At 68.7% G+C, this 55847-nt stretch carries 54 protein-coding genes (1 of these 54 running past the window's edge); 28 read left to right on the top strand and 26 right to left on the bottom strand.

Going from position 1 to position 55847, the window contains the following annotated elements; genetic code table 11:
* From CQ045_RS09140 to CQ045_RS09125, 4 genes are all read left to right on the top strand, one after another.
* On the top strand, nt 1-329 hold the 3' portion of the coding sequence (locus CQ045_RS09140; RefSeq protein WP_219844405.1) for a RidA family protein. It extends 70 nt beyond the left edge of the window; 329 of the gene's 399 nt are visible here — the last part of the coding sequence; the start codon falls outside the window, past its left edge; the stop codon is at nt 327-329.
* A 24-nt stretch (nt 330-353) separates the two neighbouring features.
* Nucleotides 354-1130 carry a basic amino acid ABC transporter substrate-binding protein gene (locus CQ045_RS09135; RefSeq protein ID WP_219844404.1) on the top strand — a complete coding sequence of 259 codons (777 nt, stop codon included), beginning with the start codon at nt 354-356 and terminating at the stop codon, nt 1128-1130.
* Nucleotides 1131-1209: 79 nt separating this feature from the next.
* Nucleotides 1210-1869, top strand: a complete 660-nt coding sequence (locus CQ045_RS09130; RefSeq protein WP_105722885.1) for an amino acid ABC transporter permease — start codon at nt 1210-1212, stop codon at nt 1867-1869.
* Nucleotides 1866-2600, top strand: a complete 735-nt coding sequence (locus tag CQ045_RS09125; protein ID WP_308737014.1) for an amino acid ABC transporter ATP-binding protein — start codon at nt 1866-1868, stop codon at nt 2598-2600. Before CQ045_RS09130 ends, CQ045_RS09125 begins: the two co-directional genes overlap by 4 nt.
* Nucleotides 2601-2630: 30 nt before the next feature.
* Here CQ045_RS09125 and CQ045_RS09120 read toward each other — a convergent pair whose 3' ends face one another.
* Genes CQ045_RS09120 through CQ045_RS09100 form a run of 5 tightly spaced genes read right to left on the bottom strand, consistent with a single transcriptional unit; the run spans nt 2631 to nt 9110 of the window.
* Nucleotides 2631-4016: a hypothetical protein gene (locus CQ045_RS09120; protein WP_105722883.1), complete on the bottom strand. Its 1386-nt coding sequence runs from the start codon at nt 4014-4016 to the stop codon at nt 2631-2633.
* Nucleotides 4013-5770 carry an ABC transporter ATP-binding protein gene (locus tag CQ045_RS09115; protein ID WP_105722881.1) on the bottom strand — a complete coding sequence of 586 codons (1758 nt, stop codon included), beginning with the start codon at nt 5768-5770 and terminating at the stop codon, nt 4013-4015. The genes CQ045_RS09120 and CQ045_RS09115 overlap by 4 nt, the downstream gene beginning before the upstream one ends.
* Nucleotides 5767-6615 (bottom strand): ABC transporter permease, encoded by an 849-nt coding sequence (locus CQ045_RS09110; RefSeq protein WP_219844403.1) that lies wholly within the window; start codon nt 6613-6615, stop codon nt 5767-5769. Before CQ045_RS09110 ends, CQ045_RS09115 begins: the two co-directional genes overlap by 4 nt.
* Nucleotides 6608-7570: an ABC transporter permease gene (locus tag CQ045_RS09105; protein ID WP_105722877.1), complete on the bottom strand. Its 963-nt coding sequence runs from the start codon at nt 7568-7570 to the stop codon at nt 6608-6610. The genes CQ045_RS09110 and CQ045_RS09105 overlap by 8 nt, the downstream gene beginning before the upstream one ends.
* Nucleotide 7571: 1 nt before the next feature.
* Nucleotides 7572-9110, bottom strand: coding sequence for an ABC transporter substrate-binding protein (locus CQ045_RS09100; protein ID WP_105722875.1), 1539 nt, complete (start codon nt 9108-9110; stop codon nt 7572-7574).
* A gap of 170 nt (nt 9111-9280) precedes the next feature.
* Here CQ045_RS09100 and CQ045_RS09095 point away from each other — a divergent pair, with 170 nt between their 5' ends.
* The 3 genes from CQ045_RS09095 to CQ045_RS09085 all read left to right on the top strand — a co-directional run bounded on the left by CQ045_RS09095 (nt 9281) and on the right by CQ045_RS09085 (nt 12446).
* Nucleotides 9281-9988 carry a GntR family transcriptional regulator gene (locus tag CQ045_RS09095; RefSeq protein ID WP_258131010.1) on the top strand — a complete coding sequence of 236 codons (708 nt, stop codon included), beginning with the start codon at nt 9281-9283 and terminating at the stop codon, nt 9986-9988.
* An 8-nt stretch (nt 9989-9996) separates the two neighbouring features.
* Nucleotides 9997-10839, top strand: coding sequence for an SDR family NAD(P)-dependent oxidoreductase (locus CQ045_RS09090; protein ID WP_105722873.1), 843 nt, complete (start codon nt 9997-9999; stop codon nt 10837-10839).
* A gap of 155 nt (nt 10840-10994) precedes the next feature.
* A complete protein-coding gene (locus CQ045_RS09085) occupies nt 10995-12446 on the top strand; it encodes an APC family permease (protein ID WP_105722871.1) in 1452 nt (483 codons plus the stop codon).
* Between the two features lie 100 nt (nt 12447-12546).
* Here the strand turns inward: CQ045_RS09085 and CQ045_RS09080 are convergent, their stop codons facing one another.
* The 8 genes from CQ045_RS09080 to CQ045_RS09045 all read right to left on the bottom strand — a co-directional run bounded on the left by CQ045_RS09080 (nt 12547) and on the right by CQ045_RS09045 (nt 22087).
* Entirely contained in the window at nt 12547-14700 is a 2154-nt protein-coding gene (locus CQ045_RS09080) for a peptidase C14 (RefSeq protein ID WP_105722869.1), read from the bottom strand.
* A gap of 107 nt (nt 14701-14807) precedes the next feature.
* Nucleotides 14808-15758, bottom strand: coding sequence for a GNAT family N-acetyltransferase (locus CQ045_RS09075; RefSeq protein WP_105722867.1), 951 nt, complete (start codon nt 15756-15758; stop codon nt 14808-14810).
* 58 nt (nt 15759-15816) lie between these two features.
* Nucleotides 15817-16830, bottom strand: coding sequence for a hydroxyacid dehydrogenase (locus tag CQ045_RS09070; protein ID WP_105723229.1), 1014 nt, complete (start codon nt 16828-16830; stop codon nt 15817-15819).
* An 8-nt stretch (nt 16831-16838) separates the two neighbouring features.
* Nucleotides 16839-17900, bottom strand: coding sequence for a dihydrodipicolinate synthase family protein (locus CQ045_RS09065; protein ID WP_105722865.1), 1062 nt, complete (start codon nt 17898-17900; stop codon nt 16839-16841).
* Nucleotides 17900-18934 carry an NAD(P)-dependent oxidoreductase gene (locus tag CQ045_RS09060; protein ID WP_105722863.1) on the bottom strand — a complete coding sequence of 345 codons (1035 nt, stop codon included), beginning with the start codon at nt 18932-18934 and terminating at the stop codon, nt 17900-17902. The genes CQ045_RS09065 and CQ045_RS09060 overlap by 1 nt, the downstream gene beginning before the upstream one ends.
* Before the next feature lie 19 nt (nt 18935-18953).
* Nucleotides 18954-19871: a carbohydrate ABC transporter permease gene (locus CQ045_RS09055; RefSeq protein WP_105722861.1), complete on the bottom strand. Its 918-nt coding sequence runs from the start codon at nt 19869-19871 to the stop codon at nt 18954-18956.
* Complete coding sequence (locus tag CQ045_RS09050; protein ID WP_105722859.1) at nt 19868-20773, bottom strand: carbohydrate ABC transporter permease; 906 nt, start codon at nt 20771-20773, stop codon at nt 19868-19870. Before CQ045_RS09050 ends, CQ045_RS09055 begins: the two co-directional genes overlap by 4 nt.
* A 72-nt stretch (nt 20774-20845) precedes the next feature.
* Nucleotides 20846-22087: an ABC transporter substrate-binding protein gene (locus tag CQ045_RS09045; RefSeq protein WP_105722857.1), complete on the bottom strand. Its 1242-nt coding sequence runs from the start codon at nt 22085-22087 to the stop codon at nt 20846-20848.
* 189 nt (nt 22088-22276) lie between these two features.
* On the opposite strand from CQ045_RS09045, the gene CQ045_RS09040 reads away from it, so the two are divergent.
* From CQ045_RS09040 to CQ045_RS09015, 6 genes are read left to right on the top strand one after another with little or no spacing between them, the layout of a single operon-like run.
* Nucleotides 22277-23449 (top strand): ROK family transcriptional regulator, encoded by a 1173-nt coding sequence (locus CQ045_RS09040; RefSeq protein ID WP_105722855.1) that lies wholly within the window; start codon nt 22277-22279, stop codon nt 23447-23449.
* Nucleotides 23446-24471, top strand: coding sequence for a Gfo/Idh/MocA family protein (locus CQ045_RS09035; RefSeq protein WP_105722853.1), 1026 nt, complete (start codon nt 23446-23448; stop codon nt 24469-24471). The genes CQ045_RS09040 and CQ045_RS09035 overlap by 4 nt, the downstream gene beginning before the upstream one ends.
* A complete protein-coding gene (locus tag CQ045_RS09030) occupies nt 24468-25493 on the top strand; it encodes a Gfo/Idh/MocA family protein (protein WP_105722851.1) in 1026 nt (341 codons plus the stop codon). The genes CQ045_RS09035 and CQ045_RS09030 overlap by 4 nt, the downstream gene beginning before the upstream one ends.
* A gap of 38 nt (nt 25494-25531) precedes the next feature.
* The gene (locus CQ045_RS09025) at nt 25532-26749 is read left to right on the top strand and encodes an aminotransferase class III-fold pyridoxal phosphate-dependent enzyme (protein WP_105722849.1); all 1218 of its coding nucleotides are present in this window, start codon (nt 25532-25534) and stop codon (nt 26747-26749) included.
* Nucleotides 26746-27495, top strand: coding sequence for an amidohydrolase family protein (locus CQ045_RS09020; protein WP_105722847.1), 750 nt, complete (start codon nt 26746-26748; stop codon nt 27493-27495). The genes CQ045_RS09025 and CQ045_RS09020 overlap by 4 nt, the downstream gene beginning before the upstream one ends.
* Complete coding sequence (locus CQ045_RS09015; RefSeq protein ID WP_105722845.1) at nt 27492-28292, top strand: amidohydrolase family protein; 801 nt, start codon at nt 27492-27494, stop codon at nt 28290-28292. The genes CQ045_RS09020 and CQ045_RS09015 overlap by 4 nt, the downstream gene beginning before the upstream one ends.
* A gap of 14 nt (nt 28293-28306) precedes the next feature.
* On the opposite strand, the gene CQ045_RS09010 is transcribed toward CQ045_RS09015, so the two are convergent.
* Nucleotides 28307-29182 (bottom strand): hypothetical protein, encoded by an 876-nt coding sequence (locus tag CQ045_RS09010; RefSeq protein ID WP_105722843.1) that lies wholly within the window; start codon nt 29180-29182, stop codon nt 28307-28309.
* Complete coding sequence (locus CQ045_RS09005; RefSeq protein WP_105722841.1) at nt 29179-29748, bottom strand: RNA polymerase sigma factor; 570 nt, start codon at nt 29746-29748, stop codon at nt 29179-29181. Before CQ045_RS09005 ends, CQ045_RS09010 begins: the two co-directional genes overlap by 4 nt.
* 319 nt (nt 29749-30067) lie before the next feature.
* Here CQ045_RS09005 and CQ045_RS09000 point away from each other — a divergent pair, with 319 nt between their 5' ends.
* A complete protein-coding gene (locus tag CQ045_RS09000; protein ID WP_105723227.1) occupies nt 30068-31072 on the top strand; it encodes a magnesium and cobalt transport protein CorA in 1005 nt (334 codons plus the stop codon).
* Nucleotides 31073-31321: 249 nt separating this feature from the next.
* On the opposite strand, the gene CQ045_RS19170 is transcribed toward CQ045_RS09000, so the two are convergent.
* Nucleotides 31322-31582, bottom strand: a complete 261-nt coding sequence (locus CQ045_RS19170) for a helix-turn-helix transcriptional regulator (protein WP_181156507.1) — start codon at nt 31580-31582, stop codon at nt 31322-31324.
* A 263-nt stretch (nt 31583-31845) separates the two neighbouring features.
* Between CQ045_RS19170 and CQ045_RS08990 the strand changes: the two genes are divergently transcribed.
* A complete protein-coding gene (locus CQ045_RS08990) occupies nt 31846-32715 on the top strand; it encodes a cutinase family protein (RefSeq protein WP_105722836.1) in 870 nt (289 codons plus the stop codon).
* A gap of 12 nt (nt 32716-32727) precedes the next feature.
* On the top strand, nt 32728-33060 hold the full coding sequence (locus CQ045_RS08985; protein WP_105722834.1) for a hypothetical protein: 333 nt from the start codon (nt 32728-32730) through the stop codon (nt 33058-33060).
* Between the two features lie 13 nt (nt 33061-33073).
* On the opposite strand, the gene CQ045_RS08980 is transcribed toward CQ045_RS08985, so the two are convergent.
* From CQ045_RS08980 to CQ045_RS08970, 3 genes are read right to left on the bottom strand one after another with little or no spacing between them, the layout of a single operon-like run.
* The gene (locus CQ045_RS08980; protein WP_105722832.1) at nt 33074-33496 is read right to left on the bottom strand and encodes a hypothetical protein; all 423 of its coding nucleotides are present in this window, start codon (nt 33494-33496) and stop codon (nt 33074-33076) included.
* A 9-nt stretch (nt 33497-33505) separates the two neighbouring features.
* Complete coding sequence (locus CQ045_RS08975; RefSeq protein ID WP_105722830.1) at nt 33506-34042, bottom strand: cytochrome C5; 537 nt, start codon at nt 34040-34042, stop codon at nt 33506-33508.
* 37 nt (nt 34043-34079) lie between these two features.
* On the bottom strand, nt 34080-35213 hold the full coding sequence (locus CQ045_RS08970; protein WP_105722828.1) for an MFS transporter: 1134 nt from the start codon (nt 35211-35213) through the stop codon (nt 34080-34082).
* Nucleotides 35214-35396: 183 nt separating this feature from the next.
* Here CQ045_RS08970 and CQ045_RS08965 point away from each other — a divergent pair, with 183 nt between their 5' ends.
* The 4 genes from CQ045_RS08965 (at nt 35397) to CQ045_RS08950 (ending at nt 39661) form a co-directional block, all read left to right on the top strand.
* A complete protein-coding gene (locus CQ045_RS08965; protein WP_105722826.1) occupies nt 35397-36134 on the top strand; it encodes an SGNH/GDSL hydrolase family protein in 738 nt (245 codons plus the stop codon).
* Between the two features lie 104 nt (nt 36135-36238).
* A complete protein-coding gene (locus tag CQ045_RS08960; RefSeq protein WP_105722824.1) occupies nt 36239-36979 on the top strand; it encodes a peptidase E in 741 nt (246 codons plus the stop codon).
* Nucleotides 36976-38331, top strand: a complete 1356-nt coding sequence (locus CQ045_RS08955; protein WP_105722822.1) for an anaerobic C4-dicarboxylate transporter family protein — start codon at nt 36976-36978, stop codon at nt 38329-38331. Before CQ045_RS08960 ends, CQ045_RS08955 begins: the two co-directional genes overlap by 4 nt.
* Before the next feature lies 1 nt (nt 38332).
* Nucleotides 38333-39661, top strand: coding sequence for a threonine/serine exporter ThrE family protein (locus CQ045_RS08950; protein WP_105722820.1), 1329 nt, complete (start codon nt 38333-38335; stop codon nt 39659-39661).
* Between the two features lie 145 nt (nt 39662-39806).
* Here the strand turns inward: CQ045_RS08950 and CQ045_RS08945 are convergent, their stop codons facing one another.
* Genes CQ045_RS08945 through CQ045_RS08925 form a run of 5 tightly spaced genes read right to left on the bottom strand, consistent with a single transcriptional unit; the run spans nt 39807 to nt 43987 of the window.
* A complete protein-coding gene (locus tag CQ045_RS08945) occupies nt 39807-41033 on the bottom strand; it encodes an ABC transporter permease (protein ID WP_105722818.1) in 1227 nt (408 codons plus the stop codon).
* Nucleotides 41030-41725: an ABC transporter ATP-binding protein gene (locus CQ045_RS08940; RefSeq protein ID WP_105722815.1), complete on the bottom strand. Its 696-nt coding sequence runs from the start codon at nt 41723-41725 to the stop codon at nt 41030-41032. Before CQ045_RS08940 ends, CQ045_RS08945 begins: the two co-directional genes overlap by 4 nt.
* Complete coding sequence (locus tag CQ045_RS08935) at nt 41722-42897, bottom strand: peptidoglycan-binding protein (RefSeq protein ID WP_105722813.1); 1176 nt, start codon at nt 42895-42897, stop codon at nt 41722-41724. The genes CQ045_RS08940 and CQ045_RS08935 overlap by 4 nt, the downstream gene beginning before the upstream one ends.
* A gap of 60 nt (nt 42898-42957) precedes the next feature.
* On the bottom strand, nt 42958-43452 hold the full coding sequence (locus tag CQ045_RS08930) for a hypothetical protein (RefSeq protein WP_105722811.1): 495 nt from the start codon (nt 43450-43452) through the stop codon (nt 42958-42960).
* Nucleotides 43453-43498: 46 nt separating this feature from the next.
* Entirely contained in the window at nt 43499-43987 is a 489-nt protein-coding gene (locus CQ045_RS08925) for a hypothetical protein (RefSeq protein ID WP_105722809.1), read from the bottom strand.
* A 387-nt stretch (nt 43988-44374) separates the two neighbouring features.
* Here CQ045_RS08925 and CQ045_RS08920 point away from each other — a divergent pair, with 387 nt between their 5' ends.
* Entirely contained in the window at nt 44375-46555 is a 2181-nt protein-coding gene (locus CQ045_RS08920; protein ID WP_219844402.1) for an arylsulfatase, read from the top strand.
* A 115-nt stretch (nt 46556-46670) separates the two neighbouring features.
* Here CQ045_RS08920 and CQ045_RS08915 read toward each other — a convergent pair whose 3' ends face one another.
* Both CQ045_RS08915 and CQ045_RS08910 read right to left on the bottom strand, forming a co-directional pair.
* The gene (locus tag CQ045_RS08915) at nt 46671-49196 is read right to left on the bottom strand and encodes an ABC transporter permease (RefSeq protein ID WP_105722805.1); all 2526 of its coding nucleotides are present in this window, start codon (nt 49194-49196) and stop codon (nt 46671-46673) included.
* On the bottom strand, nt 49196-49963 hold the full coding sequence (locus tag CQ045_RS08910; protein WP_105722803.1) for an ABC transporter ATP-binding protein: 768 nt from the start codon (nt 49961-49963) through the stop codon (nt 49196-49198). The genes CQ045_RS08915 and CQ045_RS08910 overlap by 1 nt, the downstream gene beginning before the upstream one ends.
* A gap of 108 nt (nt 49964-50071) precedes the next feature.
* Between CQ045_RS08910 and CQ045_RS08905 the strand changes: the two genes are divergently transcribed.
* The 7 genes from CQ045_RS08905 to CQ045_RS08875 all read left to right on the top strand — a co-directional run bounded on the left by CQ045_RS08905 (nt 50072) and on the right by CQ045_RS08875 (nt 55184).
* Entirely contained in the window at nt 50072-51304 is a 1233-nt protein-coding gene (locus CQ045_RS08905; RefSeq protein ID WP_258131009.1) for a sensor histidine kinase, read from the top strand.
* Nucleotides 51292-51930: a response regulator transcription factor gene (locus tag CQ045_RS08900; RefSeq protein ID WP_105722799.1), complete on the top strand. Its 639-nt coding sequence runs from the start codon at nt 51292-51294 to the stop codon at nt 51928-51930. Before CQ045_RS08905 ends, CQ045_RS08900 begins: the two co-directional genes overlap by 13 nt.
* Before the next feature lie 51 nt (nt 51931-51981).
* The gene (locus CQ045_RS08895) at nt 51982-52743 is read left to right on the top strand and encodes a LysM domain-containing protein (protein WP_146115215.1); all 762 of its coding nucleotides are present in this window, start codon (nt 51982-51984) and stop codon (nt 52741-52743) included.
* Between the two features lie 173 nt (nt 52744-52916).
* Nucleotides 52917-53276, top strand: a complete 360-nt coding sequence (locus tag CQ045_RS08890) for a PadR family transcriptional regulator (RefSeq protein ID WP_105722795.1) — start codon at nt 52917-52919, stop codon at nt 53274-53276.
* A gap of 2 nt (nt 53277-53278) precedes the next feature.
* Nucleotides 53279-53647, top strand: coding sequence for a DUF1048 domain-containing protein (locus tag CQ045_RS08885; protein ID WP_061017439.1), 369 nt, complete (start codon nt 53279-53281; stop codon nt 53645-53647).
* On the top strand, nt 53644-54420 hold the full coding sequence (locus CQ045_RS08880; protein WP_105722793.1) for an ABC transporter ATP-binding protein: 777 nt from the start codon (nt 53644-53646) through the stop codon (nt 54418-54420). The genes CQ045_RS08885 and CQ045_RS08880 overlap by 4 nt, the downstream gene beginning before the upstream one ends.
* Nucleotides 54417-55184 carry an ABC transporter permease gene (locus CQ045_RS08875; protein WP_105722791.1) on the top strand — a complete coding sequence of 256 codons (768 nt, stop codon included), beginning with the start codon at nt 54417-54419 and terminating at the stop codon, nt 55182-55184. The genes CQ045_RS08880 and CQ045_RS08875 overlap by 4 nt, the downstream gene beginning before the upstream one ends.
* Nucleotides 55185-55847: the final 663 nt, after the last annotated feature.

Genomic DNA, 55847 nt, shown 5'->3' with positions numbered 1-55847 from the left:
AGGCCGTCCGAATCGGCCCGTTCCTGCACACCTCCGGCCAGGTCGGTCAGGACCCGCACACGGGCGAACTCGTGCACGGCGGGTTCGCCGCACAGATGCAGCAGACTCTCGCCAACGTCACCGCGATCCTCGAGGCCGGCGGGGCGTCCCTCGAAGACGTCCTCATGATGCGGGTCTACGTCACAGACCCCGCCGCCCTCCCTGAGATGAACCGCGTCTACAGCGACTTCGTCGGCGCGGTGAAGCCGCCCCGCACGACGCTCGTCGTGGGTCTGCCCGGAACCTTCCTCGTCGAAATCGACGCGTTCGCCGTCGTGAAGCAGCTCTAGAAAGGAACAACCATCATGTTCAAGATGAAGTCAGTGCTGGGCACCGTCGCCGCAGCCACCGTGATCCTCGCTCTCTCCGCCTGCGGTGCGACCGACGCCGAGGGCGGCGGGGAGGGCGACATCGCACAGCCCCTGAAGATGGGCGTCATCAACAACTTCCCGCCGTTCGAGTACGTCGAAGACGGCGAGCTCACCGGATTCGACATCGAGCTCGTGAACGCCATCCTCGACGCAGAGGGCCTCGAAGGCGAGTGGGTCGTGATGGGGTTCGACGGCCTGATCCCTGCCTTGCAGTCCGGCCAGATCGACCTCGCCGTCTCGGACATCTCCGTCAACGAGGAACGCAAGGCCGTCGTCGACTTCAGCGATCCGTACTACAACGACGGTCAGGCCATCGCGGTCAAGGCCGGCAGCGACATCCAGTCGCTCGAGGATCTCGCCGGCAAGACGATCGTGTCGACCCAGGGCACCAGCGGCAACGTCGCCGCTCAGAAGGTCGCCGACGAATACGGTGCGACGGTCCAGACCCTCGCCTCGAGCGATGCGCTCTATCTCGCGGTGACCTCCGGTCAGGCCGATGCGCTGGTGATCGACACCTCGGCGATCCAGTACCGCATCGCCACCGACGGCGAGAGCCCCAGCATCGAGATGCTCGGGGACCCCATCGAATCCGCGCCCACCGCCATCGCCATCCCGAAGGGGAACGACGCACTCGTGGAGCGCTTGAACGCCGGGCTGAAGAAGATCAAGGACGACGGCACCTACGACGAGCTTCGCGCGAAGTACCTGCCCGAAAGCTAGTTCTCCGAGGCGGATGCGGTGCCGTGGCCTCGCTCGTCCCACCGCACCGCATCCGCTGAACGCTCAATGAAGAGGAATCATGCCCGAGTTCTTGCAAGTCATGATCGATGCGCTCCCGCTGCTGATGCAGGGCTTGGGGCTCACGATCTACCTGGCGGTCGTCTCCCTCGCACTTGCCACGGTCATCGGTCTCATCAGCGGACTCATGACGCTCTCCAAGCGCGTCTGGCTCTACGGCCCTGCCCGGTTCTACGTGAACCTCATCCGAGGCACACCGCTCCTCGTGCAGATTCTCTTCATCTACTTCGGCATCCCCGCGGTGATGAATGTGAAGCTCTCGCCGATCGTCGCGGGGATCATCGCGATCAGCTTCCACATCGGCGCCTACGTGTCGGAGGTCTTCCGGGCCGGCATCGAATCGGTCGACAAGGGCCAGACCGAAGCAGGCCGATCGCTGGGGATGACGCAGTTCCAGACGATGAGGAAGATCATCATCCCGCAGGCGACTCGCAGCATGATCCCGCCCATGATGAATCAGTTCATCATGGGCGTGAAGGACACGTCTCTGCTGGCCGTCATCGGGGTGGCGGAACTCACGCAGCGCGGACAGAGCATCTACGCGGTGAACTATCGCGCGTTCGAGATCCTGACCCTCGTCGCCCTCATCTATTTCATCCTCACCTACACGCTGTATCGACTCTCTCGAGTCGTCGAGAAGAAGTTCGGGGCCAGCCGATGACCACCATGATCCAGGTCCGCGACCTGCGAAAGTCCTTCGGGGAGAACGAAGTCATCCGCGGGGTCGACCTCGATGTCGAGAAATCGACGGTCAAGTGCATCATCGGTCCTTCAGGCTCCGGGAAGAGCACCGTCCTTCGCTGCCTCAATCTGCTGGAGGAGCCGACGTCCGGTTCCCTCACGATCGAAGGCGAGGACATCCTCGCGAAGGGCGCGAACGTCGACCGGGTCCGTCAGCGGATGGGAATGGTGTTCCAGCGCTTCAACCTCTTCCCGCACCTCACGGTCGCCGAGAACATCACGATCGCCCCCATGATGGTCGCGGGGGTCTCCAAGGCCGAGGCCCGCGACCGGACACGAGCATTGCTCGATCAGGTCGGTCTCGCCGAGAAGGTCGACGCCTACCCCTCCAGCCTCTCCGGTGGACAGCAACAGCGCGTGGCGATCGCCCGCGCGCTGGCGATGCAGCCGCACGTGATGCTGTTCGACGAGCCGACGAGCGCTCTGGACCCGGAGATGGTGCGCGAGGTGCTCGATGTCATGAAGCAACTCGTGGTGACCGGAATGACGATGGTGGTCGTCACCCATGAGATGGGCTTCGCGCGAGAGGTCGCGGATGAGGTGATCTTCTTCGAGCAGGGCAAGATCGTCGAATCCGCCCCTCCCGGTCAGCTGTTCGATCATCCAGCCGAAGACCGGACGCGCGCCTTCCTGTCCAAGGTTCTGCACTAGACCGGCCGGCTCGCAGAGCCGGACGCGCGGTCAGCCCCGGAGAAGGTCCCCGACGACCTCGACGATGTGCTCCTCGAGCAGGTCGAGCGCGCCGGGAGCCAGCGGCGTCTGCCAGGCCTGGTACGCCCCGCGGTCGTACGCGTCGCGGGTGGGCAGGTACACGAAGCCGGGACCGTTCGTGAGGTTCATCACGACGATCGGCGTCTCCGGGAAGCGGGCCCGCAGCGTGGTCTGCAGACGCGAGTACGCCTCGCCCGGATGCCCGACGATCACGGCATCCCCGAGCCGCCAGGCCCAGACCGGATGCTGCACCGTCGGCCCGTCGATGTACCCGTCGCGCAGATTGCGCGCGCGACCGAGGCGTTCCTCGCGCGAGCGCGGGTCGATGTCCTTCCACTCCTCGGCGAGCTCGTCGAGCGTCGGGAGGTCGCGCAGCGGCAGCTCCACCGCGGTCTGCGATGCCGCCGCCCCCTCCCCGCCCGAGACGGGGCGCCCGGCCCAGATCGCCAGCGGAGCGCCCGACTCCACGACGCCCTCGAGGGTCAGCTCCTCGCCCGGAGCGGGCAGCGAGTCGAGGGCGGCGAGCACCGCGTGACCGAGCGAGCGTCCGTGACGGTCGGCGACCGCGACCTCGCCGGTGTACTGCTCCCGCGGGGCCAGCTCGCCCGACGCCCCCTGCACGAACAGGCACGGCGCATCCGTGGCGGCCTCGACGATCTCGCGCATCGCACCGACGTAGTCCGGCGACACCTCGCGGTTCTGCCAGGCGAGCGTCGTCGGGTGGCACGCGTAGTTGACGAGCGTCGCGCGCACCGCTCCGTCGACGCTGAGCCGGCCGATCGTGACGGTGTCGTCGGCCTCGCCCGCGGGGTTGTAGCCCACCAGCGCACGACCGTCGACGTCGAGCTCGCGATCGGCCGCCAGCGTGCAGCGGCCGCTCGTCCACTCGATGAGTCCGGGAACGGCGCGGTCGAGGGCCTCCCGCCCTGCCGAGATGCCCGCTGCGGCGAGCGCCTCGAGGTATCCGGGGATCAGCTCTCCGCCCGGGAGGTGCGCGTCGGCCGCGCAGAGCACGGCACCGGCGTGAGTGTGCGAGAGCGAGAGCATCAGCTGGTCGGGGTCGAGCCCGAGGCCGGAGAGGATCGCTCCGCGCACCCCTTGCTCGTCGGCGACGCGACGCCACCAGGTGCCGTCGACCGCGAGCAGCACGCGCGGGCGATCGTCGGCCGCGATCACGGCGAGTGCGGTGAGCTCGAACGGTCGGTGCGCGCCCTCGGAGCGCTCCCAGTCGGCGGGTCCCCAGTTCTTGGCGCGGATGCCGGCGGGCGGGGTGATGTCGCGCCGGGCGACGCCGATGCGCGCCCGGGTGCGGGGGATGCGGATGCGATCGCCGATCGCGGTGGCGGTCTTCGTCATCGTGTCTTCCCTCCCACGCCGGCCGGAATCACACCCGTGCCCACTCCCTGAGCCTGCCAGAGCGCGGCGGCCTCCGCCCGTCGGCGACGCTCCAGCACCGGGTCGGCCACCGGGATCGCGGCCATGAGCCCTCGGGTGTATTCGTGCTGGGGGTTCGCGAACAGGGCGTCGCGGGCGCCGATCTCCACGATCCGTCCCTGCTGCATCACGGCCACCGTCGACGACATGTACCGGATGACGGCGAGGTCGTGACTGATGAAGAGGTACGTGAGCCCGAGCTCTGCCTGCAGCTCGCGCAGCAGGTTGAGCACCTGCGCCTGGATCGACACGTCGAGCGCCGACACCGACTCGTCGAGCACGAGGAACTCGGGCTCGAGCACCAGCGACCGTGCGATCGACACGCGCTGGCACTGGCCGCCCGACATCGAGCGCGGCAGCCGGTGGGCGAACTCCTCGTCCAGCCGCACGCGGTGCATGGCCTCGCGCACCTTCTCGGCACGGGTCGCCCGGTTGCCGATGCCGTGCGCGAGCAGCGGCGCCTCGATGATCTGCGTGACGGTCTGGCGACGGTTCAGTGCGGAGAACGGATCCTGGAACACCATCTGCATCCGCCGCCGCAGGTGCCGCAGCTCCTCCCCGCGCATCTCGTGCGGGCGATGCCCGTCGAACACCACGGCTCCGGCATCGATCCCGCCGAGCGCGAGCACGGCCTTCGACACGGTCGACTTGCCCGAGCCCGACTCTCCCACGAGCCCCACGGTCTCGCCGCGGTGGATCTGGAACGACACGTCGTCGACCGCGGTCACCCGTCGGCCGGAGCCGAGCGTGAACACCTTCGACACGCCCTGCACGTCGACCAGCACGTCTCCCGATTCCCGGGCGCGGTCGACGGCGCTGATCGAGCCCGCCTCGACGACCGGCTCGGTGCCGCGTTCGAGAACCTCGGCCGCGGTGCGGATCGGCTCGTGCACATCGATCGTGAGGTCGACCACGGCGCCGAGCAGCGCCTTCGTGTACGGATGCTCCGGCTCGGCGTAGAGCCTGTCGACCGGAGCCTCCTCGATCACCCGGCCGTGCCGCATCACGTGGATGCGCTCGCAGAAGCCGGCCGCGACGCCGAGGTCATGCGTGATGAGCACGACCGCGGTGCCGTGCTCATCGGCCAGACGGTCGAGCAGATCGATGATGCGCGACTGCGTCGTGACGTCGAGAGCGGTGGTCGGCTCGTCGGCGATCAGCACCGCCGGCCGTGACGACATGGCCATCGCGATCATGACGCGCTGGCGCATGCCGCCCGAGAACTCGTGCGGATACTGGGCCAGGCGCTCCTCGGGAAGCGGCACGCCGACCTCGGTCAGCAGCTCGACGGTTCTGGCGCGGGCCGCCTCCTTCGAGACCCGGTCGTGCAGGCGGATCGCCTCGACGAGCTGGTGCCCGATGGTGCGCACGGGGTTGAGCGACGACATCGGGTCCTGGTAGACCATCGCGATCTCCCCGCCGCGCACGCGGGTCATCTCGCGCTTGCTGAGCGTGAGCAGCTCCCGATCGCGCAGGCGGATGCTGCCGCCGAGCTTCGCGCCGTCGTTGAGGCGCATGATCGACAGCGCCGTGAGCGACTTGCCCGAGCCGGACTCGCCGACCAGACCGATCCGCTCGCCGGGGCGCACCGAGAACGAGATGCCCTTGACCGGCATCGCGTCGCCGTAGGAGACGGTGAGGTCCTGCACCTGCAGGACGGGCGTGGCATCCGTCATCGGCCCTTCCCCTTCCGATCGCCGCCGAACTGATCGGCGAGCACGTTGAGCAGCCAGATGGTGACGAAGATGAACAGCGCGGGGAACAGCACGTACCCGATCGACTGGTACATCTTCTGGTAGCCCTGCTGCACGAGCGTGCCCCAGGTCGCCTCGGGCGGCGCGATGCCGAGTCCGACGAAGCTCATCGAGGCCTCGAGCAGGATCGCGTTGGCGGCGTTGATGGCGGCCTGCACCACGATCGGCCCGCGGGCGTTCGGCAGCACCTCGGCGAACAACAGCCGGCTGCGCTTCGACCCGAAGGCGACCGCGGCCGTGAAGTAGTCCTCCTGCAGCTCGCTCAGGACCGAGGAGCGAACCAGTCGCGCCGTGGTCGGAGTGAGCAGGATGCCGATGATCACGGCCAGCTTGACCGGATCGGCCCCGAACGCCGAGATGAACACGAGCGCGAAGAGGATCTGCGGGATCGCCATCACCGTGTCGGCCAGGCGCATCAGGATCTCATCGAGGATGCCGCGGGCGAACGCCGCCGCCATCCCCCAGGCGATTCCGAGCACCATGGCGACCAGGGTCGCGCCGCCCGCGATGAAGATCGTCAGCTGTCCGCCGTAGAGCACGCGGCTGAACAGGTCGCGGCCGAGCTCATCGGTGCCGAACAGGTGGGCGGCCGAGGGCCCGGCGAACCGGTCGGGCGACTGCGCCGAGGGGTCGTACGGGGCGATGAGCGGCGCCAGCACGCAGGCCAGCACGATCACGGCGAGGAGGGCCAGCGGGATCCACGACGCGAGCGCGAGCCGGCGGCGCGGCCGCGTGGAGCGCAGAGCGAGTGTGAGGGTGTCAGCCACGGCTGCTCCTTGCACGAAGACGCGGGTCGAGCACTCCGTAGAGGAGGTCGACGATGAGCGTCGTGAGGATGAACATCGCGGAGATCAGCAGCACGACCGACTGCAGCACCGCGTAGTCGCGCTTGAACACGGCATCGATCGCGAGCGAGCCGAGCCCGGGGACCCCGAACACGTACTCCACGATCACGACGCCGCCGAGCGTATAGCCGACGATGAGGCCGAGCATCGTGAGCCCGGGGATCAGCGCGTTGCGCAGCGCGTGGCCGATCACGACCCCGCTCGCCGACTGACCCTTGCCGCGGGCGGTGCGGATGTAGGGGGCGTCGAGCACCTCGACCATCGAGGCCCGAAGGAACCGCATCAGCAGCGGAGCCGCGGCGAAGGCGAGGGTGAGGGCGGGGAGGATCATCCGCACGAGGTTGTCCGCCGGGTCTTCGCTGAACGGCGTGTAGCCGCGGGCGGGCAGCACCTTGAGCTGCACGGCGAAGACCACGATCAGCACGATGCCGATCAGGAACTGCGGCAGCGCCATGCCTGCGGTGGAGATCGCGGTCAGCACGCGGTCGACCGCACCGAGCGGGCGCAGCGACGCGATCACCGCGGCGGGCGTGGCGATGAGCACGGCCAGCACGATGCCGATGAGGGTGAGTTCGAGCGTGGCGGGAAGCCGCTGCGCGATGAGTTCGGACACCGAGTACTGGTTGAAGTACGACTGTCCGAAGTCGCCGGTGAAGACACCGCCGATCCAGCGCAGGTACTGCTCGATGATGGGGGCGTCGAGGCCGGCCTCCTCGCGGAGGCGCTGGAGCATCTCGGCATCCACGCCCGGCGTCGAGCCGAGGCGGGTGATCACGGGGTCGCCCGGGAGCAGCCGGAGCACGACGAACACGAGAAGCGAGGTGGCGATCAGCATCGCGATGCTGATCGCCACCCGCCGGAGGATGGACAGGGCCACGTCAGTCCTTGAGCTGCGCGTTCTCGAGGTGAAGCTGTCCGCCGCCCTCGACCCAGACCCCGGTGACGCCGGTGCTGGTCGCGGTGACGACCGTGGACTGCAGCGGGACGATCAGCGGAACCTGCTGGTTGATGATCGTCTGCACCGTGCTCCACTTCTCGGCGCGCGCGGCCTCGTCGGGCTCGGCCACGGCGTCGGCGAACGCGGTCTGGAAGTCGGGGTCGACCCAGTTGCACTCGCAGCGGCCCTCGAGGTAGAAGTTCAGCGAGTACGCGGGCTCCGGGGGCGTGGACTGGAAGTTCGGCACGATGTACCCGGGGAAGCTCTTGCCCGCCGGGTAGAACGAGTCGACCCAGGTTCCGATGTCGTTGTTGTCGATCTTGAGGGTGATGCCGATCTCCTTCAGGCTCGCCTGCAGGATCTCGCCGCTCGTGTTCCACTCCGGGTACTGCCCCGCGACGCCCCACCAGGTGAGCGTGCTGCCCTCGGTGACGCCGGCCTCGGCGAAGAGTTCCTTCGCCTTCTCGAGGTCGTACGAGTAGTCGGTCAGGTCGCCGCCGAACCAGGGGTTCACCTCGCCGAGCGCGTTGTTCGTGGGCGAGACCGTGCCCTGCCCGTAGTACGCGGCTTCGAGGATGGCCTCGCGGTCGGTCGCATAGGCGAGCGCCTGCCGCGCACGCACGTCGTCGAAGGGCGCCGATTGGGTGTCGACCTCCCACGACGGCCACTGGCTCGGGTTCTCCGGCTTGACGAGCGCGATGTCGCCACCGCCCTCGAGGCCTGCGACATCACCCTGGGGCACCGACCACAGCACATCGATGTCGCCGGAGCGCAGACCGGTGACGGCGGCGGTGGACTCGGCGGCCTTGACGATGGTGATCTCGCCGAGTGCGGGCTCGTCGCCGAAGTACTCGGGGTTCGGGACCAGGGTCAGGCTGTCGTCGGGCGTGAACTTGTCGACGATGTAGGGGCCGGTTCCGATCGGCTCCTTGTCGATCGTGTCGAGCGCGTCGACGTCGAGCATCTTGACCCAGACGATACCGGCGGCGAAGGTCGCGATCGGCTCGGACAGGGTGACCACGACGGTCTTGTCATCGGATGCCGTGACATCCGTGATCATGTCGATCTTGTTCTTCTCCTGCGTCGCAGTCTCGGGGTCGAGGTAGTACTCGAACGAGGCCACCGCATCCTCCGCCGTGAAGGGGTCGCCGTTCGAGAAGGTGACGCCGTCACGCAGGGTGAAGGTCCAGGTCTTCTGGTCCTCGGAGGTCTCCCACTTCTCGGCGAGGTCGCCCACGATCTCGCCGGACTCGTCGGTCTTGGTCAGACCGTTCCACAGGAGTGGGAACAGCACCTCCTCCCAGGCGAAGGTGCGGATGGCCGGGTTGAGCTGCGGGATGCCCTGCGCCGCGGCGACGGTCAGGGTGCCGCCGTCCTGCGCCTGGCCATCCGAGCCGGATGGGGTGCTGCTGCAGCCAGCGGTGAGGAGCGCGGCGGTGAGCAGCGCTGCTCCGCCGAGCAATACACGACGACGCGACATGGGTGCCTCCAGGTGTCGGGTGATGCGTTCGGGTCGGGAAGGGTTTCGCTATAGCATGTAGCAAAACGGACGCCTCGTCTAGTGCGAATCGATCGGATGCGGTTACGTTCTCGTTACGCTCTCCGGACCGTCATCCCGCCGCCGCGACGAATCTGCCATAGCATCGGTCGATGCAGGAACTCGTCCGAGAGCCGCTCGCGGCTTCCGGCACAGACAGGAGAGCCACGGTGCGCAGCGTCTCGGATCAGAACATCGCCGAACAGGTCACGGACGAGCTGCGCGCCGCCATCCACTCCGGCGAACTCGCTCCCGGCGAGCGCCTCGTCGAACGCAAGCTCGCCGACCGCCTCGGCGTCAGTCACATCCCGGTACGCGAGGCGCTGACCCGCCTCGCCGAAGAACGCCTCATCACCCGTGAGCCCCGCCGCGGCGCCCGCGTCGCCCAGTTGAGCGCCCAGGACCTCGAGGAGATCTCGAGCCTGCGGATCGTGCTCGAGCAGTTCATGGCCATCCGCGTGCAGGAGCGGTGGAACGAGGACTCCGCCGCTCGACTCGGCGCGATCATCCAGGCGATGTCGGATGCCGCGCCCGGCGACATCGACGAGGTGCTCCGCCAGGACCGCCTCTTCCACGAGACGCTCGCCGACCTCGCCGAGCACCGATTCCTCGATGAGCTGAGCGGGCAGCTGCGTGGGCGCATCACCGGCTTCCTGCACGCCGCGAACGCCGCGCTCGACCCCGCCGAGCAGGAGGAGCACGTGCGCAGCCACCAGCAGATCGTCGACGCCATCGCGAGCGGCGACCCCGATCGAGCGCAGGCCGTGATCGCCGAGCACGTGACCCGAGCCGTGCGGCGCATCACCCCTTCGGCCGACTGACCCGCACCGTGCCCGCGCAGACGATCGTCCTCACCGGAGCATCCGACGGCATCGGAGCCGCTGCCGCCCGCCAGCTGGCCGGCTCACCGCACCGACTCCTCCTGGTCGGCCGCTCGGTCGAGAAGACCCGCGCGATCGCGGAGGAGACCGGCTCGGACTGGTTCACCGCCGACTTCGCCCGCCTCGACGATGTGCGTGCTCTCGCCGGGAAGATCGCGGATGCCGTCGGCGACGACGGCATCCACACGCTGGCGAACAACGCCGGCGGGATCTTCGGGGACCAGACCCCGACCGTCGACGGGTTCGAGAAGACGATGCAGGTCAATCACCTGGCGCCGTTCCTCCTCACGAACCTGCTGCTCCCGCAGCTGCGGAAGGCCGAGGGCGCGGTCATCAACACCTCGAGCATCGGCCACCGCCTCTTCGGGCACATCGACGTCGACGACCTCGACAACGCGCGCCGCTTCAGCCCGAACAAGGCGTACGGCGACGCGAAGCTCGCGAACGTGCTCTTCGCCAAGAGCCTGCACACGAAGTTCCATGCGCGTGGACTGAGCGCGGTCGCGTTCCACCCCGGCACCGTGCGCACGAACTTCGCCGCGGACTCCTCGAGCATCATGCGACTGCTCTATCGCACCCCGCTCAAGCACCTCATGCTCATCGGAGCCGACAAGGGCGGCGCCACCCTGCGCTGGTTCATCGAGGGAACGCCCGGCGACACCTGGTTCTCGGGCGCGTACTACGACGAGCGCACGCTCACCACGAAGGTCAACCCGCAGGTGAACGACGCCGCTCTCGCCGAATCCCTCTGGCAGCGCAGCGCCGAACTCGTCGGCATCCCCGCGCACTGAGCCGCTCCGGTCCCGCACCCGGCCGCATCTCCGCCGAATACTGGCCAGAAGTCTGATTGAGCGTCGACCGACGCGAGCGTAACGTGTTACCGGTTAACCCGCTCAGCCATTCGCACCTTCGCGCGCCCGCGCGCGGACACCTCAGGGAGGCAAGGATGCCCCGAACGAATCCGAAGAATCCGGCGTACTCCATCTGGCGACGCAAGCCCGTCGGCGATCTGACGGAGGAGGCGGAGAGCAGTGGGCTCTTCAAGTCCCTCGGGCTCTGGCAGCTCACCGCGATCGGCGTCGGCGGCATCGTCGGAGTCGGGATCTTCTCGCTCGCCGGCCTCGTCGCGCACGGCGACGCCGCGAACCCCGGTGTCGGACCCGCCGTCGTCATCTCCTTCCTCATCGCCGGGCTGGCCTCGGCGGCCGCCGCGCTCTCCTACGCGGAGTTCGCGGGCATGATCCCCCGCGCCGGATCGGCGTACAGCTACGGCTACGTCGCCCTCGGCGAGATCACCGGCTGGTTCATCGGCTGGGATCTGCTCCTGGAATACGTGGCCATCGTGGCCGTCGTGGCGATCGGGATCTCCGGCTATCTCGACGCGTTCCTCTCCGGCTTCGGCATCCACCTGCCGACCGCGGTCACCGAGACGTTCGACCAGCCGGGCGGGCTCGTGAACATCCCGGCGATCGTCATCTGCCTGCTCGTGACCTTCCTCCTCAGCCGCGGCACCAAGACGTTCGGTCGGTTCGAGCTGGTCGCGGTCGGGATCAAGATCCTGCTGATCCTGTTCATCGTGGGGCTCGGCGTCTTCTACATCAACACCGACAACTACAACCCGTTCATGCCCTCCGGCTTCGGCCCGGTCTTCACGGGAGCGGCGACGGTGTTCTTCGCCGTGTTCGGCTACGACGCGATGAGCACCGCAGCCGAGGAGGCGAAGGACGGACGCAAGCACATGCCCAAGGCGATCATCCTGTCGCTCATCATCGCGATGCTCCTCTACGTCGCCGCGACGCTGGTGCTCACCGGCATGCAGAACTACCAGGACATCGATCCGAAGGCCGGCTTCGCCTCGGCGTTCTCCAGCGTGGGGCTGCCCGTCGTCGCCTCGATCATCTCCGTGTTCGCGGTGCTCTCGATCCTCACGGTCATGCTCACCTTCCTGCTCGGCGCCACCCGGGTGTGGTTCTCGATGAGCCGCGACGGACTGCTCCCCGGGTGGTTCTCGAAGGTCGACCGCCGCGGTGTGCCACAGCGGGTGACCTGGATCGCCGGCATCGGCTCGGCGTTCTTCGCGGGCATCTTCCCGATCCGGGCCGTCGCCGACCTGACGAACATCGGCATCCTGGCGGCATTCGTCGTCGTGTGCATCGCCGTCATCGTGTTCCGGTACACGAAGCCGGAGGCCCCGCGCACGTTCCGGCTGCCGTTCATGCCGGTGGTCCCGATCGTCGGCGTCGCCTTCTCGCTCTTCCTCATCTCGCAGCTGCACTGGGAGACCTGGCTGCGCTTCGGCGTCTGGCTCGTGATCGGCCTCGTCGTGTACTTCGCCTACGGTCGCCGCCACTCGCTGATGAACCCGGATAGCCCGCGCCGCCGGCGCACACCCGAGTAGCCCGGCACCGCTTCCGAAGGAGAACTCCCGTCGTGAAGGACCAGGATCGGCAGATCCTCCTTCACGACGGGGGTTCTTCTCCGTGCGGGGGTGCGGGCGGTCAGACGACGAGGTTGGCGGTGTCGACGACGCGGTCGCCCTCGGCGGGGAAGGCCGCGCGCGTGACGCCCGACTCGACGTTGCCGGTGTGCAGCAGGGTCGACGAGCCGCCGAACGCGGCATCCGCCAGCTCCAGCGCCCCGCCCTCGAAGCGGTTGCCGACCGCCCGATAGTGGGTGGCCCCCTTCGTCAGCGAGACGTGCGTGGCCGACTCCTCGGCACGGAAGGTGCTGTCGGTCAGCGTCACGTGCAGCTCGCCGTCGCCGGTCCGCGCGACGCCGACCCCGCCCTTGAGGGCGACGTCCGATCCCGCGATCTCGACCGCCTGGCGTTCGCCCCGCGCCGCCGCGATGCGGGCGTTGCGCAGTGTGGATCCCTCGAAGCGCAGGCGACCCGACGACGAGGCGATGGGCGCCGCGTCGTCCGCGGCGTTGAGCGTCGATCCACGGAACGTGACCGCCCCGGCGCCCGCGATCTTCATGCCGCCGACCCGATCGAGCACGGTGTCGACGAACGTCACCGGGGTGTTGACGGTGGCGTTCGTGAGCTCACCCGGAGCGACGAACGTGAAGTGCGAGTCGGCGATCACGGTCGGGCGCGCCGAGTTGTCGGATGCCTGCGTGATCACGAGGGTGTCGGATGCCGTGCACCCCCGCAGCTGCGCGCCGTCGGCGTTGATCCACAGCATCCCGGACCCGTCGAGCGAGGGCTTGCCGATCACCTGCACGTCTTCGAGGGTCAGGTCGGTGATGCGCACGCGCGCGACGAACCATGAGCACACGTGTTTGCGCACCGTGATGCGCTTCGCCGCGGATCCCCACGCCGCCCCGGAGTTCGCGAACGTCATGAGCCCCGAGTTCCCGGTGTACGTGAGGTCGTGCTCGTACTGCCCGTGCGTGACGAACGGACCCTGGTCGTCGCCGTCACCGTGGCAGTTCTCGACCAGGCAGTAGGCGCTCGCGGTGAAGTCGTTCAGGTGCCGCGCGTTCGCGGTGTGGCAGTTGGCGACGTATCCGTACAGGCAGTAGATCTGCTGGGTCAGATAGCCGGCGCCGCCCCAGGTCACCGAGGTGGGGTTCTTGAGCGTGCAGCTCACGGTCGAGTAGTACGTGTTCCACCGACGCTGGATGAGTGGCCAGAAGGTGCCCGTGCCGTCGATGTGGTCGACGTCGCAGCGCACCGCGTACTCGAAGGCGAGCGGGTGCGACCCGGTGTACTCGTCGGTCCCGGTGCCGAGGAAGGCCAGGTTCGACACCGTCACGTCGTGCACCGGCACCACCCGCCGCCAGGTCATCGTGCGGTCCTCGCCGAGCGGCCAGCCGTTCTTGTAGTTGATGCGGATGTGCGTGCCGTCGACGATCTGCGTCACCTGCACCAGCCGCTGCAGCTCGCGCTCCCAGCGACCGGAGAGTGCGTTCACCTCGGCCGCGTACCAGTCGCCGACGGCGAAGAACGAGGAGTCGGCGACGGGGAAGATGTCGCCGAGGTCGGGCACGGGCTCGTTCAGGCGCGCCTCCTGCACGGCATCGGTGACCTCGCCGCGGAAGAACATCACCGCCGCGAACGGGTCGTCCTTGCCGGCGTTCTCGATGCCGACGGTCGTCATCAGGTGACCGCCGAAGTCGAACGCGATGTTCGAGCGGGAGAACGTGTGCCGGCGCACGAAGTTGAGGGCGGTGCGTGCCTCGATGCGATGGATGCTCGCGTCGTTCACCATCGCGTCGAGGGCGTCGTCGGCGTTCACGGTCGCGTCGAGGATCCCGAAGGTCCGGAAGTCGACGACCCCGTCGTGCACGAGCAGCCACGCTCCGCCCTTGGGCCCGGCGAGCACGGTGCCGCCGTTCGCCGCGGGACCGTCCTTCTTCACGAAGCGGTAGAGCCCGGCGCCGCCGTCTCCGGCCGCCGCGTACCCGGTCGTGCGCACGAGGTCGCCCTCCTTGCCCTTGCGCTTCGCGAGCTCGGCGGCCGTACCGCCGTTGGCGACGTTCTTCGAACCCGATGAGTCCTGCGGCACGAGAGGGCCCGCGGCCTGCGCGGGTGTCGGCATGCCGACGGCAGCCACCCCGCCCAGTGCGGCCGCGCCGAATCCGGCGAGCAGCATGCGCCTGCTGCGCAGGGCCGCGGTCTCGGTCTCGATGTTCTCCAGCTGGGTCATGGTCATCCTCCTTGCGGCATCTTCGCCGCGCTCAGGCGTCCGGCCTCCGGCCGAGCCGCATCCTCCGATCGATCCCCAGTCCCCAGTGCTGTTCTCCGAGCGGATGCTCAGAAGTAGTCGGCCTCCGTGAAGTGGCGGATGCCGTGCAATCGCGCCGCGCGCCGCAGCGGGCGGATCATGCCGGTGCGGTCGTCCTGCCGCACCGCCTCGGGTGCGAACTCCTGCGCGGCGCGTTCGTCGTCCGCCAGGGCGGCGACGGCGAGATCGCAGGTGGCCACCCCGACGGCTGCCCACTCCGCGGCGACCGCGGCGAGCAGGTCGCGGTGCACCCCGGCAGCATCGGCGGCATCGGGGAGCACGGCGCTCTCCAGGAGCATGCCGACCTCTCCGCGCACCCGGGCGATCGCGTACCCGACGACCGCGGAGCCCTCGATCCGCCGGTACAGCATCGCTCCGCGCATCCGCACCTCCGCCATCGACCAGTCGCGGTCGCTCCGCACCGGGGCGAGGGCCACCCGTCCCGCGCGGGAGCACTCGTACGTCTCCCGCACGGATCCGAGGCTCCCGGTGCCGACGGTCTCGCGCACGACCCGACCCTCGGGCTCGGACCTGCGCTCGGCGGCGGCTTCCGCGACCGCCGGAGCGCGCCAGGGGCCGGTCAGCGTGCGCGGCATCGAGAACGTCTCGAACCCGCGGGAGCGGTACACCTCCGGCGTGCCCGTGAACAGCAGAGCCCAGTCGGCGTCCCTCGCGGCCTCCAGCGTCGCGGTGACGAGCCGACGGGCGAGCCCTCGCCCTCGGGCACGCTCGGCGACCGCGACGCTCCCGATCGCATGCACGTCGGCGATGCCTCCGCCGGATTCGCGCAGCCGTTTGGGCAGGCCGTGGATCGAGCCGCAGAGGCCCGCGTCGTCTTCGGCCACGAGCGTGTGGGCGAGGCGGTCGTCATCGACCAGCCACTGCTCAGGGGTGAGCGGAGGAGTGAAGGCCGTCGCCCACAGCGCGGTGAGCCCGGTCTCGTCCCCGGCCCGAGCCACCCGGATCGTCGCCGCGCTCACGGCTCCTCCCGCACGAACTGGACGGCATGCACCCACGCGAGGCCCCGCGGCGACCCGGTCATGCCATCGAAGACAGCTGTGCGCGGTCGACGGTGTGTGCGAGCGGTCGCCCCGCGGCGAAGGCTTCGACCTCGTCGGCGACGATGCGCCCCTGACGCAGCCGCCCCTGGCTCGTGCCCGCCGCGCGGTGCGGGGTCACCAGCACCCCGGGCAGCGAGCGGAACGGACTGTCCGCGGCGAACGGCTCCTCGTCGAACACGTCGATCGCGGCGCTGAGGCGGCCGCGCTGCAGCTCCTCGATCAGCGCGGCCTCGTCGACCAGCCACGAGCGTGCCGTGTTGACGAGCCCCGCGCCGTCGCGCATCAGTGCGAGCTCACGGCGGCCGATCAGATGGTGGGTCTCCGGCAGCGTGGGCGCGTGCACCGCGACGATCTGCGCACGCCGGAGGGCGTCGTCGAGAGCGACGAGCTCGGCCCCGAGCGCCGCCGCGGCCTCCGCGTCGATGGTGGGGTCGACCAGCAGCGGCCCTGCTCCGAGCGCACGGATGAGTTCGAGATACGCGCGTCCGGTGCGGGAGGCGCCGATCACGGCGATGGGCGTGCCGAGGATCTCGCGCTGCACGCCGACGGCATCCGCGTCGTACCAGCCGTCGCCGGCCCGCAGCGCATTGTGCATCTCGGGCACCCGGTGCAGGAGCGCGAGGGTGAACGTCAGCGAGACCTCGGCCACCGGTCGCGCCATGCCTGCGCCGGCCTGGGTGACCCGGATGCCGCGATCGAACAGCGCATCCGTCGCGAAGGGCTTGATCGTGGCGCCGGTGTGCGCGATGAGCTCGAGCTTCGGCAGCGACGCGAGCACGGCCGCATCGAAGGGGCCGACGCCCCAGCTCGTGATGACGATGCGCGCCTCGGCCGGCTCCGCGTCCGCGAGTCGGTCGACGCGCACGAAAGAGCCCCCGAGTCGAGCGGCCACAGCCTGCAGCCGCTCGGCATCCTCCGCAGAGAAGAATTCCGCGAAGAGCTCTCGCGAGACGACCGCGACCACGGTCGGCGCTCCGGTTCCCGCGCTCATCGCCGCACTCATGCCAACCAGGCCTCGAGGTTCTCGGCGATGAAGGCGTCGTCGTTCAGGGCGGGATACGCGTGGCGCACCCGCTCGATCTCCGCGGCCTGGCCCGGCGAGAGACCCTCTGCGGGGTCGAGGCACCAGGTGCCGTCGAGCAGGCCCTGCTGGCGGAGCATCTCGTGCACGCCGGCGATCACGCCGTGGAAGTCGTTGCCCGGGTCGAACACCGCCTGGTTGACGTCGACCATGTCGCTGGCGACGAGTCCCAGCTCGCGGTAGGCCTCCGCGTCGCCGGCCATCGCGCGCTGTGCGCGTTCGAGGAGCGCGACCGCGGCACGCGTGCCGACCGCCCACTGGCCGAGGAGCCCGCCGACGAAGCGCAGGGTGCGCGGACCATCCGGTGACTCCACGTGGAACTCGGACAGCAGGTCGGCGACGATCGCGTCGTCGTTGCCGGTGTACAGCGCGATCTCGTCGGCGCGACCGGAGGCGGCGACGCCGCGCACCAGTTCCAGCGTGCGGTACCGGTCGAATGGCGCGGCCTTGACCGCGACGACGGCCGGGATCGACGCGAACTCGCGCCAGAAGTCGCGGTCGAGCACGGGCCCGCCGATCGCGGTCTGCAAGTAGAAGCCCACCACCGGCAGCACCTCACCCACGGCGCGGGCGCGTTCGAGCAGGGCACGCTCGTCGGCGCCCGCGACGCGAGGACTCACCAGCACGGCGTCGTACCCGAGGTCGCGGGCGAGCTCGGCTTCGGCGACCGCCTGAGCGGTGCCGCCGGCGACGCCGGCGATGCGCACCACGTCGGCACTCGCCCGCGCGTCCAGCTCCTCGGCGGCGAGGGCGAGCACGGGTTCCAGGAGCGCATGCTCCGGGTCGCGGATCTCGAACTGGGTCGTGTGCACCCCGACGGCGATGCCTCCGGCGCCGGCGTCGAGGTAGTAGCGGGTGAGCGCGCGCTGGCGTCGCTCGTCGATGCGCCGCTCGGCGGTGAGCGCGAGGGGATGCGCCGGGATCACCGCACCGCGGGCGAGGGTGGCCGCGGCCTCCGGTCGCAGGGTGGGAACCGCCATCAGAACTTCCCGTCCCGGACGGCCCACTTGGTCGGCTTCGCGATCATCGGCAACCCGTTCTCGATCCAGTCGGCCTGCAGGCCGATCAGGGTCTCGGCGGAGACCGCCGGGTAGCCGAACAGGGCCATGCACCGGCGGGCGTCGCTGAGCAGCGCGGTGGGCTGGGGCTCGTCGACGATCTCGACCTCACGATCGAAGAGGGTGCCGAAGCGGCGGGCGATCGACTCGACGCTCAGCAGCTCGGGACCGGTGAGGTTGATCGTGAACGGGGCGGTCGAGGCGTGCACGAGGCTGCGCAGCACGACCTCGTTCGCGTAGCCCTGCCAGATGACGTTGACGTTCGCGGTCGCGACCGAGACCGGCTGGCCTGCATGCACGGCGCTGCCGATGTCGGCGAGCACGCCGTAACGCAGGTCGACGGCGTAGTTGAGGCGGATGATCGCGACCTTGGTGCCGCGCTCCTGCGCGCCGAACTCGAAGACGCGCTCGCGCCCGAGGCACGACTGGGCGTACTCCCCGATCGGGGCGGGCTGGACCTCTTCGGATGCCCCGCCCGACGAGGCGGGCAGGAACGGATAGACGTTGCCGGTGGAGAGCACGGAGATGGCGCTGTCGCGGTAGCGACGGGCGACGCGGTCGGGCAGCGCGGCGTTGACCTCCCAGGCCCACGAGGCGTTGGTCGCGGCGCCGAACTTCGCGCCGACCATGAAGACCACGTTCGGAGCATCCGGCAGCGCGGAGAAGTCGTCGTTCTCGATCAGGTCGAACGAGACGACCTTCACGCCCGCGGCCTCGAGGCGCTCGCGGATCGCGGCGTCGCCGAAGCGGGAGACGGCGTACACGGCGTCGTCCCGGCGCCCGGCGGCATCCAGGCCGCGGCGCGCGAGCATGGCCAGCGTCGGGCCCATCTTGCCGCCTGCGCCGAGGATCACGAGGTCGCCCGCCCCGCGCGCGAGGTCGTCGACCAGGCCGGCGCTCGGCGTCGCGAGCGCTTCCTCGAGCTCCGCCTCTGAAGTGAAGATGTGCTGAGTCATGTGGTGCTTTCCCTTCTTCTCAGCCCTTGATGCCCGTACCGGCCACGCCCTCCTGCACGTACCGCTGAGCGATGAGGTACGCGAGGAAGATGGGCAGCAGCGCGACGACGGATCCGGCGAGCATGGTGCTCAGCGGGACGTTCTGCTGCTGCAGCGACGAGATGCCGACGGTGAGTGTGAACATCGCGTTGGACTTCGCGATGATGAGCGGCCACAGGAAGTCGTTCCAGTGCCAGAGGAAGACGAAGATGCCGAGGGTGGCGAGGATCGGCTTGCACAGCGGCAGCACGATCCGCAGGAAGATGCGGAACTCGCCCGCACCGTCGATGCGGGCGGCCTCGAACAGCTCGTCGGGGAGGCCCGAGATGAACTGCCGCATCAGGAACACGGCCTGGGCGTTCGCGAGCGAGGGCAGGATCAGACCCCAGTACGTGTCGACACCGCCGAGGTTCGCCATCAGGATGAACGTCGGGATGAGGGTGACGTGGAACGGCACCATCACCATCGCGAGGAACGACCAGAACATGACCTCTTTGCCGCGGAAGCGCTTCTTGGCGAAGGCGTAGCCCGCGAGCGCCGAGAGGAACAGCACCGCGACGACCGAGACGAGCGAGTAGATGAGGGTGTTGCCGAGCCAGCCGAGGATGTTCTGCCCCGCGAGCACCTGCTCGTAGGCCTCGAAGGAGATGTCCTGGAAGGGCAGCAGCGAACCGGGGAGTTCGACGACCATGCCGGGCTTCAGGCTCAGCACGACCATCGCGTAGAACGGGAAGAAGCTGAGGATGCCGGCGAGGCTCAGCCAGATCCATCGACCGACGATCCCCCAGCCGGTGGGCTGGAGTGCGCGGTAGGCGCGGCGCCGCTTGGCCGACGTCTTCGGCGGCATCACCGGCGACTGCGTCGGCGGCTGTGTCGGAGGCTGCAACAGAGCGGTCATTTCTGCTTTCCGATCACTAGGCGCTGGATGAGCGCGACGACGAGGGTCATGATGAACAGGGCCACGCCGATGGCGGCTGCGTAGCCGTAGTCGAAGTAGCGGAAGCCCTGGTCGTACAGCATGTACACGAGCGAGTAGCTGGCGTTCGCCGGTCCTCCCTGGGTCATCACGTAGATGACGTCGAAGACCTGGAAGGCGGCGGTCGTCTCGATGACCGCGAGGAAGAAGAACGTCGGCCGCAGCACCGGAAGGATGATGTACCGGAAACGCTGCCAGGCGTTGGCTCCGTCGACCAGTGCGGCTTCCTCGAGCTCACGCGGCACGTCCTGCAGCGCGGCGATGAGGATCATCATCCCGTAGCCGAATCGCGACCAGACGCCGACGACGATGATGGCCGGGATGACGAGCACGGTGCTGCCCAGCCAGGATCCGCCGAGACCCAGCGGGGTCATCAGCGCCGACCACGGACCGTTCGCGGAGAAGATCCAGATGAAGATGGACCCTGCCAGCACGAGCGAGGTGATGACGGGGAGGAAGAAGATCGAGCGGAAGAAGCGAGCGCCCCGGAAGGCGCGGCGCACGCCGAGCGCCATCACGGTGGAGAGCACGAGCGCGATCGGAACGGCGAACACCGTGTAGATCAGGGTGGTGCCCAGCGCCCGCCAGAACAGCGGGTCGGCGACCATGCGCTGAAAGTGGTCGAGTCCGCGCCAGGCGATCTCGCCGGTGATGTCGTAGTCGAAGAAGCTGAGCGCGACTCCGACGATGCTCGGACCGAAGCGGAAGGCGATGAAGAGGAGGAAGGCGGGGAGCACGAACAGGAAGGCGACTCGCGCCTCTCGTCGTGCGAGCACCCGCGTGACCCGCCCTGCGGGCCTCTTCGCCGTGGTTGCCGTCGTCATCAGTGGTACCTCACGTGGGGGGACGGAAGGGGGCGGGGGCGTGCGGTGTCTCTCCGCACGCCCCCGATCCTGCTACTTCTTGATCAGCGGTGCCGCAGCTGCCGCGGCGTCCTTCAGCGCATCCTCCGGGGACTTGTCCCCGAGGAGGGCCGCCTGGATCTCGGGAGCGAGCACGCCCATCAGCGCACGCGACGAGGCGTTGAGCTCGCCGACCGTGGTGTCGGGGACGTACTTCTCGACCTCGCCGAGCAGCGGGTCGTCCGCGTAGAGCGGCTCGGTGGTGCTGAGCGCCGAGAAGAACCCGGCCGCCTTGAGGTACGGCTCGACCACGTCGGCGCCGGTCGCGTACTCCGCGAACTTCGCCGCGGCATCCTGCGCCTTGGAGCCCTTGAGCACCGAGAGCGAGCCGACCGTGCCGTAGGCCACGGACTCCTTCTCGGTCAGCGGCGCGAGGACCTTGACGTTCTCCTCGCCCCAGAAGGGCACGACTTCGGTGACCGCGTTGTTCCACGTGCAGCCGACCTTGCCCTGGGCGACGGCGGTCTGCTCGAGCGGGACGTTGGTGGTGAGCGCCTCGGGGTCGAGGGCTCCCGCCTCCGCCAGGTCGGTGAGGAAGGTGAGCGCCTGCGTGCCCGCCTTGCTGTCGAACCCGACGTCGCCGTCCTTCGTGTAGACCTCGCCACCGGCCTGCCAGAGCAGCGGGTAGTAGGTGAGGTTGAGGGTGTTCTCGGCGGATGCCGGGTAGTTGAGGGCGTACATGCCCTTCTCCGTGAACTTGGGGGCCATCGCGGTGATGTCGTCCCAGGTCTCGGGGAACTCCGTGACGCCCGCGGCCTCGAACGCGGCGGCGTTGCAGATGAGCGGCATGGCGCTGGTGAGGATCGGGGCGCCGAGGATGTCGCCGTCGAGCGTGACCGACGTCTTCACGTTCGGCAGCAGCTCGCTCTGACGCTCTTCGCTCAGCAGATCGTTGAGCGGGGCGATCGACTTCTGGTACGCCGCGAGCTGGTCGGGGATCAGGTAGACGACGTCCGGGCCCTTGCCGGCCGCGATCGCCGTCTGGAGGGCCTCGTCGCGGTTCGCCCACGGGAAGATCTCGTAGGTGACGTTGATGTTCTCGTTCTTCTTCTCGAAGTCGGCGATCGTCGAGTCCCAGAAGTCCTTGTGCACCGCCTCGTCGGCGATGACCGGGTAGAGCCAGACCGTGATGTCCTGCTCACCCTCTGCGGTGTTGCCTCCGCCGGCCGAACATCCGGCCAACAGGGTGGCGGCCGCGATTCCCGCGACGACGCCGGTGATCTTGCTGACGCGCATGGTGCTCCTTTGCTTATACCGTGCTGAGTACGGTTCATTATGACACTGCAATGGGATAATTCGTCAAGTACAAGTTCTCAGACGGTTGTTTCAGCCGTGTTTCCAGTTCGAGAACGTCAAACCTTGATCTGAGAATCCGGTGTGCTAATTTGATCGCACCCGACGACGGAGAAGAAGAAGGGACAGCACATGGCCGTGACCAGTCCACTCTCGATCGTTGCGCGATCCGCACTGCAGCTGCGCGATGCCGGTCCTGCGACCGTGAACGACCTCTCGCGTTCGCTCGAGATCTCGCGCACCTCGGTCGAGAACGCCGTGACCACGCTGAGCGAGTCGGGCATGATCGTCGACGCGCCGGTGCAGAACGGCGGCGGTGCCGGGCGACCCGCACGGCGCTACTCCTTCCACGCCGCCGCCGGGACCGTCGTCGGTGTCGACATCGGCGTCGCGAGCGTCCGCGTCGTGCTGGCCGACCTGGCCGGGGCCGTGATCGCGCAGCGCAACTACTCCGGCGTCGCCGCACACCCCGACGGGGCCTCCAAGCTCGCGGCCGTCATCGACGACGTGCGCCGCACCCTCTCGGCCGTCTCGATCGCCGCCTCGAAAGTGCGCGCGGTCGGCGTCTCCCTCCCCGGCATCGTCGACGATGCCGGGCGCGTGACCACCTCGGTCGTGATCCCCGAGTGGTCGGGGATCGACATCGGCTCGCAGCTGCGGCAGGCGTTCGGCTGCCCCGTCGCCGTCGACAACGGCGTGCGCCTGGCCGCGGTCGCCGAGCACCACCTCGGCGTGGCACAGCTCGTCGACGACGTCATCTACCTCTCGGTCGGCAACCGCATCGCGATGGGCCTCATCCTCGGCGGGCGTCCGCGCCGCGGCATCCACAACGCCGCCGGCGACATCGGCCGCCTCGCCTTCCGCGGACTGAACACCGAGACCGGACAGATCTCGTGGCGGACCGCCCCGACCGCCGCCGAGGTCTTCGCGAAGGCACGCGGCGGAGACGCGGTCGCCCAGCAGGAGCTCGACGGCTTCATCGACGAGCTCGCCCACGGCATCGCCACCCTGACGATGACGGTCGACCCGGCGATGATCGTGATCGGCGGCGGACTCTCCGCCGCGCACGAACAGCTGCTCGACCCGCTGCGGGCAGCGCTCCCCGGTCACCTCGGCCTGCCGTTCCAGGTGCCGCTCGCCGAGGCGCGTCTGGGTGCCGAAGCTGCGGCCCACGGCGCTGTCGTGCACGCGTTCCAGCGGCACGCCGCCGAGATCTACGGCATCGAGGACATGCCGGCCCCGCCGATCACGCCCCTGCCGCACGAGCCGGCCGGAGTGGACGAGAACACCGAGGAGAAGCAGTGAGCACGTTGAAGGTCGGACTCATCGGCGCGGGCGGCATCTCGCGCGTGCACGCCGACGCCTGGCGCGCGCTCGGCGCCGAGGGATACGTGACCTCGCTCGCCAGAGCCGAGGAGATCGCCGAGGAGTACGGGTTCACGCTCGTCGCCGATGTCGACACCCTGATCGGACTCGTCGACATCGTCGACATCGTGACCCCGAGCAGCACGCACGCCGACTTCGCGCTGCGCGCCATCGCCCGAGGACGCGATGTCATCTGCGAGAAGCCGCTGGCGGCGACGGTCGAGGCCGCCGAGACGGTCGCCCGTGCCGCCGCGGAGGCCGGAGTGCGACTCTTCCCCGCCCACGTCGTGCGGTACATGGGCGAGTATGCGCAGATCAAGGCCGGCATCGACGCGGGGCAGATCGGCACGCTCGCGGTGCAGCGGTTCAGCCGCGCCGGCTCCGCTCCCCAGACGCCCTGGTTCTTCTCGGAGCGCGCGGGCGGCGGGGTGATCCGCGACCTGATGATCCACGACATCGACCAGGCGATCTGGTTCGCCGGGCCCGTCGCCACCGTCTTCGCGGTGCAGAACCCGCCGACCGTCGACGACCGGGTGCCTGCACCCGTCACCGCTCACGTGGTGCTGACGCACCGCAACGGCGTCATCAGTCATCTGCATGCCAGCTGGGTCGCCCCGGGGATGCCGTTCCGCACGAGCGTGGAGGTCGCAGGCTCCGAGGGACGCCTGCGCCACGACAGCGCCGAAGACCATGCGCTGCGCACGGATGCCGTGCTCGACGGCGGTGACACCGACTACCTCCCGCCGATGTCGCCGCAGGAGAGCCCGTACTTCTCCGAGATCGCCGACTTCGTCGCTGCCCTGCGTGAAGGTCGCGATGCCAGGGTCAGCCCTTCGGACGGCATCGAGGCCGTCGCCGTGGCCGAGGCCGCGTACGCCTCGATCGGCACGGGCGCCCCCGTCGCGCTGCCCGACGCCGTCCGTGAACGCGCCGCTTCCGACGCCGAGGAGGTCGTCCGATGACCGTTCCCGCCCCGCTGCGCATCGCCGTGCTGTCGTTCGCGCACACGCATGCCCTCAGCTACGTGCACGCGCTGAAGCAGGTGCCGGGGGTCGAGCTGATCGCCGCCGACCCCGACGGCGCCACTGCTCCCGACGACGCCCCCCGCGGTGCCGCGCTGGCCGCGGAGCTCGGCGTCGCCTACGTCGAGACGTACGACGAGGCCTTCGCGTGGAAGCCGGATGCCGTCGTCATCGCCGCCGAGAACTCCCGCCACCGTGCCCTCGTCGAGCGCGCCGCCGCCGCGGGGGTGCACGTGCTCTGCGAGAAGCCGCTGGCCACCACGGTCGACGACGCGATCGCGATGCAGGAGGCCTGCGAGCGGGCCGGCGTGATCCTGATGGTCGCCTACCCGGTCCGATTCGCGCCCGGCGTACGCGACGCGATCGCCGAACTGCGCAGCGGCCGACTCGGGCGGATCCTCGGCGTCACCGGCATCAACAACGGCAAGCTCCCCCAGGACCGGGCGTGGTTCACCGACCCCGAGCTGGCGGGCGGCGGCGCTCTCGTCGACCACGTCGTGCACTGCGCCGACCTCCTCGACGAGCTGCTCGGCGAGCGGGCCCGGTCCGTCCGCGCCGTCTCCAACAGCATCCTGCACGCGCAGCGCGAGCTCGCGGTCGAGACCGGCGGACTCGTCACGATCCAGTACCCGAGCGGCGTCGTCGCGACGATCGACTGCTCCTGGAGTTGGCCGATGAGCTCGGCCACCTGGGGCGGTCTCACGCTGCAGGTCGTCGCCGAGCGCGGCACCGTCACGGTCAGCCCCTTCGCCCAGGGCGTCGCCGGACACGATGCCCACGGTGAGACGTGGAGCCCGGTCGGCGCGGAGCTCGATGCGCTGCTGCTCGACGAGTTCGTCCGTGCCGTGCGCGAAGGCCGCCAGCCGCAGCCCGACGCCGGTGTCGGCATCCGCACGGTCGAGATCGCCAAGGCCGCCCAGGCCTCCGCGGCCCGCGGCGGCGAGGTCGTCGCACTCGCCTAGACCGAACACGACAGACGCAGACGGCAGAGAGGCCAGGCATGCAGACCCCGCAGACGACCACCGGATGGCGGCAGCGAGCTCTCGCGGTGATGCCGGTCGGATCGAGCACGAACTCCAAGGCGCCCACTCTGCTCCCGGACGAGCCGGAGGTCATCGTCCGCGGTCGAGGATGCCGGGTCTGGGACGACCGCGGGCGCGAGTTCATCGACTACCGGTGCGCGCTCGGCCCGGTCACGCTCGGGTACGCGGATCCGACCGTCGACGCCGCCATCCGCGCCCAGCTCGACGACGGCATCCTGTTCGGACACCCGCATCCGCTCGAGACGACGACGGCCGAGCTGTTCTGCGCGCTCGTTCCCGGCGCCGAGGCCGCGCGCTTCCTGAAGACGGGCGGCGAGGCGCTGGCCGCGGTGATCCGCATCGCCCGCGCCCACACCGGCCGCGACCGCGTGGTGCAGATCGGCTACAACGGCTGGCTCAACTCGCTCGCCGCGGGCGCCCGCGTGCTGCCCGGTGCGACATCGGATGCCGTGCCCGGGGTTCCGGCAGCCCTCGCCGCGCTGCACCACGCCGTCGACTGGGAGGATCGCGCCACACTCGATCGCCTGTTCCTCACCCGTGGATCGGAGATCGCGGTCATCCTCGTCGCCGCCGACTACCCCGCCGTCCCCGAGGCTGCCGGTTTCTACCGCTACCTGCGCGAACTCGCCGACCGGCACGGTGCCCTGCTGGCCTACGACGAGATGGTCACCGGGTTCCGGGTCGCGCTCGGCGGCATGGCCGAAGCCACCGGCGTGCTCCCCGACCTGTCGGTGTTCGGCAAGGGCATCGCGAACGGCATGCCGCTCGCCGTGTACTGCGGGCGGCGCGAGGTGCTCGGCGTCCTCGACCGCGGCGAGGTGGTCGTGACGTCGACCTACGGCGGCGAGACGCTGTCGCTCGCGGCGGCGACCGCGACGATGACGGCGATCCGCGACCGCGATGTCATCGCCCGCCTGCACGCCTCGGGAACGCGCCTGCAGGACGGCATGAACGCCGTGTTCGCCGAGGCCGGCTCCGGCATCCGGCTCGTCGGTCATCCGGCCTGCCCGCAGTTCGTGGGCTCCGACGCCGAGCTCCAGGGTTTCCTGCGGGCGGCCTTCCGCCACGGGCTCTCCTTCTACCGGGTCGTCTACGTCAACGCCGCACACACCGACGACGACATCGACGAGACCCTGCGTCGTGTCGCGGTGGCGGTGCGAGAGGCCGCGGCATGACCGGCATCGACGCCCACACGCACCTCGACGAGGGGCGTTTCGACCCGCAGGCGTTCGAGGCCGGAGAGCGCCTCGGCATCGATCTCTTCCTCTGCAGCAACATCGGGGGCTTCCAGCCGCACCCGAGCCTCGACGAGGTCACCGAGATGAACGCCGTCCTCGCCGGAGAGCTGCGCCGCCACCCGGATCATCTGCGCGGCTACTGCTACGTGAACCCGCGCTTCGGCCGTGACAGCCTCGACGACCTGCGGCGCAACGTCGAGGACCGCGGCATGATCGGCATCAAGCTCTGGATCGCGACCCTCGCCGACGACCCGCTCGCCGACCCGATCCTCGAGTACGCGGCCGAGCACCGCCTGATCGTGCTCGCTCATGCCTGGCGCAAGACCGTGGGGCAGTTCCCGTACGAGTCGACGGCCGACCACATCGCGGCGGCCGCCCGCCGTCATCCCGACGTGCGCTTCCTGATGGCGCACCTCGGCGGCCAGCCCGAGTCGGCGGTGAACACCGTGCGCGCCTGTCCGAACGTCGCGGTCGACACCTCGGGCACGATCATCGGCGCGGGCGAGGTGGCACTGGCCGTCGAGCGCCTCGGCTCCGACCGGGTGGTCTTCGGGTCCGACCTGCACCACATCGACCTCGCGGCGAACGTCGGCAAGGTGCTCGGCGCAGGGCTCGACGCCGACACCGAGGAGCGCGTCTTCGGCGGCACCGTCGGCCGCTGGCTCGCGGAGGTCGCCGCATGACCGTGCAGGGGCGCGCGATGCTGCGCGCGTTCGCCGACCTCGGTGCGACCGACACCACCTGCTTCCTCGGGCAGTGGCCGTACCGGCTGTCGGCCACCGCGGATGCCGATGCCCTGCGCGCCTACGCCGACCGCCTCGGGATGCGTTCGCTCTGGGTCTCGCACCTCGCATCGCTGTTCGGCTTCGACACGCGAGCCGGCAACCAGGCGGTACTCGCCGCCTGTGCGGACGACCCGCTGTTCCGGGTGTTCGCGACGCTCGATCCGCGGGATGCCACCTGGCGCGACGAACTCGACGAGGTGGTGGATGCCGGCGCTCAGGGCGTCCGCGTCGCTCCGGGCTTCCACCGCTGCGACGTCGCCGCCGTGCGCCCGGTGCTCGAGGCGTGCGCGGAACGCGGGCTCCCGCTGCAGCTGATCGCGCGGCTCGATGATGCCAGGGTGCGGCATCCGCTCTCCCCGGCGACCGACCTCGACGTGCATCGGATCGCGGACCTCGTATGGGACAGCCCCGCGCATCCGCTGCTGCTGAGCGGATTGAACCGCGCCGACTGGGTCGAGTTGAACCGGCATCTCGGCGACGCGGCGCCGGAGTGGCTGCGGCTCGACCTGTGGCACGTGAACGGTCCGACGCACATCGCCGACCGCCTCGGCGACGACCCGGAGCGCTGGGTGTTCGGCAGCGCCTTCCCCGTGCAGACGCCCGAGGCGACGGCGTTGCAGCTCGCGGCATCCGCGCTCCCGGCCGAAGCACTCCAGACGATCACCTCCGGCAACGCCGCCGCCATGCTCCCCTGAGGCCGCGGCCCGCGTCACCCGATGGGGAAGCTGCCGATGGCGGTGCGGCCGTCGCTCTCGTAGATGCGGATGGTCCAGCCCTCGGGGTACTTCTCGTCGCGTTCCGCCTGCCACTCGAGCGCTTCCTCCGGTGTGGCCGGCTGGGTCGGATGCTCGGGCGAGAACGCCGAGAGCTCCGACGCCCAGGCGTATCCCTCGACACCGGTGCCGTCGTCGGCGAGTCCCGCGACATGGATGAGGTCGGGCACGCCGTCGGGGCCGCCCTCCACCCCGTAGGTGTCGCCGTGTTGGTTCACGGCCAGACGGGTGGGCACGTGACGCACGTACTGCACGACCGCCGTCGCGCCCCCGCCGCGCTGCGCATCGAAGTACAGCTGCGTCGTGGTGTCGTCGAGCGGGAAGTCGTACCAGGTCTCCGAGCGCGGGGATCCGACGTCCTCCGGAGAGTACGACACGCTCGGGTTGTTGCCGTCCGCGGCAGTGCCCCAGCTGATCAGCCCGGCGGCGAGCGCGGTGAGCGTCACGCGGACATGCGTGGCCTCGCTCGGACGGTCTTCGAGCGACAGCGTCGACGCTCCCTCGATGACGCGGCTCTGCGGAGCGCCCAGCAGCGAGATCACGGGGGCTCCCGGTTCGGTGCCGGGTGGTGCCGTGATCGCCTCGCCGAGATCGGCGACCGGCTGACCCGCGGGCACGGACGGTGCGGCGTCCGTGAAGGTCCCGGTCGCGGCGAACGCGGCCGTCGACACCCCGGCACCGACCAGAGACCCGGCGAGCACGAGGGCCACGCCCCACAGACGCCGCCTCCGGGCAGGCTGCACACGCGCCGCCGCGTCGATCAGCTGAGCACGGATCACCGCGGATCGTTCCGGGGAGAACTGATCGGTCATGGTGTGCTTCCTTCTGTCGTCGAGAGGTCGTGCGGGGTCTGAGAGAGGCGGGCACGGAGCCGGGAGAGCCGCATCTTGGCGGCCGACTCGCTGATGCCGATGGCCTCGGCGGCTTCGCGGATGGTGAAGCCCTCGAGGGTGGTCAGCACCGCGAGGTGGCGATCCTGCTCCCGCGCCGTCGAGAGCACTTCGCGCACCCGGCGGGCACGGGAGGAGTCCTTCTCCGCGACCAGTTCCGCCGGGTCGGGCGCATGCTCCGGGTGCGGGAGGCGTTCGAGGAACCTCCGGTGCCGGCGTCGGGCGCGACTCGCGTTGAGGTGCACGTTCTGCGTCGTCACCAAGAGCCAGGGCAGCAGCGAGCCGTCGACGAATCTGACGGAGGATCGCTTCCGCCAGAGCTCCAGGAACACCATCGCGGTGAGGTCCTCGGCATCGGTCGGGCTGTTCCCCGCCGACAGTGCGCGGCGGAAGACGCGGTCGCGATGCCGATCCCAGACGACCCCAAAGGCGTCCGCGTCGCCGTCCAGCACGCGAAGCCACACGCCGCGGTCGTCCACTGCATCCATACTCCATAGTGTCCGCAGGCTCCCCGAAGGTCACACCTTCGCCGTGCGCGGATCCCGTGGACGCCGTTCTCAGGAGACGGGAGTAAGCTGGCGTGTTGGGTCGCTCGACCCGAAGAGTCCCGAAAGGCGGTGATGGCGATGTCCGGTGATAGTTACGACGCCGCCCTCGCTGCGTCGCGACTCCCTGCGTTCACGCGTTGACCCTCGGGTCCGCATTCGCACGTCCTTCTCCGCAGCTGTCGGCGGCGTCATCCGCCCCCTGACGAATCTGCGCACGGAGCTCTCTGCTGCCGTGCACCTGCGAGAACGGAACCGCATGATGGCGCTCATCGACAACGGCGTGTACGTCCACGGACGTCGCGTGGAGACCCCCAAGAACCTGGACGAGACCTACCGGATGCTGGATGCCGCCGGTGGCATCGCGTGGATCGGGCTGTACCGCCCGAGCCCGGAGGAGGTCGCATCCGTCGCACGCGAGTTCGATCTGCATCCGCTCGCTGTCGAGGATGCCCTCTCCGGCCACCAGCGGTCGAAGGTGGAGCGCTACGGCGACACCCTTTTCGCGGTGCTGCGGCCTGCCCGCTACCGCGACGAGCAGGAGTCGATCGAGTTCGGCGAGCTGCACCTGTTCGTCGGGCCCGACTTCGTGGTGACGATCCGGCACGCCGAGTCGCCGAACCTCGCCGCCGTGCGTGCCCGCATGGAGGCGAACCCCGAGCTGCTCGCGATGGGACCGGAGGCGGTGCTCTACGCGATCCTCGACGAGGTCGTCGACGGGTACGAGCCGATCGTCGCGGGACTCCTCAACGACATCGACGAGATCGAGGACCAGCTCTTCGGCGACGGCGACGACGACAGCGCCCTCTCCCGGCGGATCTACGAGCTCTCCCGCGAGGTCATCAACTTCCAGCGCGCCGTGCACCCCCTCAGCGGGATGCTGGAGTGGCTGCGCCGCGGGTCGGAGAAGTACCGCATCGATGAGGAGCTGCAGCGGTCGTTGCGCGACGTGCTCGACCACACGATCCGCGTCAACGAGCGGGTCGACTCGTTCCGGGCGATCCTCGAGAACGCGCTGACCGTGCACTCCGCGCTCGTCGCCCGCCGACAGACCGAGGCCGGGCTCGCGCAGAACGACGAGATCAAGAAGATCTCCTCCTGGGCGGCGATCATCTTCGCCCCGACGCTGGTCGGCACGGTCTACGGCATGAACTTCGACGTGATGCCCGAGCTGCACTGGGCCTTCGGCTACCCGATGGCGATCGGGGCGATGGCGGCCTTCGCCGTCGGGCTCTTCGGGGTGTTCAAGTACAAGAAGTGGTTGTGAGGCGCGGCGCGGCCATGCGCCTCACGGCGCGCTGAACCTCGGATGGTCGACTGCCCGCGTCAGCGTGAACGGTCGCGGCCTGACCTCGCGCGCATCGTGCGGACCACGGCAGGAAGCACGACCATCCCGAGCACCCAGAACACCGCGCCCCAGATCAGCGCATCGCCGATGAACGGCAACCACTCTGTTAGACATGGCCATGTGTCAGATCTCTTATGCGCAGATGTAGCGGGTAACATAATACTTTTGTCATAGGATGTTGCTAAGCGAGTTCAGCAGCGCTGCGAGCTCTCCGTCGTCCGGTTCCAGCACGGCAATTAACCGGAGGAACGTATCCAGCATCACTCCGTTGGCGCCTCGGCTCAACCCGGCCCGCTCAAGTCGCCCATACGTCGGGACGGCGATGCCTGCGCGAAGGGCCAAAGCCTCCTGGGATATCCCGCGAGCGATACGGATTCTGTATAACCAGGTCGACACGACCTCGACTGGCGTCGGCGCTGGTACTGCCATGCATCCCCCCGGGGCCATTTTCACCAACCCCCTCTTGGCCGGCGAGGCGACGCTACAGCAACCGCACGCTAGAAAACCAGATAGTCCATACGCTTGACTTATTGACATGGGTGTGACCGGAGCCTTTCGGCACACCCTCAGGCGCGGCATAAATAGTCGATGCGCCGAGCCGTCGCAAGGCTCTCGATGATCTGTTATCGCTCCGGGCCGCCGCCCAAGCTTGTGAGCGACCTGGATCGGGTCGCTCACGGAGAGGCGAAAGCATGATCAAACTGAAGTCGCTGTCGTTAGGGGCACGAGACGGGGCGCGGAGGAGACCCAAGGGAGACCGGCACCGCGTAGTTCTCAGTGCAGTCGGCGCGTTGACCATGCTGGGAAGCATCATGTTCGGAGGCGCATCCGCTAGTGCTGCTGCGTCTTCGAGCATGTGCGATTTCGGGGTCTTCGTAGGCGTGCGCGGAACTGGCGCGCCTGCAGGTTCAAATCTGGTGCACGACGGCCGCGTCTGGACAACGGGCGGTTTCGGCGATCAGGTGGCCCCTATCCGCACCGCCTTGGCAAACGTGCCGGGCATGAAGTTCTATTTCCTGAGCCTCGCCTACCCGGCGACTGGGGTCCTGAGCCCCAGTATTCAGGATGGCAAGGCGAAACTAATCTCTGAGTTGAACTACATCACTACTACTTGCCCTTATGCACCGATCATCCTGGCCGGCCACTCGCAAGGGGCCCAGGTGATCAGCCAGGTGCTTCAGGACACCGTCAATTTTCCCAGTGGTGCTCCGGTCGGCCTGAACCCTCGCACGAAGGCGAACATCCAGAACGTCGTGCTTTACGGCGACCCTTACTACGAATCAGGGAAAGCAACGAACTACCCCAACAGGCCGAAAAACGGCCTACTCAGCACAGTTCCCTACACGAAGAAGAACCCGCTGGCGACCTACAGCTACTTGGGATGGCCGGCTGGTGGCAGCAGCCAGCAGACCATCTACAAAGTTCGCGAGTATTGCAACATAGGCGACTTCTTCTGCCAATCGGATCCAGCGGACAGCAACTACGCTATCCACAATTCGTACGGGCAGAACGCGAACTCGGTCGCCGGCTGGATCCAGTACACGCTGACCTCCCAAGACTAGGCCAGGAGAAAAATGAACGACCAGCCCAGCGCACAACCGCAGATCGGTGACAAGCTGGCGTGGGTGAGTCTCCTCGTGGCGGTTGTATCTGCGCTGGTCGTTCTGTCGCGGACGCTCGAGATCGCGGGCTGCTCCGGTCAATGCGACTACCCCGTGCTCGAGACCGTAACCCGCGGGTTCTGGATGACTGACCTGATCGTCTTCGCCGTCACCACAGGCGCATACTTCTTCACCAGATCTCGACTCCGCGTGGCCTGGCTTCTGCCGGCAGCGGGTATCACGATCACACTGACCGCCCTCCTCGTCGCGAATCTCGTGATGAACGGCGCGCTGAACCTCGGTTAGTCAACTGCCCGCGTCAGCGCGGACGGTCGCGGCCTGACCTCGCGCGCATCGTGCGGACCACGGCAGGAAGCACGACCATCCCGAGCACCCAGAACACCGCGCCCCAGATCAGCGCATAGCCGATGAACGGCAACCATTCGTAGGTGGTCGGATAAGGGATGCCGGTGCGACCGGTGAGACGCAGGGCGACGTCGGCCGGATACGCCGCGAACGGGTTCGACGAGTGGTCCTGCGTGATCCAGGTCAGCGGAAAGCCGAACGGCACGGACGAGAGGTCGGCATCGGATGCGACGGACACGCGTTGCGCGGTCGTGATCCACCAGGTCACCACGACGCCGACCGTCGCCGCGCCGATCGCGGACAGCACGATGCTCCCCCACCCCGGCTTGCGGGATGCGGGCGGCGAGACCGAGCGAGAAGCGGCGATGTCTCCCATGCGACGCGGTCAGTCGTCGGTGCGGCTGATCTGGTCGAGCAGATCCTCGAGGGTGTCGAAGTCGACGGTCTCGGTGCCGTCGAGCTCGCGCACCTCGACGCCCTCGACCTGCAGTTCCTCGTCCAGCTGCACGAGGATCCGGGAATCCGGGAACTGCTTCGGCGCGAGGAACGCGAGCAGCACGGCATCCGCGAAGACGACCACCGACGTCGCCTCGAGGTCGTCGCGCAGGTCGATCTGCTCGATCACAGGTTCGTCGTCGACGGCGTCATCGATGTCGGTGGCGACCTCGTCCACCACGGCCCGCCACCGGGACTCGCCCACCGAGAGGATGCGCGACACCGCCGCGATCAGCGCCTCGTGATCGACGTCCTCACCGTGCTCGTCATCGTCGTCGAGTTCCGGATCGACGTTCACGTTCACGACGGTGCCCGCCGCGTCGATGCTCGCGCGCCCGTAGACGAGACCGTTCTCGGCGACCGGGTCCTCGAGCAACCCGCTCTCGACGATGCGGGCCAGGAGAGTGTCGAGCGCAGGCGAAGTCATGCCTCCAGTCTTTCGCATCCGTCGCGGTCCGGGGCGGTCATCGTCCACGGAGCAGGGGCGTGAGGATGACCGCAAGGCCGGTGATGACCGCCGCGATGAACAGCACTCCGGACGCTCCCGTCCACGAGAACGCGAGTCCGGCGAGAACCGGCCCGCCGACTGCGCCGAGGTTCAGCGCCGCCGTGGCATACGCGCCACCGAGTACCGGAGCCCCCGATGCCTGGCCGACGATCCGGGCGATGAGCGCCGAGCCGACCGCGAACGAGAGCATCCCGCCGATCACCGCCCCGATGAAGACCGCCGGCACCGAACCGGCGACGAGACCGAACACCGCCCAGGCGAGCGTCGCCGCCGCCGCACCGGTCGCGATCCAGCCGCGATCGAAGCGGGCCGCCCATCGCCCCGTGGCGGCCACACCCAGGAAGGCACCAGCACCGAAGGCGGCGAGGAGCAGCGGGATCCAGGATGCTCCGACCCCGGCATCCGCACCGATGACGGCGAGGAATGTGAAGACCCCGAAGGTCGCGGCGTTCACGAGCACCGCGAGCACGACGGCGACGAGCACCGGCCGGCGACGCAGCTCTGCGAGCTCCCCGCGCAGTCGGACCTGCGGGGACGGCGGGACGGCACTGAGCGTCCGGTCCAGGAGGAGCGCCAAGACGGCAGGAAGACAGAGCAGTGCCACGGCCCAGAACGTCGAACGCCAGCCGAACGCGTTCGCCAGCATCGCCCCGGCCGGGACGCCGACGATCGTGGCCAGCGTCGTGCCGCCCAGCAGCACGGCCACGGCCCGAGTCGTCTGCGCCGGCGGAACGACACTGCGCACGGTCGCGAGGGCGATCGCGAGGAAGCCGGCGTTCGCCAGCGCGGCGAGCACCCGGGTGAGCAGGAGCAGCTCGAAGGACGACGCGACGGCTCCGACCGCATGCGCGGCGACGAAGCCGAGCAGGAGCAGGACGAGGGTGCGCCGCGGACGCCAACGTCCGGCGAGCACGGCCATCACGGGCGCGCCGACGACCATGCCGATGGCGAAGGCCGAGGTCAGCAGAGCCGCGGTGGACGGGTCGACCTCCAGATCAGCGGAGATCGGGAGGAGAAGGCCGGCGAGCATGAACTCGCTGGCGCCCTGGGCGAAGATCGCCAGAGCGAGGACAGGGATGAGGAAGGGCATGGAGCATCCAGACGAGGAGACGCCGGTCGCGCCGCAGCATGCGGGGAACGGCGAGCGGGAAGAAGGGTCGACAGGGATGCGGGGAGTGCACGACGCGCACTCGACCCGCGATCTACGGTCTGTCGGATTCCGGACTCACGCCTCCACCGTAACCCACCGCGCCCGGCCGATAGGCTCTGATCCGTGCCGAACGCCGACTCCTCCGCTCCCGCATCCGCCGCCTCCGACCTCCGCCGCATCGCCGCCGCACTCGCGGCCCCGGAGCCGCTGAACTGGGTCATCACGGGCGACTCGATCACCCACGGACTGGTGCACACGCAGGGCGGCCGCAGTTACCCCGAGCACCTGCACGAACTGATCCGCGGCGAGCTGGAGCGGGTGCGCGACATCGTGCTCAACACCGCGATCAGCGGCAACCGCATCGTCGACCTCCTCGACGACTGGGACCGTCGGGTCGCGTCATGGCACCCCGACGTCGTGACTCTCATGATCGGCACCAACGACGCCTCCGACGGCGGACCGCGCGAGGTCATCTCGGCGGCGGACTACGCGGCCTCGCTGCGGGACTTCGTCGCACGCGTGCGTGCGCTCGGGGCCGTCCCCGTGCTGCAGACGCCGCCCGCGATCGACGTCGCCAACGCCCCGGAGCGCGCGCGGATCGGGGAGTTCGCGGAAGCGGTGCGGGAGGTCGCGTCGAGTGAGGACGTGATCCTCGTCGACCAGTTCGCGAGATTCGCCGAGCTCGGCGCCGGTGGTGTGCCGTGGGGTCTGATGAACGATCCGTTCCACCCGAGCGCCACCGGCCACGCCGCCCTGGCTCTCGAACTCGCGGATGTCCTCGGCATCCGTCCCGAAGGGCCGCGCGGACGGACGCTCCCCCTTCTCGAAGGACTGGTCACGACCGCGCGGTTGAACGCCTGACGACCGGATCACCCCCCTCACCCGCCCTGGACGAACGTCCTCTGGACGAGGGCTGCGGAGCACCACTAGGTTGAGCGCATTCGCAGTCGTCGAGAGGTGGGGGCATGTCGCACGTCGTCGCAACCGGGGCCGGGAAGGCCATGATGGAGCGCCGGAAAGATCCGACGCACGACTACATCCTCGAGCTCACCGGCAAGGAGCGCCCACGGGTCCTCTTCGTCGGCACGGCGACCGGCGATGACGCCGCGTACATCGTGAGCTTCTATTCGACGTACGACTCCGACCGGTGCGCACCGCACCACCTGCCGCTGTTCCATCGCGCGGTGGACGACCTGGCGCGGTTCGTGAAGGGCTTCGACGTGATCCACGTCGGCGGCGGCAACACGGCCAACATGCTCGACGTCTGGAAGCGGCAGGGTCTCGACGAGATCATGCGCGAGATGTGGGAGGACCCCGACTCGAACGTGGTGTTCACCGGCGGCAGCGCCGGCGGCATCTGCTGGTTCGAGGGCGGCACGACCGACAGCTACGGGCCGACCCTCCAGGTGCTCCCCGAGGGGCTCGGGTTCCTGCACGGCAGCTTCTGCCCGCACTACGACGCCGAGGACCAGCGCCGCCCCCTCTTCCACGCTTCCCTGCTGAGCGGCGAGCTCTCCACCGGCTACGCGGTCGGCAACCTGCAGTCGCTGCACTTCGAGAACTCCGAGTTCGTCACCGCGATCAGCCCGGTCGAGGATGCTCTCGCGCTGCGGGTGGAGGCAATCGACGGGAAGATCGTCGAGACCGAGCTGCCGACGAAGGTGCTCACCGGGTCGGCACCGATCGTTGCGGGACCGTCGTCATGAACGACAACGTGTGGATCCTCCTCGCCCAGCTGATCATCGTCGTCGGCGCCATCTACATGGGCACCCGCACGAGCGGGATCGGCCTGGGCGTCTGGGGCCTGGTGGGTGTCGCCATCCTCATCTTCGTATTCGGCGAGGCTCCGGGGAACGCCCCGGTCGACGCGGTCTTCATCGTCATCACGGTCATCACCGCGGCATCGACCATGCAAGCCGCCGGCGGCATCGACTGGATGGTGTCGGTCGCAGCGAAGGTGATCAGGCGCAAGCCGAAATCCGTGGTGTTCCTCGCCCCGGCGATGTCGTTCCTCTTCACCGTCGGCGCAGGAACCGGAAACATCTTCTACCCGCTGCTTCCCGTCATCTACGACGTCTCGTACCAGCAGAAGATCCGCCCCGAGCGCGCGCTCTCCGTCTCCGCGGTCGCGTCGCAGGTGGGCATCCTCTGCTCCCCCGTCTCCGCCGCGACCGCCTCGATGGTGGTGCTGCTCGCCCCGCAGGGGGTCGACCTCGGTGGACTGCTGCTGATCATGTGGCCGGCATCCATCGCCGGTCTCTTCGTCGCCGCGCTCGTCATGATGCGGCACGGCAAGGACCTCGACGACGACCCGGAGTTCCAGCGCCGCCTGGCCGAGCACCAGATTAAGCCGCCGACCGTCGACGCGCACGAGAACAAGCTCCCCAAGACCGCCGTGCTCTCCGCCACCCTCTTTCTCATCGGCGTCGGCGTCATCGTGCTCTTCGGCCTCTTCGAAGGACTGCGTCCGGTCATCGGCACCAACGACGACGGCGACCCGGTACGGCTCAGCGTGACCGTCATCATCGAGGTCACGATGGGCATCATCGCGGCACTGATCTTCGTCTTCTGCAAGGTCAAGGCGGCCGACGTCCCCAAGCAGCCCACCTTCCCCGCCGGCATCGTCGGAGCCATCGCCCTCTTCGGCATCGCCTGGCTCGCCAACACGTTCGTCGCCGCCAACCAGACCCTGATCGTCGACGGTCTCGGGTCGGTGGTCTCCGGATCGTCGGCGTTCCTCGGGGCGCTGCTTTTCGCCCTCGCGCTCTTCGCGGTCGCGATGCTCACCACGAGCCAATCGAGTGCGACGAACGCGATCGTGCCGATCGGCATCACGATCGGCCTCCCGGCCTCGCTCCTCGTGGGACTGTGGCCCGCGACCATGGGGATCTACACGCTGCCGGCCAACGGCAGCCAGGTCGCCACGGTGGCGTTCGACCAGACCGGGACGACGAAGATGGGCAAGTTCGTCTTCGACCACTCGTTCCAGCTCCCGAACCTCGTCTACATCGGCGTCGCGATCGTCGTCGGAGTGACGCTGTCGTTCCTGTTCGCGTGACATGACCGAGGCCGTCGACCGCTCGGCCCTGCGCCAGTTCCTGCTCGGGCTGGCGCAGGGCATGAACGCCTCGGCCGAATCGGTCGACCGCATCCGCGACACGATGACCGATGTCGCGAAGGCCTATGGCGGCGGCGACGCCGACTTCGTGGTGCTGCCGACGATCATCCTCGTCGAGACCGGGGAGTCGGAGGAGTCCCGCGTCGCGATCCGCTCCGCCACGAACGCCTCGTTCCGCTTCGATCAGATCGCCGCACTGTACGAGCTGATCGGCCAGGCGCGGACAGGGTCGATCCCGCCGCTCGACGGCATCCGGCGCCTGAACGAGATCGGGGCGATGCGCCCGCGGCTCCACTGGTTCACGCGCACCCTCGGGCACGCGATCCTGACCACCGGCCTCGCCCTGCTGCTCGCGCCGACCTGGCAGGGCGTGATCGTGGCGTTCGTGCTCGGCTTCGGCATCGGACTGCTCAAGCTGGTGCGGTCCCCGACGCTCCAGCTGATCCTGCCCATCGCCGCCGCGTTCGTGTGCGCCGCGGCGGTCTTCCTCCTGGCCGAGGTGATCGAGATCGGCGACCCGATCCGACTGCTCATCGCACCGCTGGTGACGTTCCTCCCCGGCGGCGTGCTGACCACGGCGACCGTCGAGCTGGCGGCCGGGCAGATGATCTCGGGCGCCGCGCGGCTGGTCTACGGCTTCGTGCAGCTCGCCCTGCTGGCGTTCGGCATCCTCGCCGCCGGCACCGTCGTGGGCGTGGAGTCGCGGTCGTACGAACCCTTGGAGGCGAGCTCGCCGCTGCCGTGGTGGGTCGCCATCATCGGGATCCTGGTCTTCGCGCTCGGCAACTACCTGCACTTCTCCGCCCCGCCGTCGACCTTCGGCTGGGTGCTGATCGCCCTCGCGGTCGCCTATGCGGGACAGTGGGCCGGGAACGAGTTCGTCGGCCCGACCGTCGGCGGCTTCGTCGGCGCTCTCGTGATGACCCCCGTCGTCTTCTGGATCGCGGGACTCCGGCACGGGGCACCGTCGCAGCTCACGTTCCTGCCCGCGTTCTGGCTCCTCGTCCCCGGAGCCGCAGGACTGGTCGGACTCACCGAGGCGGTCGCCACCGACGGCGGTCTCACCGACTTCATCGCCGCACTCGTCTCGGTCATGTCGATCGCCCTCGGCGTGCTGATCGGAACCGCCCTCTACCGCGTCGTGCATCACGGCGCGGAGGAGATCGTGCAGTTCGCCGTCGCCCTGCCCTCGGCACCGGATGAGACGTCGCCACCGAATCTCTGGCACCGTCTGACGGCGCCGTGGCGGCACGATCGCGGCGAGCGCTGAGACGCTCGGACGGCGAGCCGTTTCCGCGGCCCGAACAAGACCGAGCGATCTGAGGCCGCGCGCGAGCATCCGCAGAGGGGGCCCGAAGACGCCGAAACCCCTGACCTCGCAGGAGGTCAGGGGGTCGCTCCGCCGGCGTCCGGCCTCAGCTGCTCAACGCCACCGTGGGCGGCGTGCGCGCCGCACGGATCGCCGGATACAGGCCTGCGATCGCCCCGATCACGAGCGTCGCACTGACTCCCGCGACGAGCACGAGCGGCGGGATGACGGGCACCCACCCGTTCGCCAGGGCGATGAGGGCGCTGACCCCCGACCCGATCACGGCTCCGGCGAGCCCGCCGAGCGCCGAGAGCAGCAGAGCCTCGGCGAGGAACTGCAACCGGATGTGACTGCGCGTGGCCCCCAGAGCCCGACGCAGTCCGATCTCCCGACGGCGCTCCAGCACCGAGATGACCATCGTGTTCGCGACCCCGATACCTCCGACGAGCAGAGCGATCGAGCCCAGCGCGAGCAGAAGTCCGGTGAACGCGTCGTCCGCCGCGGCCTTCGCCGCCAGCACGTCCGACGGACGGGACACCTCGACGCTCGACGGACTCGCCGGTTGGATCGACGCAGCCATGAGAGTGCTGACGCTCGCGACGGTCTCGTCCGACGAGCGCTCGTACACGCGGGTCGGGGCATCGTCGTAGCCGAAGGCGCTGGCCGCCGCCGGCATTCCGATGAGTGCCGCGGAGTCGAGCTCCTGAGCCAGCTTGATCGGCGCGAGGACCCCCACCACGGTGACGTTGCGACCTCCGAGCCAGATCTGCGTCCCCGGTTCCACCACCCCGAGGCGCTGCGCGGCCGTGGCCCCGAGAACCGCCGTCGGCAGGGTCGCCGTCGCCGGATTCAGCCATTCACCCGCCGTGACCTCGCCCCCCACGACATCGAGCAGGTCGAGCTCGGTCGTGGTGACCGTCAACCCGCCTGTCAGCTCCGGGTTGATCTTCGAGTTCCGATACACGGCGACCGTCTTCAGATCGGCGGTCGCCGTCGCGGACTCGACCCCGGTGATGCGCTCCACGCGCAAGGACGCGTCGCTCGGGAACGGCACCGGCGTACCGTTCGACGACCCGGCCTTCGCCGTCAGCAGATTCGTCCCGAGCGAGGCGAGCTGAGAGTTCAGCCGCTCCTGGCTCGACGCCGAGATCCCGACGACCGCGATCATCGCCGCGATGCCGATGGCGATGCCGAGAGCGGACAGGACGGCCCGGGCCGGCCGCGCCCGCAGCCCGGCAGAGCCGAGATAGGCGACGTCGTCCGCACGCAGGCGGGAACGGAGCTTCCGCGGTGCCGATCTGTCCCTCCCGCCGGTGGGCACCGGGCCGGTCATGCGGCGACCTCCTGCGCAGTGCGGCTGTCGGAGACCAGCGTCCCGTCCTTGATCGCGATGCGACGAGGAAGACGAGCCGCAAGCTCGGCGTCATGGGTGATGACCACGACCGTGGTGCCGCTCCGATTCAGGTCGTGGAGCAGCTGGATGATGCTCTCGCCCGAATGGGAGTCGAGGTTGCCCGTCGGCTCGTCCGCGAGGAGCAGCGGCGGATTGCCGACCACCGCGCGGGCGATGGCGACGCGCTGACGCTCACCTCCCGACATCTGGTTCGGCTTGTGGGTAAGCCGGTGGCCGAGGCCGACCCTCTTCAGGGCGGCGATGGCGCGCTCCCGGCGTTCCCGACGCGGCACACCGGCATAGAGCAGGCCGTCGGCGACGTTGTCGATCGCGGTGACCCCCTCGCTCAGGTGGAACTGCTGGAAGACGAAGCCGATCCGGTAGCCACGGAGCGCGGAGAGCTCGGCGTCCGACAGCGCCTGCACGTCGGTGCCGTCGATGAACGCCTTGCCGGTGTTCGGACGATCGAGCGTGCCGATCACGTTCAGCATCGTGGACTTGCCTGAGCCGCTGGGCCCGACGATCGCGACGAACTCGCCGCGCTCGACGGTCAGACTGACCCCGGCGAGCGCATGGACAGGGGGTGACCCGTAGCTGCGGCCGAGATTCTCGAGACGGATGACGTCATTCATCGCTTCGGCACCATGACCTTCACTCCCTCGGCGATCCCGTCTCCGGTGATCGCGACCCGCCCGGATGCGAAGATGCCGGTGGTGACCGGAACGCGCTTCGAGGCGCCCTCCTTGCCCTTGCCGGGGACCTCGACGGCGAACGAACTGTCGTCGATGGCGACGAGCGCCTCGACGGGGACCGTCAGGAGGTCGCCGCTCTGCGCGCTGGAGAAGCGCACCGAAACGGTCGCGCGCTGCAGGTCTCCCGTCGCGGCCTGATCGGCGAGGGTGATCACCACCGGGAGCACGACGGTCTTCGCCGCGCTCTCGTCGGCTCCGGCCTGTTCGGTGGGAACTCCGACGCTGGCCACCGCACCGGCGGTCTCGGTGCCGGTCGGCAGCCCGACGGTGACCGCAGCACCGGGAACGGCGAGCGCCTGGTCGGAGAGCTTGAGGTTCACGGTCACGACCTTGCTGTTGGCGGAGGCCTGGAACATCTCCGTCCCCTCGGAGACGGAAGCCCCGACGGTGGTCTTCAGCTCGGCGACGCGGAGGTCCTCGGTACTGAACATGACCGCTTTGGAGCTCAGCGTGCCGGTCTGCTCGACTCCCTGGCTCTTCTGCAGCTTCCTGATCGCGTCGGCCGTCTTCGCGGTGAACTCCGTATCCACATCTCCACTGAACACACCGAAGGCCGCCAGATTCGTTTCGAGTTGACGGACGTCCTCGCCCTTGGACATCCCGGTGGTGAAGTCGCGCCAGGCGGGCATCGCCCCGGACATCAGGACCACCGGGGCGGTGTTGACGGTGTAGAGGGTACCCCCGGTGCCGATGAGCGAACCGACCGCGGGCAGCGATGTCACCACACCGGTCAGGCCCGAGCTCACCGGCCGCTGCCCTGCATACTCCAGGGTGCCCTGCGCCTGGGTCTCGACGGTGACGTCGCCCTTGGTGACGGCGGCGGTGGTGAGTGCGACGGTCGGCTTCTCCGCGGCCGCTCCCTTGTCGTTGTTCAGGGCGGCGACGATCGCCATGCCGGCGGCGGCCGCGATCATCACCACTGCCACGCTGACGGCTATCGCCACTCCGCGACGCTTGCGCGGTCGCGGTTCTTCGTCCGTCTCCTCGCTCTCGAAGATGTCGGGATCGGCGGCGGGATCTTCCCGTTCCGTCTGGTCTGCGTTGTCGTTCATGTGCGGTTCCTCTTGTCTCGCTGCGACAGGAGATCTCCCTGCGCAGGTGGGTCGGTGGCGTCAGGAGGGCTGGCAGGTTTCGAAGTCCGCGTCGGACACGTCATCGGGCATCAGGAAGCCCGTCTCGATCGTCGGATCGTTGACCTCGTAGCCCTTCCCACGGAGGCAGTCCACGGTCTTGATCATGTCCTCGAGATGCTCCGCGTCGGTCTTGCGGCTCGCTCCCCCGGGCGGATCGCCGAGCTCTTGCATGCACTCCCCGGCAGCGGTGATCTCCTCCGGGTCGTCGCTGTCGAAACCCTCGCCGGGCTTCGGGTCCGCGACATCGAAACCCTTGCCGCGGATGCACTCCGCGAGCTTCAGGTCGTAGTCGTCACGGGCGGCGGAGAGCTCCGCGTCCGCTGCGCTGCTGCCGCCTCCGGATGCCGCAGTCGGAGCAGCGCTCGACGCGCCGCCCGTCCCGGTCGAACAGGCGGCGAGAGCGAGCAGCAGCATCGGCGTCGCGACAAGAGCGGTGAGGAGCGAGCGGGAGGATTTTCGCGTGGTGGCGAACATGGACTGATCTCTTTCGTTGTCGAAGTGCCGGAGCGTACGTGGAGGATCAGGACGCCATGCAGGCGTCGATGTCCGCGTCGGTCACGTCGTCGGGCATCGTGAAACCGGTCTCGATCGTCGGATCCGCGATCTCGTAGCCCTTTCCACGGAGGCAGTCGACCTCCTGGATCATCTCGTCGAGCTGCTCGGCATCGGTCTTCTTCGTGCCGGCCGCCGTGGGCGGGTCGCCGATCTCCTTCATGCACTCCGAGCCTGCCGCGTTGATCTCCGGGCTGCTCTCCTGGATGCCCTCCCCGGGCTTCGGGTCCTTGACATCGAGTCCTTTGCCGCGGATGCACTCGGCGAGCTTCAGGTCATAGGCGTCGCGGGCGGCGGACATCTCGTCCTGCGACACCTCGTCGCCCCCGGATGCTTCGGTCGGCGCAGTGCTCGAGGCGCCACCCGTCGAACAAGCGGCGAGCGCGAGCAGCAGCATCGGCGTCGCCACGAGGGCGGTGAGGAGCGAGCGAGGGGATTTGCGCGTGGTTGCGAACATGGCTGATCTCTTTCGTTCGGGGGCCGGTTCGGCCGCTGAGATCAATACAACGAGGGCGACCGTTGCCGCAGCGTATGGAGCTTTCGATATGCCCACGAAACGTCGACCGACGTCGACGCGGCCCCCGACCGCCTCCCGTGTCGTGTGGCCACCGTCACGCCCGCCATCGCGCCCGGCACGCAACGGCGTCCAGCGCCGTGGACTTTCGCGACTGATGTTATAGCGTGGAAGATGATACCCACCCAGCCCCTGAGTGTAGGAGTAGGAATGACTGTTGCCGAACCGACCGCGCCGCGGACAGACTCGTCGATCCCCTATGGCCAAGAGGCCTTTTCGGGTTCCATCGGCAAGACGATCTCTGAGTCACGCCCCTCGTATCCCCAGAGGGTGGCCGCGCCGGCTGGTGCGCCGAACATCCTGCTCATCCTGCTCGACGACATCGGTTTCGGGCAGGCTGGCGTCTCCGGGGGCCCGGTGCCCACTCCTCACATGTCGGCCCTCGCCGGGCAGAGTGCACAACTGACCCGATTCCACACGACCTCGTTGTGCTCGCCGACGCGAGCTGCGCTGCTGACCGGACGCAACCATCACCGGGTCGGCTTCGGAACAATCGTGGAGGGATCCACCGGCTTCCCGGGTTACAACTGCGCCCTCCCCAACACCGCGGCCACCGTTGCGAAGACGCTGACCCTCAACGGCTACAACACCGCATGGTTCGGAAAGAACCACAACACTCCGGATTGGGAATCCAGCGCCGCCGGTCCCTTCGACCGCTGGCCCACCGGGCTCGGCTTCGAGTACTTCTACGGCTTCCACGGCGGCGAGACGTCTCAGTTCGAGCCGCAGCTCTACGAGAACGTGTCCCCGGTCGAGCCGCCGGCTGACCCTGACTATCACTTGACCGAAGACCTCGTCGAGCGAGCCCGCTCGTGGATCTCGAAGCAGAAGTCGTCCGCGCCTGACAAGCCGTTCCTCGCCTACGTCGCCACCGGAGCCGTGCACGCGCCGCACCATGTTCCCGCGGCGTACCGGGATCGCTTCGCCGGCCAATTCGACATCGGCTGGGACCAGGTGCGTGCTGACACTCTCGCGCGCCAGAAGGAACTCGGTCTCGTTCCTGACGACACCGTTCTCACGGACCGGCCGGAAGGCATCGCCGCCTGGGACACCCTCTCCGATGATGAGAAGCGGCTCTACGCACGGATGCAGGAAGTCTTCGCCGGATTCGTTTCCCACACCGACGATCAGATCGGAAGACTCGTGTCGGTTCTCGACGAGATCGGGATCCGCGACGACACGCTCGTCGTCCTCATCGTCGGCGACAACGGCCCCTCGCCGGAGGGAGGACTCACAGGAACCGTCAACAACATGGCCACTCAGAATGGCCTGCCAGACACCCTTGAAGCGATCCTGCCGTTCATCGACGAGCTGGGAGGTCCACTTCACGAGAACCACTACCCCGTCGGCTGGGCTCACGCAGGTGCGGCACCGTTCCAGTGGATGAAGCAGGTCGCCTCCCACCTGGGTGGAACGCGCAACTTCGCCGCGCTCTCCTGGCCCGGACACATCGAACCGGGAGTCCGCTCCCAGTTCCATCACGTCATCGACATCGCCCCCACCCTCCTCGCCGCCGCCGGTGTCGAGCAGCCGGCGAAGGTCGACGGAATCGAACAGCTAGACATCGACGGCGTCAGCCTCGACTACCTCTTCGCCGCGCCCGATGCCGACGGACTACGCACCACCCAGTACTTCGAGCACGGAGGAAACCGGGCGATCTATCACGATGGGTGGATAGCCTCGGCCCGTCACGGAGTTCCGTGGCAGCTCACCGGATCCAAGGGCGACTTCAATGACGATGTCTGGGAGCTCTACGACCTGGATAGCGACTTCTCCCAAGCCCGCGACCTCGCCGCAGAGCATCCCGACCGGGTCGCCGAACTCACCGCACTCTGGGAGAAAGAGGCCTGGGCCAACAACGTCTTCCCCCTCGATGACCGATTCGCCGAACGAGCCATCGACCCGCTCCGCCCCTCTCTGATCCGCGGCCGACGCGAGTTCCGCTACTTCGCAGGAGCCACCCGGATCCCCGAGGGTGTCGCCCCTCCCACCAAGAATGTCTCGCACCGAATCATCGGACATGTGACCCTCCACGACGCGAGCACGAATGGGGTCGTTGTCGCTGCCGGTGGCCGCAGTGCCGGGTTCTCGTTGTACTTCGACGATGGCGTACCGGTTTATCACTACAACTTCTTCGGTCGCGGCCGCTACGTCGTTCGTGCCCCGAAACCGATGGAGGCAGGCGACCACGAGGTCGCTGTCGAGTTCATCGCCGATGTGGAGCACAAGCCCGGCACGGGGGGAATCCTTCGTCTGGCGGTCGACGGTCGGACCGTGGCCGAAGGACGGGCGGAGCACACGGTCCCTGGACGCTTCTCGCCGACCGAGAGCTTCGACGTCGGAATGGATCTCGGGAGTCCGGTCACCGACGAATACTCCGCGCCGGCTACGTTCTCGGGCACTATTCATGACGTCGTGGTGCAGCTCATCGGAGAAGAAGAACAGGGATAGCACGGCGCACGAGCGTATCGAGCCTTCGGCACGCCCACGACATGTGGACCGGCCCAACTCCCCCCTGCGGAAAGGGGTGCACCGATTCCTCCGGTGCACCCCTGCGCGGCACGGGCTACTGGCGCGACCCGATCTCGTCGATCGGACGCGTGCGCATGGTCGAGGTGGTCCCGATCCACATCGCCACCAGAGCCAGCGCCCCCATCGACCCGATGATCGCCAGTGATCCGACCACCGGCAGTGCGGGCAGCGGCTGCCCCGAGATGCCCATGCTCACGCCGATCAGCGGAGGGATCGCGACCACGACGCCGAACACCATCGCGATCACCGCGACGAGCACGGCCTCGATCCGCATCATCGAGCGCACCTGCCCGCGGGACGAGCCGATCAACTGCAGCAGCGCCAGCTCACGTGACCGCTCCCCCGTCGCCATCACGAGCGTGTTGACCACGGCGATCGCGATGTAGCCGAGGATCACCAGCAGGGCGATGAGATTCACCCAGCCCTGCTGCGACTGCGCTCCTGCACCCGCGGCCGCCTGACCGGATCCGTCGGTCACGATCAGACCGCGCTCGCCCAGCGCGACGCGCACCTCATCGGCGGAGTCCTCGTCGACCGCGACGAGCGCGAACGCATCGAGACCGGCCGTGGTGTGCGCTCTGACAGCATCGGCGGCCATCGTGAGGTCGCCGAAACCGAGGCCCCGCTCGTACACGGCGACGACGGTGGCGTCCAGCGGCGAACCGTCGCCGAGATACCCGGTGACCGTGTCGCCGAGGTCCACCCCGAGACCCTGCGCAGCATCCGTGCTCACCGCGACCGTCGCCGCGTCGTCGAGCTCGGCGAGCGAACCCGCACGCACGCGCAGGTCGAGGCTGTCGGCCACGTTCTGGGGATCGATGCCCTGGAGCACGTGCTCCGTGCGTTCGAGCTTCCCCTCGAGATCGCGCGAGTCGACGACCGCAGCGCTCAGTGCGACGCCCGATGCCTCGGTCACGCCGGGGGTCGAGCGGATCTCGTCGACCGCCTCGGGAGAGAGACCCGCCGGCCCCGTCACGCGCAGGTCGGCGATGACACCGGCCTGGGCCTGCGTCGCCGCCTCTGCGGCGATGATCGACGGCGCCCCGATCTGCACGAGCCCCAGTCCGATGCCGAGGGCGATGGGCAGGATCGCGGATGCCAGACGTCTGCTGTTCGTTTCGGCGCTGGCCGAGGCGAGGAAGCCCGGAGCGGACAGTCGACCCAGCACGGTTCCGATCAGCCGAACGCTCAACGACACCAGCCACGGGCCGAGGACGGCGAGGGCGATGATCAGCAGCATCGCCGCGCCGGCGGCCGCACCGGCGGCGATCTGACCCCGCACGACGAGCGGCACGGTCGAGACCGAGATCCCCGCGGCGGCCAGCACGATGCCGGTGATGATGCGCGGCAGTCCGATCCCGGGAGCGCCCGTCGCCGACTCACGCAGCGCCTCGACCGGGTCGAGCTTCGCGACTCGGGCGGCTGCGATGCGCGCGGCGCCCCAGGCGGAGGCGAGGACGAGCAGCACCGCTCCGACCGCGGGAAGAGGCCCGACGGCCAGGGCGAAGTCGCCGGGGATCACACCACCGGCCACGAAGGCCGACTGCAGCACGCTCGACAACAGGTATCCGGGAACGATGCCGAGCAGCACGGCGACCACCGCGACCCACAGCACCTCGCGGGCGACGAGGGAATGCACCTGGGAGGGGCTCGCGCCGACCGCTCGCAGCAGCGCGTAGTCGCGGCGGCGCGACTGCACCGACAGGGAGAGCGTGCCCGCGACGATGAACATCGCGACGAGGATGCAGGTGCCGACGAACGCGCTGCCGATGGCGACGAGCGTGGAGCGGGCGGCGCCCGAGTCGAGGAACTCGACATCACCGCGGCCGTCGCCCGTGCGGGCGATCAGCCCGGGGAAGGCCTCGCGGATCACGGTCGCCGTGTGCTCCGGGTCCTCCCCGGAGACGAACACCCCGAGCGCCTGCGCCGCACCGTCATGCGGGTCGAGCTCGCCGATGCGTCCTTCGCTGAGGAACACGTGCGTCGCCCGCTCGGGGGTGACCGGCGCCTCGACCTCGCCCACCACGCGGTACTCCGACGGCACGCCACCGTGACTCAGGACCAGCGCGTCGCCGATGGCACGACCGGAGCCGGAGGGGACGACCACCTCGTCTGCCGCTGCGGGCTCATGCCCTTCGCGCAGCTCGAAACCGGTCAGCGCGGTGGCCGGCCAGGGGTGAGCCTCGACCGCGACGACCCCGCCGGCATCGGCATCCGCATCCTGCAGTACAAGCGGAACCGTCGCATCGATCACGACACGTTCGACGCCCGGAAGACCCGCGATGTCACGCGCGGCATCGGCGGGCAGCGGAGCCCGCTCCCGCAGGGGAACAGGCAGGTCCTCGGGTACATCCACCTGCTGCGGGGCGCCCACCACGACGTCGGCCGCCGCGTAGCGTTCGGGCGCCAATCCTCCGCGCATCCCGGACTCGACGAGCACTCCGAGGCCGGTCACCAGCGCGGCAGCGACGAACACGGCGACCGCCACTCCGACGAAGCTCCCGCGGTGGTGGCGGAGGTCTGCGCCGAGGAGACGCCCCAAGCCCAGGGGCCGCGACATCACCACTCCCCCAATGCGCTCATGCGGTCATTGATCTGCGCGGGGTCGGCGCCGTCGAGGTACCCTGCGAACGCACCGTCGGCGAGGAAGATCACCCGGTCGGCGTGCGAGGCGACCACCGGGTCGTGCGTCACGACCACGACGGTCTGGTTCAGCTCCCTCGCCGTGTGCGCGAGCAGGTCGAGCACCTGCTTGCCCGAGCGCGAGTCGAGCGCACCGGTCGGCTCGTCGCCGAACACCACATGCGGCCGGGTGATGAGGGCGCGCGCGATCGCCACCCGCTGCTGCTGACCTCCGGAGAGCTCGGTGGGGCGGCGGCGCCGGTACTCCGTGAGCCCGACGGCATCCAGCAGGAAGTCGAGCCACTGCGACTCGAGCCGCCGGCCGCCCAGCCGCAGCGGCAGCGTGATGTTGTCCTCGACGTTCAGCGCGGGCAGCAGGTTGTAGGCCTGGAAAACGAAGCCGACGTGGTCGCGCCGGAAGGCCGTGAGCTGACGTGCCTTCAGCCCTGAGATCTCGGTGCCGCCCAGGTGCACGGTTCCGCTGCTCGGCCTGTCGAGTCCGGCGGCACTGTGCAACAGCGTGCTCTTGCCCGAGCCCGAGGGGCCCATGATCGCCGTGAACGTGCCCCTCCCGATGGCGAGGTTCACGCCCCGCAGCGCGGTGACGCGGTTGGCGCCGGCGCCGTAGGTCTTGACGACGGACTGCAGGCGCAGTGCTTCGGAAGGCCCCGCATCGACGGCGGGGGCGAGTGGTGTGAAGGTCATGATTCGACGCTAGGGACGGCGGATCCGGCATCCCATCCCGCCCGCTGCCGCATCGATGGTGGTGCTGGCTATACCGTGCCGCTGCGACCGCTCGGGCAGACTGTGAGGGTGAAGGACGGACGGATGCGGCGCTGGCTGCGCGCGTGGGGATATCTGGCCGTCGAGGCCGGGGTCTCCATCGCGTCCCTGGTGTTCCTGTGCCTGGGAATCGTCCTGCTCCCCTTCATGATCCTCACCGGAGGCGTGCTCATCATGCCCGAGGCCGTCCGCGGCTTGCACCGGTGGACCGACGTGAACCGTCGCCGAGTCGGCGCGTACCGGGGCGAGGAGCTGACGCCGATCGAACGGGTGCTCCCGCCGGATTCGACCATCGAGGACCGTCTGCGCTTCGCGCTCTCACGCGACACCGGCCGCGACCTCCTCTGGCTCGCGGTGCAGGGACTCCCTGTGCTGTTCCTCTCGATGCTGACGATCTCGCTCCCGGTGGCGGCGGTCAACACTCTCGCCATCACCTACTACTGGCAGTTCGCGCCCGCCGACGACCCGGTCGGTTCGGTCTACCCCGTCACGTCCTGGGAGCTTGCGGCGACCATGCCGCTGCTCGCTCTGGCCTATGCGGCACTGTCGGTCTTCCTCATCCCCGCCGTCGCACGACTGGTGTCGTTCGTGTCGGCGAAGCTGCTCGCGACACCCGAGAGATCCCGCCTCGCCGCCAGGGTCGACGCCCTCACGCTGAGCCGTGCCGCCGCCCTCGACGCGCACGCCGCCGAGCTCCGTCGCATCGAGCGCGACCTGCACGACGGCGCGCAGAACCGGCTCGTGAACGTCGTGATGATGCTCGGGATCGCGGAGCGCGCTCAGGAGACCGGCGGCGATGTGCTCGAACCGCTGCGGCGAGCGCAGGATGCCGCGACCGATGCACTCGCGGGGCTCCGCCGCACGGTGCACGACATCTACCCGCCGATCCTCGACGAGCTCGGGCTGGAGGGCGCCCTGGCCTCGCTGGCCGGACGCAGCGTCGTCCCCTGCACGATCGATGCGATCGAGGTCGGACGCGTGCCGGCGGCGGTCGAGTCGGCCAGCTACTTCGTCGTGGCCGAGGCGCTGACGAACGTCAACAAGTACAGCGAGGCGGCACACGCCGTGGTCCGCGTCGCGCGCGAGGGCGAGGTGCTGCTCATCACCGTCGAGGACGACGGGGTGGGCGGAGCCGTCGAGCGTCCCGGCGGCGGGATCGCCGGCATCCGTCGCCGCATCGAGGCCTTCGAGGGCACGCTGGATCTCACGAGTCCGGTCGGCGGACCCACCACCCTGAGAGCGGAGCTGCCATGCGGGTCGTGATCGCCGAAGATGACACTCTTCTTCGCGAAGGGCTGGCGCTGCTGCTGCGCAGCGAGGGCTTCGAGGTGGTGGCGGCCGTGGACAACGCCGAGGGGTTCCTCGCCCGGCTCGACGAGGCGGATGCCGCCGTGGTCGACGTGAGGATGCCGCCCACCTTCACGAGCGAGGGACTGAAGGCGGCGGCCGAAGCCCGAGCCCGCCGCCCCGGATTCCCCGTGCTGGTGCTGTCGGCCTACGTCGAGGATCGCTATGCCGGCGAACTCCTCGCGGCCGGCGCCGACGGCCTCGGCTACCTGCTCAAGGAGCGGGTGGGGAAGGTGGCCTCGTTCGTCGACGCGCTGAACCGCGTGGCCGCCGGCGGCACGGTGATGGACCCCGAGGTCATCTCGCAGCTGATGAGCCGTCGTCGCGCCGACGATCCTGTGCAGACGCTCACCCCGCGCGAACGCGAGGTGCTCGGACTCATGGCCGAGGGCCTCGACAACGGCACCATCGCCGAGCGGCTCTTCGTGACGGAGACCGCGGTGAGCAAGCACATCGGCAACATCTTCGGCAAGCTCGGCCTCGCCTCCAGCGACAGCGGCCACCGGCGTGTGCTCGCCGCGCTCGCGTACCTGCGCAGCTGACCCGGCACCCGCTCTATCGCCGCGGTGCCGAGCGATGCCATGCTGTCGGAGATGAAGCGCAACACCAAGATCACCACCGCCGTCGTCGTCGTGGCCGTCGCCGGGCTGATCGCCGTTGCCGCTCCCGCCGTGATCAGCGCCGCACCCGCCGTCGTCGACGCGGCCTCGCGGGCGGCGGAACGCTTGGTCGCCGAACCCTCCACGGCCCCGACGAGTGCCGCCGACGCATCTGATCCGGTCGGCTACGTCGATCTGGGCGACGGCATCAGCGTTCCCGCCGGTGGGCCGGGTGATTGCACCACCAACGCGTTCATCAACATCGGGAGCGACGACGGCTCCCCGACTCACGGGAAGCTCCTGGGCGAGCTCGTCGACATGGGCGCGTCGGAGCTGGCACGCGGGCCGGTCACTCTGGATGCCGACGGCGAGATCTTCTCTTACGAGGTGCAGGCCGGTGACAGCCTCATCGCGATCGGCGAGCGCTTCTGCGTCGACTACGTCACCGTCGGCAGCTTCAACCACGTGCGCGGCAATGAGCCGATCGCTCCCGGGGACGTGCTCTACCTGCGACCGGACCCGACGATTCCGTTCGTCGACATCTACTCGCCGTACAACGCCGAACCCGGGTCTTCGACCATCCCCTACTACGACGGAGTGGCGGCGTTCTCGACCGCTGTCGCCACCGCAGACCTGGGTGCCGCGCGGTGGCTGTGGCAGCGTCTGGAGAAGGACATGCCCCCGGAGACGGCGGCCGTGATCTCACAGGCCCTGAGCAACGACGACCTGGCGCTGCTGCGCCGCATGTTCCCGTAGCGGCGCTTCCCCTCTCCGCCCCTCGCCGTCGGCGGCGTTCTCGCGCGCCCGGAACCGCTTCGGGATCTCGTCCGAAAAAGTCAGTATTCGGTGTTGCTAAGTACCGGTACTCAGTGTTACTTTGTACCGGTACCCAGCAACACTGAGTACCAACGAATCGAAAGGAGGACCTGATGGGCAAGCAGATGACCGAAATGCTCAAGGGCACTCTGGAGGGCATCGTTCTGGCCCTCCTCGCCGAGCAGCCGGCATACGGGTACGAGATCACCACACGCATCCGAGACCACGGATTCACCGACATCGCCGAGGGCACGATCTACGCACTCCTCGTGCGCATCGAGCAGAAGAACCTCGTCGACGTCGAGAAGGTCCCGAGCGAGAAGGGTCCGCCCCGCAAGGTATACACCCTGAACGCGCAGGGCCAGCAGGAGCTCGAGGAGTTCTGGAAGACCTGGGACTTCCTCGCGCAGCACATCGCACAGCTGAACAAGACCAACACCGACAAGAGCACCACCCAGAACAAGGAGAACTGATCATGGCCGCGAAGTGGATCGAAGCGATCACCGGATCACTCGAAGAGAAGAAGCTCTACAAGCAGGCGCAGGCCCGCATCAACGCCCTGCCCGAGCCGTACCGCGAGATGGCGAAGGCCCAGCAGCGCTACAACATGTACTACGGCGGCGTCACCGACGGCGACACCATCGTGAAGATGTTCCTCGACATCGCCGACATGTGGGAGCGCGCCGCACTCGACGGCACCCCGGTCTCAGCGATCGTCGGCGACGACCCGGTGGAGTTCGCCGAGAACTACGCCGCCGCGTACGGCGGACGCCAGTGGATCGACAAGGAGCGCGCGCGCCTCATCAAGGCGTTCGACGACGCGAAGAAGAAGGAGGAGTCATGACGAATGCAGCCATCTCGGTGCGCGGCATCGAGAAGTCGTACAAGGATCTGCACGTGCTGCGCGGCGTCGACTTCGAGGTCGAGAAGGGCAGCATCTTCGCCCTCCTCGGCTCGAACGGCGCCGGCAAGACCACGATGGTGCGCATCCTCTCCACCCTGCTGAAGTCCGACGCCGGCACGGCGACCGTGCAGGGCGTGGACGTCGCCGCCGACCCGGTCGGTGTGCGCGAGCTGATCAGCCTCACCGGGCAGTTCGCCGCGGTCGACGAGATCCTCACCGGACGCGAGAACCTCGTGCTGGTCGCGAAACTGCGCCACCTCCCCGACGCCGGGAAGGTCGCCGACGACCTGCTGGCGAAGTTCCGCCTGACGGATGCCGGTGGCCGCAAGGTCGGAACCTACTCCGGCGGCATGCGTCGCCGGCTCGACATCGCGATGAGCCTGGTCGGACACCCCGAGGTCATCTACCTCGACGAGCCGACCACCGGCCTCGACCCGGAAGCCCGCATCGAGGTGTGGGACGTGGTCAAAGAACTCGCGAACACCGGAACCACGGTGCTGCTCACCACGCAGTACCTCGACGAAGCGGAGCAGCTGGCCGACCGCATCGCGATCCTGCACGAGGGCCGCATCATCGCCAACGGCACTCTCGCCGACCTGAAGAAGCTGCTCCCGGCCGCCAAGGTCGAGTACGTCGAGAAGCAGCCCACCCTCGAGGAGATCTTCCTCACCCTCATCGGCCCCAAGGCCTCTGGAAAGGAGAACGCAGCATGAGCACGCACTTCGCCGCCGACACGGCGACACTCACCGGCCGCTCCATGCGGCACATCTTCCGCAGTCCCGACACGATCATCACCACGGCGGTCACCCCGATCGCGCTGATGCTCCTGTTCGTGTACGTGTTCGGCGGTGCACTCCAACAGAGCACCGGCACCGACAACTACGTGAACTACCTGCTCCCCGGCATCCTGCTCATCGCGATCGCGTCGGGCATCGCCTACACGGCGTTCCGGTTGTTCACCGACATGCAGAGCGGCATCTTCGAGCGGTTCCACTCCATGCCGATCGCCCGATCGAGCGTGCTGTGGGCCCACGTGCTCACGTCTCTGACGGCGAACGCCATCACCCTGGCGATCATCTTCGGCGTCGGATTCCTGATGGGCTTCCGCACCGGAGCGAGCTTCTGGGCCTGGCTCGGAGTGATCGGCATCCTGATGCTGTTCACCCTGGCCCTCACCTGGCTGGCGATCATCGCGGGCCTGAACGCCAAGACGGTCGACGGCGCGAGCGCCTTCTCGTACCCGCTGATCTTCCTGCCGTTCATCAGCTCGGCATTCGTACCCACCGACACCATGCCGGCGCCGGTGCAGTGGTTCGCCGACAACCAGCCGGTCACCTCGATCGTCAACACCATCCAGGCGCTGTTCGCCGAGCAGCCCGTCGGCAACGACATCTGGGTCGCCCTCGCCTGGTGCGTCGGCATCCTCGTGGTCGCCTACGTGTTCGCGATCATCTCGTACCGGAAGAAGGTCAGCTGATCTTCGCCCAGCGAGACGGGACGCTCCGACCGGGTCACTCGCCCCGGCCGGGGCGTTTCGCCGCGCTCGGCGGGGATTCACGGTGCATGTAAGGCGGAGAACTCCGTATGGGAGGAGACTCTCGTCGAGATACTCCTCCCAACACGGAGAGTTTTGCCTGCGCGGTCGGATCACGCGGGAACCGGGTACGCGGCGACGACGACCCCGTAGGCGACTAGACCGTCGATCGCCATGTTGGCGACATCGTCTCTGCAGGAAGATGCACATCCATCCATTTGCATCGCAGTGAGATGGACGAGAAGGATGCCCCGCAGGCAACTGTGATCTGAGCCAACGCCCAGCCCCGCGGCGACGTAACGTCGCCGCGGCATGCGCTGGATCGGCCCCCACTGGCTCGTCTCGGTCATGAGAACTCAGTCATCATGTGTCGTGTCATGCGGGGCGACGCGGGTCGCACCGGGCGGCTCGAGGGCCGGGGCGCGTCAGTATAGTTCGCCGCGCGCGGTTGTGATCTCCCGGTTGGGTCAAACCAACACGGGACCAAGCGCCGCTACCCGGCACAATGAGAAGCGATACTAGCTCAACACTTTCCAGGCCCATTCGCGGGTCCGCTATCAATCACACCTTGTGCAAACCAGAATCCGCCAGGGATGGCGACGGCCT

Origin of the sequence: Microbacterium sp. MYb66 (genome assembly GCF_002979435.1) — a bacterium.
GTDB lineage: Bacteria > Actinomycetota > Actinomycetes > Actinomycetales > Microbacteriaceae > Microbacterium.
This window is presented reverse-complemented; position numbering and strand designations above follow the sequence as displayed.

What these genes read in the sequence shown, in the direction of transcription:
- CQ045_RS09135 (WP_219844404.1), top strand. Translation starts at nt 354, where the DNA reads ATGAAGTCAGTGCTGGGCACCGTCGCCGCAGCCACCGTGATCCTCGCT.
- CQ045_RS09130 (WP_105722885.1), top strand. Translation starts at nt 1,210, where the DNA reads ATGCCCGAGTTCTTGCAAGTCATGATCGATGCGCTCCCGCTGCTGATG.
- CQ045_RS09125 (WP_308737014.1), top strand. Translation starts at nt 1,866, where the DNA reads ATGACCACCATGATCCAGGTCCGCGACCTGCGAAAGTCCTTCGGGGAG.
- CQ045_RS09120 (WP_105722883.1), bottom strand. Translation starts at nt 4,016, where the DNA reads ATGACGAAGACCGCCACCGCGATCGGCGATCGCATCCGCATCCCCCGC.
- CQ045_RS09115 (WP_105722881.1), bottom strand. Translation starts at nt 5,770, where the DNA reads ATGACGGATGCCACGCCCGTCCTGCAGGTGCAGGACCTCACCGTCTCC.
- CQ045_RS09100 (WP_105722875.1), bottom strand. Translation starts at nt 9,110, where the DNA reads ATGTCGCGTCGTCGTGTATTGCTCGGCGGAGCAGCGCTGCTCACCGCC.
- CQ045_RS09095 (WP_258131010.1), top strand. Translation starts at nt 9,281, where the DNA reads ATGCAGGAACTCGTCCGAGAGCCGCTCGCGGCTTCCGGCACAGACAGG.
- CQ045_RS09085 (WP_105722871.1), top strand. Translation starts at nt 10,995, where the DNA reads ATGCCCCGAACGAATCCGAAGAATCCGGCGTACTCCATCTGGCGACGC.
- CQ045_RS09080 (WP_105722869.1), bottom strand. Translation starts at nt 14,700, where the DNA reads ATGACCCAGCTGGAGAACATCGAGACCGAGACCGCGGCCCTGCGCAGC.
- CQ045_RS09070 (WP_105723229.1), bottom strand. Translation starts at nt 16,830, where the DNA reads ATGAGCGCGGGAACCGGAGCGCCGACCGTGGTCGCGGTCGTCTCGCGA.
- CQ045_RS09065 (WP_105722865.1), bottom strand. Translation starts at nt 17,900, where the DNA reads ATGGCGGTTCCCACCCTGCGACCGGAGGCCGCGGCCACCCTCGCCCGC.
- CQ045_RS09060 (WP_105722863.1), bottom strand. Translation starts at nt 18,934, where the DNA reads ATGACTCAGCACATCTTCACTTCAGAGGCGGAGCTCGAGGAAGCGCTC.
- CQ045_RS09055 (WP_105722861.1), bottom strand. Translation starts at nt 19,871, where the DNA reads ATGACCGCTCTGTTGCAGCCTCCGACACAGCCGCCGACGCAGTCGCCG.
- CQ045_RS09050 (WP_105722859.1), bottom strand. Translation starts at nt 20,773, where the DNA reads ATGACGACGGCAACCACGGCGAAGAGGCCCGCAGGGCGGGTCACGCGG.
- CQ045_RS09045 (WP_105722857.1), bottom strand. Translation starts at nt 22,087, where the DNA reads ATGCGCGTCAGCAAGATCACCGGCGTCGTCGCGGGAATCGCGGCCGCC.
- CQ045_RS09040 (WP_105722855.1), top strand. Translation starts at nt 22,277, where the DNA reads ATGGCCGTGACCAGTCCACTCTCGATCGTTGCGCGATCCGCACTGCAG.
- CQ045_RS09030 (WP_105722851.1), top strand. Translation starts at nt 24,468, where the DNA reads ATGACCGTTCCCGCCCCGCTGCGCATCGCCGTGCTGTCGTTCGCGCAC.
- CQ045_RS09025 (WP_105722849.1), top strand. Translation starts at nt 25,532, where the DNA reads ATGCAGACCCCGCAGACGACCACCGGATGGCGGCAGCGAGCTCTCGCG.
- CQ045_RS09020 (WP_105722847.1), top strand. Translation starts at nt 26,746, where the DNA reads ATGACCGGCATCGACGCCCACACGCACCTCGACGAGGGGCGTTTCGAC.
- CQ045_RS09015 (WP_105722845.1), top strand. Translation starts at nt 27,492, where the DNA reads ATGACCGTGCAGGGGCGCGCGATGCTGCGCGCGTTCGCCGACCTCGGT.
- CQ045_RS09010 (WP_105722843.1), bottom strand. Translation starts at nt 29,182, where the DNA reads ATGACCGATCAGTTCTCCCCGGAACGATCCGCGGTGATCCGTGCTCAG.
- CQ045_RS09005 (WP_105722841.1), bottom strand. Translation starts at nt 29,748, where the DNA reads ATGGATGCAGTGGACGACCGCGGCGTGTGGCTTCGCGTGCTGGACGGC.
- CQ045_RS09000 (WP_105723227.1), top strand. Translation starts at nt 30,068, where the DNA reads ATGGCGCTCATCGACAACGGCGTGTACGTCCACGGACGTCGCGTGGAG.
- CQ045_RS19170 (WP_181156507.1), bottom strand. Translation starts at nt 31,582, where the DNA reads ATGGCAGTACCAGCGCCGACGCCAGTCGAGGTCGTGTCGACCTGGTTA.
- CQ045_RS08990 (WP_105722836.1), top strand. Translation starts at nt 31,846, where the DNA reads ATGATCAAACTGAAGTCGCTGTCGTTAGGGGCACGAGACGGGGCGCGG.
- CQ045_RS08985 (WP_105722834.1), top strand. Translation starts at nt 32,728, where the DNA reads ATGAACGACCAGCCCAGCGCACAACCGCAGATCGGTGACAAGCTGGCG.
- CQ045_RS08980 (WP_105722832.1), bottom strand. Translation starts at nt 33,496, where the DNA reads ATGGGAGACATCGCCGCTTCTCGCTCGGTCTCGCCGCCCGCATCCCGC.
- CQ045_RS08975 (WP_105722830.1), bottom strand. Translation starts at nt 34,042, where the DNA reads ATGACTTCGCCTGCGCTCGACACTCTCCTGGCCCGCATCGTCGAGAGC.
- CQ045_RS08970 (WP_105722828.1), bottom strand. Translation starts at nt 35,213, where the DNA reads ATGCCCTTCCTCATCCCTGTCCTCGCTCTGGCGATCTTCGCCCAGGGC.
- CQ045_RS08960 (WP_105722824.1), top strand. Translation starts at nt 36,239, where the DNA reads ATGTCGCACGTCGTCGCAACCGGGGCCGGGAAGGCCATGATGGAGCGC.
- CQ045_RS08955 (WP_105722822.1), top strand. Translation starts at nt 36,976, where the DNA reads ATGAACGACAACGTGTGGATCCTCCTCGCCCAGCTGATCATCGTCGTC.
- CQ045_RS08950 (WP_105722820.1), top strand. Translation starts at nt 38,333, where the DNA reads ATGACCGAGGCCGTCGACCGCTCGGCCCTGCGCCAGTTCCTGCTCGGG.
- CQ045_RS08945 (WP_105722818.1), bottom strand. Translation starts at nt 41,033, where the DNA reads ATGACCGGCCCGGTGCCCACCGGCGGGAGGGACAGATCGGCACCGCGG.
- CQ045_RS08940 (WP_105722815.1), bottom strand. Translation starts at nt 41,725, where the DNA reads ATGAATGACGTCATCCGTCTCGAGAATCTCGGCCGCAGCTACGGGTCA.
- CQ045_RS08935 (WP_105722813.1), bottom strand. Translation starts at nt 42,897, where the DNA reads ATGAACGACAACGCAGACCAGACGGAACGGGAAGATCCCGCCGCCGAT.
- CQ045_RS08930 (WP_105722811.1), bottom strand. Translation starts at nt 43,452, where the DNA reads ATGTTCGCCACCACGCGAAAATCCTCCCGCTCGCTCCTCACCGCTCTT.
- CQ045_RS08925 (WP_105722809.1), bottom strand. Translation starts at nt 43,987, where the DNA reads ATGTTCGCAACCACGCGCAAATCCCCTCGCTCGCTCCTCACCGCCCTC.
- CQ045_RS08915 (WP_105722805.1), bottom strand. Translation starts at nt 49,196, where the DNA reads ATGTCGCGGCCCCTGGGCTTGGGGCGTCTCCTCGGCGCAGACCTCCGC.
- CQ045_RS08910 (WP_105722803.1), bottom strand. Translation starts at nt 49,963, where the DNA reads ATGACCTTCACACCACTCGCCCCCGCCGTCGATGCGGGGCCTTCCGAA.
- CQ045_RS08900 (WP_105722799.1), top strand. Translation starts at nt 51,292, where the DNA reads ATGCGGGTCGTGATCGCCGAAGATGACACTCTTCTTCGCGAAGGGCTG.
- CQ045_RS08895 (WP_146115215.1), top strand. Translation starts at nt 51,982, where the DNA reads ATGAAGCGCAACACCAAGATCACCACCGCCGTCGTCGTCGTGGCCGTC.
- CQ045_RS08890 (WP_105722795.1), top strand. Translation starts at nt 52,917, where the DNA reads ATGGGCAAGCAGATGACCGAAATGCTCAAGGGCACTCTGGAGGGCATC.
- CQ045_RS08885 (WP_061017439.1), top strand. Translation starts at nt 53,279, where the DNA reads ATGGCCGCGAAGTGGATCGAAGCGATCACCGGATCACTCGAAGAGAAG.
- CQ045_RS08880 (WP_105722793.1), top strand. Translation starts at nt 53,644, where the DNA reads ATGACGAATGCAGCCATCTCGGTGCGCGGCATCGAGAAGTCGTACAAG.
- CQ045_RS08875 (WP_105722791.1), top strand. Translation starts at nt 54,417, where the DNA reads ATGAGCACGCACTTCGCCGCCGACACGGCGACACTCACCGGCCGCTCC.